The organism is Shewanella baltica, from assembly GCF_900456975.1.
In the GTDB taxonomy this organism is placed as follows: Bacteria; Pseudomonadota; Gammaproteobacteria; order Enterobacterales; family Shewanellaceae; genus Shewanella; species Shewanella baltica.
In genome coordinates this window covers 692059-749729 of the sequence record NZ_UGYM01000002.1, presented here as the reverse complement: position 1 = coordinate 749729, position 57671 = coordinate 692059, and the positions used below count along the sequence as shown (strand labels likewise).

Here is a 57671-nt window from a genome sequence, read left to right as displayed (position 1 = left end):
ACAACAATCCAAAGCGTTCGATCACTATTGACACCGCACGCCATCAATCCCTTAGCAACTGATTGAATCCACGTCGAGATTAGAGGCTTCTGAATCTCAATTTCAGATTCCCTTACCGGTAGGAAAAGCCATGAATCATCAGCACCTTGTTCGTCGCCTTCTGCTATCCAATCTCTTATTGAGAAAAATCCCTTTGTGTTTTCTTCTTTCAACAGGCGAAGTGGACGAACACCATCTACGATTGTTGAACGAATACTTTCGAGGGTTCGCTCATTATCTTCATTGAAATATGTCGCTGCTGGAGTGCCTGCAACCAGTTCTTTGAGTAATTCTAGGTCATTCCACGCCGTCGCCCGAAGAAGTGAAAGCAATGACTTCGGCCCATCTAGATATAGATTCTGAAGTGCGGCAGAAACAACCGCTCTGGCAGCAGATGCAAAGAACTTCTCAGAACCACTGTTATTATTAGAACTAGGTAAAAGTGTTTCAGCTATCCAGTCCGCATCGAATGGCCCTGCCATTTCTTCCCACGGAGTCCACTGGTGTGAGCGGCTGTCAGCCGGATTGAGTATGTGATCTACCCCGTCCCGATAGAACATCTCTACGAATTCGCCCTTCTTGTCATATACCACGGCTCGGTCTCCACGAGCACGAATAGCTTTAAGTAAATGAGTTAGTGCTGTAGATTTACCGGCACCCGTGGTGCCACTAATCAAGGTGTGCTTTTTTGAAAATCCTGTAGGTAAGGGAAAATCGCCAAGGGTTAAATCAGAAGCACCGTGCTTTTCTACGATTTCTCCTTTCAGTTTTTCGGATGAAACAAGTTTCGCCCCTCGAATATATTTGTCTTCTTTGATTTCCTTACCTCTTTTAACTGCCTTAACGACAAGATAAACACCAATAGGCAAGTACAATACAAAGAGCGAACTGAAAGCCCATCCAAAGGATTTGAGAAGCTTAATGGCCGCATCTTGGAAAAGCGGTTCATTTATCACCACAGAGGATGGCAGAGATTCGCGCCCATCTAGGGCAACACAGGTCCCTACAGTCACGCTTGAAAATGGTTGTACTAGTCCCTTCAATTGTGCCCACAGATATGTACTAGCGTTTTGCAAGACACATTTATCGGCGTCAATTAAGAGGTATAACAAGCCACCGACAATCGCCAACAAAACACCAGGCAAAAAGATCCAAATTCCACTGAATAACAACATCTGCTGACTGTGAAGCCAGGTATCCGCTCCGCGAACAAAATCCCCTATACGGCCTTTTCTAATTGTTGCCATTATCGTCCCCTCCAATAAAGTGAGTACGCAGAGCATTTGTGCGCGCTGAAATGACTTGTTTAGCCTCAGCCATTTCATCCTCTGAGCAGGTCTTTTTGAGTAGAAAATCTGTGGTTGCAACATTTATCAATAGCAGGTTAATTAGCTGCTGATAAATCTCCTTCTGATCCACTTGTACGTTTCTGATTTCGTGCAGTGTTGAGTCATTATTTAATGCCTGCTCAATCAAAGACACCGCCGTTTTACTAACCGTTTGTCCTGATTCTTTAGCTAATTCCTTCAACAATATATGTACTTGTCTAGGTGGATATATTTGTACGCGGTACGCCTTAGAAACTCCCATTGTAGTCCCCCTTATCCTTGATTCTCTTGTTTGCGACTCCCTTGCGACTCTGCATGTGCAGAGGCGCAGGGAGTCCCCTCAGAAGGCGCTACTGCGCCGGATGAGACAGACCACTCGCGGTGAGTGGGGTGTGGAGAAAAATCCGGGTAAAGCTCGGAGTTTTCTTGCTGTGAGATGGGGCCCCCGCTCGATAGAGCGGGGTGAATTGTTTCAACCATTCGCAGGAAAGAAATTGCCAATTTTCGTGTCTCATACTCATGGTATTTCCTTGCCCTAAACATCAGGCTATTGGCGATCGATGTGATAGCTTGCTCTACCGACTTTGAATCCGATGCAGTCTCAAGAATTCCGAGAATTGAAGCGCCAGAACAATGCTGGCACTGCCGAGGATGAAGTTTCATTCGTTATCTCCTGATTGATGAATTTCAGGAGAGATTCTGGCCTTTAGATGTGTAAATCCCAGCACGTCAAACTGCCCAATTTGGACAAATCGGCCACTTGGAAAAATGGCTGGTGTCATTCAAAAGCCACCTGTTGATAGCTTTTTGATGTGGGCAACCACTCGGCTCCTAAGCATTCATCGAAAAGCTACCTATTGGTGGTGTTACGGTTGCCTTCAGGACGTTTTAGATAGCCCTATCTCTTAAAGATCATCAAAAAGCCACCCATTGGTGTGTTTCAGTGACTTTTGAGGAAAACAACGAATGCAGGTTTGTCTTTAGAGTTCAAATAAAGCAATGGGCTGAGCTTGAGGAATGTATACAGGCCTAAGAAGAAATAGATTTAATCTTCAGGTTACAGATATCGAGATTCAATGTAAGGCTGTACATCATTCAGTTCGTCACTTTTCCTCTGCAAGTTCACCTGGGAGAAATGATGGTAAACATCTTATCGCAAACACGCTTTTGCCCACTTATCTTGTTAGTTCATTTACTCGGTGATTTGCCTTTATCGCTGTTTTAGGATTAGAAAATATTATCCATAGTTGCTGTCTTTAAAATTAACAAGTCACTTAAATAACCGACGGAGATTTAGTATGGTGTCGGTTAATCAAAAGAAGGCGGGCTGGGTCATAAGAAAACACTCAATGACAATGCCTGTATAAGTTTTCTCAGCTGGTTGATGGTGTTAGCCACTGGCGACTTGAGACAAGTTACGAAAGGTAAATGGCAAAGGCACGATCAGGTGACTTTGTCATTTGTTGGTTACGCCTGTTCATGGTTTAACGGGGGCTTGGTCTGTATCCAGTTCTTCATCTCGAAACTTATTCGCAAGTTTGCCCATTTCTCTGTCTAGTATAGTACGAACCACAGCTTGTTTGTTGACCTTCAACTTGCTCTCTCGAGCGTGTTTTTCCGCAGCCACATCAAGTTCCATTTGCCTTTTCAGTTTTTCTACTTCCACTTTTTCTTCTTTGGGAACATAACCATACTCGTCGTTCATGAGCTCAGCTAACTCGGATGCAGGAATACCCGTTTCTTTCTCAACTTCAATAATGGAAGCCGCGATGCTGCGATGCAAATTACGCTCTACGATACCTGACATTTTTTCTCCTAGTACAATACTTTAGGTTCATAATTAGAAAAATACAACGTATGAACTATTGTTGATTGAAAGATTGGTGCCGTGTTGATTAGCACCCGTTTCGAGATCAAGTATATGCAGAGTGAGTTTGAGATAACAGGTAGTCATTTGCGGAAGATTTTTTACCTGTTATTTCACGTTTAACTGTATGTATACTGGAAGTTTGATATCGAAGCAGACAGACATTATGAATCGAAAACTTGAGCCCTTCAAAAGAGAAAGAGAGGAATGCAATGCACTCTCTGACGTGACAAATTTTATCGCCCAAGAGATTTATAAACTTGCTGTGATCAAACAATACCCGAATGAATACAGCGAGATTTTCAATCTAGCACGGAACATTACCAAAGAGCTTACTGACCTATTTGATCAAGGGTTCAACCCAGAGTTGGAAGCTCTGAGGGACGCGTTGGTTGACCTGATTGTGCACGGTGCAACAAAATCTGACTTTGAAGGATATGTTAGTAGCGTTTTACAGATAGAAAACATTAATAAACTGGAGTTCGGTAGCATCACTCCTAATCTGGAAAGCACCGATAATTCAGGTGAGCCATTTGACTACGAAAAGCACGAGCATGAAATCAAGGTGGCTGCTTTTGGTGTTGCCAAGCAAATATTCTTCAAAAATAGAGGCTTCAAGACTACTATCCCCCACAAATATCCTCCTAGCGTTATTGGGTACAGATATGACTACCATGAAGCTCTCGAGTATTACTATGGCCTGTACTACCACTCGCAAGTAGGTGGTAACACTACGACGTTTTATCACGCGCCATACGACTCATTTCGTCCTTACGCAGGTAGAATTGTCGATCAATCAAAGTGCATAGAACGGGAGTTTCTGGTTCCAGACACAGCTTTATCTAAAAAAGAATCATTAATATACAGTAACAGTGAAGCTATACAGCCTATGTGCTCACTGGATCTGTTGCGTGGTGAGGAACCAAAAGAATCTGTAATTAAAACAACTGAGATTCGTTTTCGTCTCGATTTATCAGAGCCATTATCGAATGATGAGTTGGACAGGGCCCTAGCTCGCTTGAGGTCAGTCATATCATCTGCGCAATACAGCAATTCGGTTGCAAGCATGCTACTAGCTGAAAACGAGACAGAGTTGATTAAAGCATACAACATGCCCTCCTTAAAACATGTGGAACATACAGAATTTAAACGGTTACACAAAGTGTCGCTGCCTGAACTTAATTCCCCGCATCAAGCCAAAGCTTACCTGTGTGGTTTAATCGTGCTCTTTGAGCATTATGTTCGAGTAAATTCCTCATCTGATTCTCTATCGTTTTCATGGGGAAAGAATGAAGATGGCCTATCAACACTGTTACGATTTGGTGCCGTTTCGATAGAGCTGAGCAAAGTGCATGGCGAAGAAGGCTTTTCAGCTGGGTCCGTCGAAAAAGGGTATAAGTTAGTTAAGGAAGTTTTCAATAGCCACATTCGTGAGTTTCAGTTCAGAAGGGTTCAATTCAATGCTCGCTTAAACACAAAACAAAGGGAAAAATTGAAGGGTCTTGATCCAGTGCGGTTAGAACTGCTCCACCCAGATGATGTAAGTAGAGTTCAAGAAGATATCGAAAGGCTCAAGAGAAAGGGGCGACAAGCTTCTGTAAAAGCTCAAATAAACGGGAGCTACATTATTACTTGGTAAGTTAGATTAAAGATGTAGCACGATATAGTGAATGGCCACAGACTTCATAGACATTTTAACTTAGACAATCGTCGACTACACTTTGCCCAAAATCAGCTTGTCTATGTGATTCATAGACATCATTTCATTTAAGGGCGGCTACTTACCGCCCTTCAACATCTTTTTCAGCAGTTCTAAATGCTGTTTGGCTACTTCAGGGTCTACTGGCCGTGGTGTAGGCCGTGGCGGCAGAGCCTTGGGGATCTCTGCATTAAGATCTTCACCAACAAGAGCGCGCCGGGTGGCAATTTCATAATTCCGCTTGAAAATAGGCCAAGTTTCAGCTGCTGGGCGGTTTCGAATGTCAAATGTCCCAGTATTTTTTAAAGCAATGTACACCGCAGGGTGGCTCCATTCATCATATTTCATTTCTGTAAGTCGATGGGCGTTCCTACAGGCTTCAAGGTATGCTTGCCTAGTGTTTGGTAGCCCGTAATCCGCAGGATCTGGCTGGCACCATTTAGTAAATTGTCCAAGCGACGGCCAGAACGGTGAATCTACTTGTCGAGCCTTTCGGAGCCCATATTTAAGTTGTTGCTCTGTTGTGATGCCTGCTTCCAGCAGGCCCTTGGTCCATGTTCTCTTCGCCGCGTTAACGTCAGATTTGCTCGGGAATGTCACCTTCCAGGCCGGGAAGCATGACTGAAGCTCGGCAAATAAGATATTGATGATCCTTGCCGCAGCTTGAAGTTGATCACAATCTGGCTTGCTTTCAACTTCACAAAAATAAGACTGTGTAGGTCCTGCGTTTTTTGCCGAGTAAACGACACGTTTCTGTTGTTCAAGAGAGATAACGTCTGCAATGGATTTTAGTGTCATCACCATCCCCCCTGTGCCCAGCTTGTATCTGTTAGGTCTTCAACAAGCGAGCGAGTTTGTGAGCTTCGTTCTCTGTTGGGTATCAGCCAATCCGCCTTCAGGCCAGCCCATCCCCTTAAAACACATGTTTCGATCGCGTCCCCTAGGGGAACACCAACTTTCGCTGCCTCCCGTTCTACGAGTAGTACAGCATCCTTTGTGAGGGTAACTCGCTTCTTTTTACGGATTGCTTGCCACTCGCGGGCGTGGACCTGATCTACTCCCCTTGATACGAGAGCCTCAACAAAATTAAAGCGCGTATTAATATCTTTGAAGCTCTCTGGGATCTCTCTGGAATAGTCTGCCGGAACTCCGCATTCTTGTATGCGTGATCCTTGCAAACTAGTTTGCGGATATTCGCCGTCCAGTTTGCGATTTTCCGCATTCTGGATTTTCTGGCCGCGATCAGCGAGAAAACGCAGGTAAACGTCGTGGTTTACACGGTAGTGCAAGCGTGCGGGAACCCCCGCTCGTTTTTCCTCCAGCAAACTCATTTCGCAAAGCTTGCGCCGGATTTTACGGAGGGCATCTCTCTGAATTCCGAGGCATGCTTGCCAGCTCCCGAGCTCTGAGAAAATGTTGGTAGCCTCAGGATCTGGCTCTCCCTCGGCAGGTAGGTCAAACCACCCGCCTGCTTCTGCCTTTAGGCTGCTTAGAAACGACGCTTGTTGTAAAAATGCAGCGGCTTCCAGTCCAAGAGCTTGAATTGATGCACGGGGTATTGCGATCCGTGGACCATCGATCGCTCTGGCGAGATCCGCTGAGTTTAAAGAACTGTTCATTTATCCCCTCCAGCGACGCAGACGGGACTCATAACCAAACGGCGTTTAATTTCCGATTCTATGGCAGGAATCACAGCCGTTTTAGGTAGTTTTGTTTTGTGAGTCAGAGCCAACGATACATAAATCATATGAGCTCTTGATCCACTCGCTGCGGCGACATCGAGCATCAATGAAAATGGTTCCGACGAAACAATCTTGTGGAAATAAGAAGGGTGAATTTGTACGTTCATAACAAACCTCAACGATTAAAGTTGAGGCACTGCGATCGCGGCTGTTGAGCACTCCGCCCCATTCGCGCCTGATTAACGGGGGGTTATGGCGATACGCTTTAACCAGACAGGTCTAAACCTATAAGGCCGCTCATGCCAGGCATGAACTCACGGTGGAACTTTCACATGTGAAAGTTTTCCGCTTACCAAATCAATTAATATGCTGTTTGTTTAGAGAGGCCAGCTACCTCCCTTTATTAAAAGCTTGCTATCAAGATTGAAGTAAAAATCTTGCTGGCGATTCGAATTATGTCCACTTCGAACAAACCTGCGATTACTGTGCCAGCGATGATCATTTCAATCTTGGTAATTTGTGTGTACATAACAAATCTCCTCAAAATAACGGTTGTTGGTCACCAGATTTAGGGCGGGTAGCAATATGCCCCAAGCGATGCTCACTTTTTGGATGCTCCCAATTATTTTTTCCACACGCAGGGCAACACTTACTAACAACTTTATCTCTCAATCCTGGCCCACTGAAAACTTCACTTTTACAGTGTACGCATTCAGCAAAAAAAGCCTCACCGCTCTTTATTTCTTTGCATGCTTTGTAAAAGCCAGATATATCAAAATCTTTCTCACCATTAAATCGATCATGTACTTCTATGACTGCTTTTATATGAGCTATTTTTTCACTCAGTTCAACATAAACATTAATTGCCGCTGAGTACGTTATCCAATCCTCCTTTGACAGAATATCCTGCCCGTAACTCGCCCGGCGACGTTCTTTGATAGCTAAATCTTCTCTTATTTTTCTGATCTGCTTATAAGTAAAAGATGTTTCCTCCATGACAATGCAAGTAGAAAAACCTTTTTTTACAAGATAATAGCCAAATGCCCATCGATTAAGATGATGTCGAGATGGTAAAAATGGCAAAGGTTTGAAGATGTTGGATTGCATAACGCCCCCGTTCAAAGTGTGAAACAATGAACAGGTAAAGACCCCATGCCTTTCCTGATGTCCTAATCACAAATTGTGAATAGGCTATTTGAATGAGCTGAGTTGAACTCAGCTAAAATAATATGCTGTTTAAAGGCCAGCTACCTTTATTTAAATAATAACAAGACATAGGGAGTTGTCAACGACTCCAAAGTCAAAATTAGTCAATTATTTTATTAGATTAAGTTTATCACTTCAGAAAAAATTTAAATTACTGTAATTATCATAATTACGATAATACCGTAATTATCGTAACTCTATCCTTTTTCCATTTTGTCCAAATTGGGCACTTTGACGTACCAAAATATCAGGTAATCACCTTCAAAATTCCCCATGCGAAAAACACATTTTATATTCACATGGAGATTCTAGAAATGAAATCATTTAAGTACGCCGCCCTCGCAGCATTTATTACTCTTTCATCCGCCGCTTATGCAGGTACAGGTACCGGGACTGCTCAAATTTCGGCAACCCCGCCAGCTCTCTCTGTTGTTGAGATTCAACCATACACAATGACCTTGGAACGCCTGCCGGGAGCCGCCCCAACAGGCGGGTTCTCTTTAAAAAGTTGGGCGACTTATTTGGCGCAAAATCCGGAAGACACTGTACAGCCCGGTTGCTTGAAAGTCGCTGGAGATATGAATAAATCGGTCGGGATTACCATCACTAACCTATCAAATCCCTCAGCTCCAGGTGGAGCAGCTTTAAGCTTTTCGGGAACACCAAAAATTAACCTAACTACTTCAACTGTTGACTGCACAGATGCGATCTCCAAAACGAGTACAGGCGTCGGTATAAACGCGGCACCAGTTGCAGCAACTACTTCATCTTCTGGCGAGCTTTATATCGCCTGGTCGTATCGCCAACCCGCAACAGCCTCATCAGGATTCATGCAGCTCAGTGCGTGGGAAGAAGGGGTCTTCACAGGAACCGTCGATCTTCAAATCGACTACCAGTAATCACTCGTGCAGGGACTGACCAAGTCAGTCCCTCGTCCTTTGGAGGTCCCTATGAAGCCCCTTATTAATTCAATCATGATGGCGACGCTAGCAGCTCTTCTATCTTCACCCGCGACTGCATTTCAACTCAAGATCCACGAAGTGGACATCATTCACAAGACAGTTACTGAAATCCCCGTAGCAAATACCTTAAATACACCAATAGTCGTGAGAATTATCCCCCCGGATGGAGTGCAAGTCTTCCCCCGGCGTTTCCAACTTATTCCAGGAGAGCGGCAAGTAGTAAAAGCACGTGAGAGTGATGGGAAAGTATTAACACCAGACGCGAAGATGGCATTCTCATATGCCTTACAAAGCGAAGAAAAACAAGGCGTTCACTCAAGAATCACGCTGAGACTCCCGGTTAGGGAGGTGTCTCGATGAAGAAAAAACTTTCACATGTGAAAGTTTTTGTGCCCTCTATCTTGGCCGCAGCTTTCACACTTACAGCCTCACCAACACGTGCGGATGACTACCTGATGAAGTTTGTCCTAAACGGACAAAGTAAGGGGGAGTACCTTGTTTCTCGTGAAGTAGATAGCACCATGGCTGAGCCAGGGCTATGGCAAGCTGCTGGTGTAAACACAACAGCATCACTTCCCTTGGAAAGGTTAAACAATCTTGGTCATGTCAAAATTGTTTGGTCAGAACAAACCATCTACTTTTATCCACGTCATAACACAACCAAACCCAAAGTAGTCAAACCAGAGGTTGCAATTGAACCAACTGTATCTAATTTGGATATAAAATCCATTGACTACTTTCTCACCTATCAAAACAAAGGTGATATTTCAGGTAACATCACGGGAACAGGCCGCGTCGCAAATCTAGATGTTGATGTTAGAGCGGGGTTAGGAGGGCAAGAATCATATTTCTCCAGCCAGTGGCACGATGAGGAGAACAACAACGTTAAAGACATTGAAGTCGGTCGTGTTCAGCGTTACGGGCTGGATGGTTTCTCACTCACGAATGAAAGTAGCCTTGCCACTGGATCATTTTCTAATGACCAAATTGAGCTTTATTGGCCTGTTGGAACACGGGTAGATGTATACCGCGACGGAACCTATCTAGAATCACTGGTTCTGGATAGTGAGCCGTTCTCTTACAAAATCGAACTGGATTACAGCAATAATCAATATAAATTCTACGCGGTTTTACCTGACGGCAGAACGGACACTAAAACAATCGAGAGAGCCATTTCGGGGCGGCTTGCCCCCGTGGGAGAACTCAACTATCAAGTAGCTATAGGCAAGTCTCCAATCACTGATGAAAGTAAACTAATTGGACACTTGGCCTATGGAGCGACCAATGACTTGTCACTTTTCGCTGGTCAGGATGAGCAGGAAAGACAGTATTTTTCCGCTTTATATTCAAGAGATGACTTTTCATTTGAGCCTGCTTGGTATGGCAATAGTGGATACACTCTGAACAGCTCTTGGCAGAATGATAAGTTCTCTATTTTCGGACAATTTAGCGATTTGGATAACTATCAACTACGCTCTTTTAGCATTTCATCTCGCTCTCTGTTCCAACCAACTATTCAGTACTCCTCCCGTACGCACGATGGTTATGAAACCAATGAAACGATGCTACGCACATATCACAGTGCTCGCATTGAGGCACTGAATACTTCAATTTCTTTATCTCCATACTTTTCCAATCGTTTAACCAATGGTGTCAGATCCAATATGTTTGGAGGGCGAATGCTTGCTAACATGCCGGAAGGTTGGCAGGTTTTGGCGTCCTATGAGCATGAAAGTAAAGAGCTTGATGGTATTAAAGATATAGAACGTTTCAATGGAGAGGTATCAAAACGATTTAACCTGGGACGGCTAACTTATCGCTACACGGCAAGCAATTTTGGTCATGGATGGGTGGGCCAGCAACAAAGCCTACGTGCAGATCTTTGGAACTGGAAATTTGCAACTGTATCAGCTTCGTTCAACTACTCGTCTAGTAGCGGTAACAACATCACTTTATCAGTCAGTGGTAGCCTTGGCCGAACTGGATTATTAAGAACTCCTCAACGCAGTCAAGCTCAGTTGGAGCTATCAACCTGTAAAGATTTAAACCTTAACGGAATCTGTGAACCAACTGAGCCCGAAGTTGAAAGCATTAAAGCAACAGTCGCTGGGCAGGAAGTAGTAACACCAGCCATCATTGGTTCACTCACACCTTATCAACGTTACACCATTCAGGTAGGTAGCAGCTTCAACCTGTCCCCTAGTTATAAGGCGGTAGAATCAACGAGGTTGATAAGAGGCGGGATAAATAAGCTACGTTTGCCGTTAACTGAAATTCGTGAGGTTGAGGGCCAGCTTGATCGAGACGGAATTAGAGTCGCTCTCATTGACACAGAAACGGGAGATGTTCTGGCGGAACAAACCACGGAATTTGGGGGATGGTATCTGTTTTATGTACCAACTGGTCGCAAGGTCAAGGTTGTCGAAGAACCTAAGTCAAAGTCGGCTCAAAACTTTCACATGTGAAAGTTTTCTAGTGCACCAAGTGACCGATTTGTCCAAATTGGGCACTTTGGCGTGCCAACTATGACTAGTTTTTGAGTAAAAATAGCTCTGTGTTAAACAAATTGGAAATTGGTAATGGCATATTATTTACATCTTAACTTTGAAAACAAAGAGTATTTTTATTCCGAGCAAGCTTGGTCAACTCAAGAGACAATCCAAGGCCTTCTTCTTCCTATCTCAGCGCACCCTAGCGCAGAGGATAAGGAAGTTTTGAGCGCTATTGAGGATGTTAAGCCTTTAATTTTTCAAGTGCTGAGTAAGGTTGAGATTGAGTGGAGCGACTGGATAACTCAGAAACCAACGATCATCTACAAGGAAGATGTTAAGTTGTTGATAAGCAGACTTAAAGAGGAGTTTTATGTTAACTCATTCCACTCTTACTTAAACAATGGAAAATTTAGTGAACAACATAAGGAAAGGGCCATTGAAGAGTTTTACGGGAATTTACCTCGTCTCGAAGATGAAGGTTGGTTCAACTTCAGTTGAATCATGCTGAGGCACAAGAACTTTCACATGTGAAAGTTTTTATATCCACTTCATCGTCAGCCGTCGGATTGCTCCTTAGCGGCTGACGCCTCTGCCTTCTCATCAATATCCTTTAGAATTTCCGCAGCCTTCTCATTGGCTTGCAAAACCACTTCTGGTTTTTCCTGCTCTAGAATCTGCTCTAACGTTCTTGCCATAATGCCCTCCTTCTAAGTCCAAGCTATTATAAACGATAGATGTTAAATAACGAGAGGGATGAGCGATGACGCCGTTAATATGGGGATTACTGGGATTGTTCGTTTTCTTCACAGTGGTGACTGTCGGAAGCTTGTATCTTTACAGCAAGCGGGATAAGCATTAACTCCAATTCTAATCACCATAAAAAAGGCTTTATGTGTCCGTATTGGGCAGTTTGAGAGTTCATAACTTGAAAAAATGAATGAGAAAATAGTCGCAAATATATTGGAGCCAAAGGATTAATAATTCTTTGCTCAAGCATTATGGATAACTAATATGGCGACCATTTTAAACGAAATGCTAACAGAGCAACAATTAATAGAGCTAACCGGCTATACGAAAGCAAGCGCCCAAATCAAGCAACTAAAGTTACAAGGAATACATTATCACTTACGTAGTGACGGTAAGCCTGTAGTGACATGGACGGCGGTAAACTACCCATTTACACATCGAGCGGTAGCAAATGACAATGTTCCTAATTTTGGAGCAATAAGCAATGGCTAAACGCAAACCAGAAGATGCATGGATGCCAAAAGGCGTATACCTGCATAAAGTTCGCGGTAAAGCTACCAGCTACATCATGAAAAACAGCAAGCGCACAATTACCTTGTGCTCTGCATCTTCAACACGTGCAGAAGTTTGGACTGCATACGAAGCAGCTATTGAAAAATCACTGACCAAGTACACATTCAAACGCATGGCTGACGAATACCAGGCATCTGCAACATTCAAAGAACTAGCACCTCGCTCGCAAAGGGATAGAGAACGAGAACTAGCGATGTTTAATAAAGTCTTTGGCGAAATGGAACCAGACACAATTAAGCCACACCACATTCGTCGATACATGGATATTAGAGGGAACACAAGTCGTACTCAGGCAAATCACGAATTATCAGCATGTAGTGTAGTCTTCGGCTGGGGATACGAGCGTGGTCATTGCAAAGAAAACCCTGCTAAAGGCGTTAAGAAGTTCAAGAATAAATCACGTGATCGGTACATCACTGACTATGAGTTTAACGCACTACTTGAGTGCTGCGAACAGCGGCTAAAAATTGCTTGTGAGATCAGTTATCTATGTGCAGCGCGACAAGCCGATGTGCTATCACTGAAGTGGTCACAAGTGATGGATGAAGGGATTTTTATTCAGCAGGGTAAAACTGGCAAGAAACAGATCAAGGCTTGGTCGCCACGCTTGCATGAACTCATTAATGAAGCGAAAACATTACGCAAAGGGATTGCCAGCGTCTTTGTAATCAACAAAACAGGTGGAGGCAGGTTAACAGCAGATGGTCTGCGCAGCAGTTGGCGCAGAGCGATAGACAAACTAGCATTACAATATCCAGACATTGAACGAACGTTCACATTTCACGACATCAAAGCGAAAGGCATCTCTGACTTTGAGGGAAACATTCACGACAAGCAGCAATTTAGTGGGCATAAAACCGTTGGCCAAGTGAACGTTTATGACCGCAGAACTGAGATAGTGCCAACGATCGGCAGTATTAAGAAGTGAATCGTTATTCAAAAAGCTGATTAGACATTTCTAACAACTTTTCTAACAAAATAAAACGGCTCGCATATTTCTATGCAAGCCGTTGTTTTATTTGGCAGGGGTGGCAGGACTCGAACCCGCAACCATCGGTTTTGGAGACCGCTGTTCTACCAATTGGAACTACACCCCTGTTGACGTGGGGCATTATGCTAAAAGCACTTCCAAAGGTAAAGTACTTTTTATGACAAAACTCATTAACTGAAGGTTTTTCAAACAAGTTAGCCAGTTACTGTTGAATTAAGTGCCACAGAGATTAAAAAGCCGCCGCATATTGGGCTTAATGTTTTAATGGATACATTATCAAGAGAGTTAGCGCCCCAATGTTCCAAGGCAAATCGCTGCAATAAATTCGACGGATATGGCTGTTTCGGCAATTTTTGGGCCGCTTAAGAGTAAAAGCCACGCATTTATCGAAAAAAGATCTGAGTTCGATTTATAAAATCGGCGTTTTATAGTATAAGCATCGTCAATTTCATACACTGCTCGACGGAACCAAGATGTCAGACAAATTTTTCTTCAAAGGTCGTAAAACGCCTAAGCCAAAGCATGAGAGCTTTGGCTACAACACTAAGCGTGCCGCTAAACCGGGTACAGAAGCCTTACCTCTGCAATTAATCGTTGCCGATGAAGCGCGTAAACTCGAAGTTGCTGCGATTGTTGCCGAACACCAACTGTTTGCTAATATCGAAGTCAATGCCGATGTGGCTGAAGATATCCTTGAATTAGAAGGTTTATTGAATAAGCCTAAGACCACGACGTTCGAGAAGAAACCGAATCGTAACGAGCCTTGCGCTTGTGGTAGCGGTCAAAAATTCAAGAAGTGCTGCGGCAAGTAAACGCTTTAATCAGCGTTATGAGTAATAAAATAGATAGGGACTTTTGCCGTGACGTTTTTGTACGTCGGGAATAGCCCCTTTTCTCTCCCCAATTCTAGTTTCTGCCCAAAGCTAATCTTCCAGCTTCGAGATAAAAATCCGCTGCAAATCGTTATTCCACAGCTGAATAATTTTGCGGGTCTTTTCTTTATTCCAAAAACATTTGCCAAATAAAATCAATCCCGCACCTTCTAGATCGCGTTTATCTTCTATTTCAAATTGCGCTAATAATGGCTGTTTTATCCCATCGATAGGAATGCCGATATCTTTACTGTCGGCGGGATTAAGCCAGCTCATGGTCGGATCAGTGTGGGAGATAGTGCCCCAATACATGTGGGGTTTGTTATCAAGCGGGTCGGCATCGGCAAAGTTGACGAACAGGTTCTTCGCCCGCCAACGGTATTTGCGCTCAGTGTCTGTGTATACCCAGAGATCAGATTTTGCCAAATCTGTACCGCGCAATAAACTGTGCAGTAACTTTTCGAGCCCTTGGCTCGGCACCCGTTTCTCGGTTGTGCGCGCCGCAGTGTTAACTTGATAGTCTGTTTTCGACTCTTGCACTTGACCGTCCGCTGACGATGTAACAGGTACTGGTGACGACTCAGATATAGCAGATGACTCAGATATAGAAGACGACTTAGGCGTTGGCGCAGTCTTACTTGCAGATGGCACGGTTGGCGCTTTGTTTGCGGTAGAATGGCGGCGGGGCTTGCGACTGAAATCGATCATTAACGCATCGGCGTCCACCAGCTGCTGATGCACTTCGATGGCATCTTGCTCCTCGCGGGACTTTTGCGCCGAGGGTTTAAATTCAATGCAATCGGCTTGGTGATAACGCGAGCCGAAACAGGCGGCTTTGCCATCCTTTGAAGCTTTACGAAAATACGCTTTACCGCCGCACGCGGGGCAAATTAACCATTGCCGCAAACGCTCGATATCGTCATCGGATAATTGTTGAAACTTAAAAACACTGTAAGTGGTTCTCGCTGTTAAATGATCCTCTGTTTCGAGTTCACAAATGGCATCTAACATAGCGTTCTCCTTTATTCTTGCCTGCTGGCACTGATGATCACAAAATCACTATGCCCAGGCATTTACCCCAAGGGTGATCATCGCTAACAGGATCAACATGCCCAGCACGCGGTAAATCAAACCTAAAGTACTGGTGCCCTGCGAGCTCATATCCGAGTGTAATGGCCTGATGTCTTCCTTTGCGGCATCATGGGTTTTGCGCTTCATGCAACATCCTTAAAATATTTCGCCAATGGCGCCGCTAGACTCAAGGGGATTAACGGCGCGGCTTTTGTGGCACTCGATGCATGATAAAAAGGCGTCAGCTGAGTGATTAACGCATTGAAACACATGAGTGCAGCCAAGGCATCGGCGGCGGCATAATCGATTTGCGCGCTAGATAATGGCACATGCTGCCAATTCGATAGGGTGATTTTTTTCGGTTTATCGATACGGGTGCCCAGCAGAGTCGCCACCAATTGGCGCGTCCCCATTTCTTTCTCCGCCCCAAGTTGCGCCAGTGCCCAGTTTAAATCTAACTTTGAAGCGACATTGATGCCCCATTGCCGCTTGAGAGCCTGCGCATCACTGCGTAAACCGACGCCGACTTTGAGTATATTTTCATCTTCTAATACGGTTTTTAACTGGGTGAATTGCTCACCTAAAATGGCATGTTGAAATAGATAACAAGCGTCCGCTGTCGCGATTTGGATAAGGCTCAGGGGATGTTGTACGCCGCGCTCAAAACTCGCACGGGTTTCAGTATCAAAACCTAAGACTTGCTCAGCCTGTAATCGCGCGACAACCGCATCGAACTCCGATGGTTGAACCACTTCAATGTGGATCTGTTGAAATTCCAAGGCAGCTAGTGCCGCCATATCAGCATCATCGATACGAGTCGCTAAGGCAATCCGCTGCTGCAACCACAAATACGCCAACTGACGCTGCGCTTGCCGCTGAGTCTGAGTCTGAGTCTGAGCCTTCGCATTGGTGGGCGTGTCAGTCTCGACCACCACCTCACCTTCTAGCGGCTCTCCCTCTAACGCCTCGGTCGATGCATTGAGCTTATCGAGATAAGCTGTGCCCGCAGCATCCATTGCCGCAATCAAGCCGTTGGCATCTTTACCCAATTCTTTGCGTAACCAAGCCAACTTACTCGGGGAGATACAGTATTTCATTAACTTCATCGTCGCCCTTCCTTGTTGAGTTAATCCTCGATTTTCGATGCACGCACCTCACTCGCCACGCAGTTTTTGTATCCCTGTCATCACTGCGAGTGCGACTGCGCCAGCAACGACGCCAAATAGGCCATTTAGCACACTTGGTGTCAGCACGGCAAGCACAGGTCCGACAAAACTCATCGCCGCGACTGCTTGCTCAGCATGCTGGATTTGCTCGCCAATCATGTGTAAGCCATGGGTTAAAATCCCGCCGCCCACCATAAACATGGCCGCAGTGCCGATAATGGTTAAACTTTTCATCAGCACAGGTGCGGCGCTCAATAAACCAAAACCCAGTTTGCGGTTCATTTGCGTTAATGCCGACTCGCCTTCACGCTGACTCAAGTACAAACCCGCATCGTCCATTTTCACAATCGCGGCCACTAAACCATACACACCTATGGTCATGATGATCCCGATAACGGATAAGGTGAAAAACTGCGTCGACAGGGATTTGTCCGCCACTATGCCTAAGGTAATCGCGATAATCTCCGCCGATAACACAAAGTCGGTACGAATCGCGCCTTTGACTTTTTCAGCCTCGTAAGCGGCTAAATCTTTGATGTCTGGAAGTTCGCTTTCCTCCTGCGTTTCGCTGTGTGGTTGGCCTTTTCTGTGGCTATAGCTGTGGTGCAGTTTTTCGAACCCTTCGTAACATAAAAACAGTCCACCAAACATCAATAACGGTGTTACCGCCCAAGGAATAAAGGCGCTGATCAGCAGGGCTGCGGGCACTAAAATGCATTTATTACGAAACGATCCCTTAGCTACCGCCCAAACGACAGGTAATTCACGCTCGGCACTCACGCCTGTGACTTGCTGGGCATTGAGGGCTAAATCATCCCCAAGCACACCCGCGGTTTTCTTTGCCGCCACTTTACTCATTACCGCTACGTCATCCAAAATCGATGCGATATCGTCAAGTAAGGTTAATAAACTTGCGCCAGCCATGCTAAATCCCTCTACCAATCATCTATAAACCATTCTGCTTTTGCCATAGTAGCTTAGTTAGATTAGTGGCGTATAGCGAAATGCTTTCTAACTTAACTGCTTCAGTTACTTAGGTTATTGGGATCACTGACTCATGTCGACAAGCCTGCAATCTAGATCACACCTAAGGCGGAATTGCGCCACATTATTTATCGGAAAAGAGTATACTAAGCGCAGAATTTTTTACTCATTTGCCGTTACAGGATGTCAACATGACTCAAGATGAAATGAAAAAAGCTGCCGGTTGGGCCGCACTCAAGTACGTTGAAAGAGACAGTATTGTTGGTGTTGGTACTGGTTCGACTGTGAATCACTTTATTGATGCACTGGCGACCATGAAAGCTGATATCGAAGGCGCAGTCTCTAGTTCTGAGGCATCAACTCAGAAAATGAAAGCGCTGGGTATTCCCGTTTATGACTTAAACAGCGTCGATCGTTTGTCTGTCTATGTGGACGGTGCCGATGAAATCAACGACCGTATGGATATGATCAAAGGTGGCGGCGCGGCGTTAACTCGTGAGAAAATTGTCGCGGCTGTGGCTGAAAAGTTTATCTGTATCGTGGATAACACTAAGCAAGTCGACATCCTAGGTGAATTCCCACTGCCAGTTGAAGTCATCCCTATGGCGCGCTCTTATGTGGCACGTCAGTTAGTTAAGCTAGGCGGCGATCCAGTGTACCGTGAAGGCGTTGTGACCGATAACGGCAACGTGATCCTCGATGTGTACAATCTTAAGATCCTTAATCCAAAAGAATTGGAAAGTCAGATCAATGAGATAGTCGGTGTCGTCACTAACGGTCTGTTCGCTAAACGCGGCGCAGATGTGTTGTTAGTCGGCACCCCTGATGGCGTAAAAACCTTTACCGCCGAATAAGTTAAGCGTTAACACTTACATCCCAGTCACACGGCTGCAGATGTAAACAACACGGTAAAAATACGCGATAAAAATGCCAGCCACTTTATTCAAGGGCTGGCATTTTTTATGGTTCTTTTTAGGGTTAAATGCTATCTGACTAAGCCATCTACTCTCTGGTTAGGCCGCCTATTCTCTAACTAATGCCTATTCTCTAACTAATGCCTATTCTCTAACTAATGCCTATTCTCTAACTAAACCCACATCGCAGGCAGCTTATATCAAACGCTTGGCTTAAGCTCTAGCGACTATCTACCAAGCTCTAGCGGCTCTTACCAAGCTCTTGCGACTAAGCCTTTTAAGTAGAATCCTTCAGGGAAGGCGCTACCGATTGGATGATCGCTCGCTTGGCTTAAGCGTTCGATAAACTGGATTTCGCGTTTCGCGTCCAGCGCCGCATCGGCCACGATTTTTTGGAACAGATCCGCAGGCATTAATCCCGAGCAAGAGAATGTCAATAACACCCCACCCGGATTCAACAACTGCAATGCAATCATGTTGATGTCTTTATAACCGCGGCAAGCCCCGTTCAACTGCGCTTTGTTATCGGCAAACTTAGGTGGGTCGAGCACGATCACATCGAAGGTTTTGCCTTCATCACGGTATAGACGCAGCAACTTGAACACATCGGCTTCGTTGTAATGCACATTGTCATCACTCAAACCGTTCACTTGCATATTTAGACGCGCCGTCGCTAATGCTAAAGAAGACACATCGACGTTTTCTATGCTGGCAGCGCCTGCTTTCGCGGCATACAAACCAAAGGTGCCTGTGTAGCAGAAACAGTTCAATACCGATTTATCTTTCACAAAACGGGCGGCAATGGCGCGGTTATCACGTTGATCGAGATAGAAACCTGTTTTATGGCCTTTAATCACATCGACGGCGATCTTGATGCCGTTTTCTTCGATAATCACCGGCATTTCTGGCAGCGTGCCGTGCAGTAAACCCGTAACAGGCAGCAGACCTTCTTTCTTACGGGAATCCACATCGGAACGTTCATAGATAGCGCAATCAGGATATTGCTCAGCCAATAACTCAACTAAGGTATCGCGCCATAAATCAGCACCTGTGCTCAGTAACTGACACACCAACACATTGGCATATCTGTCGATGGTGATCCCAGGTAAACCATCGGACTCAGCAGCCACTAATCGATAACCCGTTAAGCCTTGCTCGCGGATTAAATCATTACGGCCAATTTGCGCCCGCTGTAAACGCCTAGCAAAAAACTCGCGATCAATTTCTTCTTCGCGATCGAAAGTCCAAATCCGCACTTGGATTTGCGACTCAGGCGACCAAGCACCACGACCTAACCAATGACCATCATGCGCGACCACATCGACTGTTTCACCGACTTCTGGTTTTCCCTTAATATTATGAATAGCATTGGAAAATACCCAAGGGTGGCGACGCTCGAGCGACTTCTCGCGGCCGGGTTTAAGTTTGATTCTGATAGCCATAGTTGCCTTAAAAATAGTGCCGCCACTAAAAAGGGCTGCTGTCTAAAAAATGGGAAACGGATGATATACCCAATGTCACCTGAGTGCGAGTACCGAACGCGCCGCAGCGCTTATTTGCCATCATCCACGGGTTGCCGATCATACCTTATTTACGCCACTAAACCTGCGCATGAAACGCCATTTTTTCCATAAATTGGGCAATGTCTCTGCTCTCTCGATCGCACTGGCCTCGATTTTCACAACATCATTTTAACTTAAGTTGAAAGATATTGGTCTGAGTGCGGGTCTCATTAACGCAACAGGAAAAAGCTCTGCGCATTCGAAAGGCTCGTTTAGCCCGCGCACAAGATATTCAAACGAATCGCTCGATAACAACTAGGCTTACTCCTGTGTTTATTAGTCAATGCTTTATAAGTCGTCGATTTACAGCAGTCGTTATCAAAGCAACCAAATCAAGATTACTCATTAGCAGTCACACTCAAAAGGATTAGAACCATGAATAAGAAAACACAAACTGCACTGACGGGCGCCGCATTAGCGATGGCAATGGCAAGCATGGCGGGTTACGCCAATGCCGCCGAACCTATGGCTGGCGCTGACAGTACCGATCTCGTACATTGTTATGGTGTGAATGCCTGTAAAGGCCATAATGATTGCAAAACCGCCGATAACGCCTGTGCCGGACACGCCAGCTGCAAAGGCAGTGGTTTTGTGGCTATGCCATCAAAAAGCTGTGGTGATGTCGGCGGTAAAGTCGCTGATGACTGGGTGGGCAAAATTGCCAACGCCGAATTGGTTCACTGCTATGGCGTTAACACCTGTAAAGGCCATAACGATTGTAAAACTGCCGACAATGCCTGTGCGGGCCACGCCAGCTGTAAAGGCAGTGGTTTTGTCGCAGCACCGGCAAAATCCTGCGGTGATATCGGCGGCAAAGCAGGCGCTTAAACGCCAATATGCTGATTAAAAATCGTGACCAGTTTGTGCTGGTCACGTTTATCGCCCTGTTTACCACACATTCAGCAGAAGACTTAAGGATAAGGAGTCAATGTGGCGCAAGATGTCATCACGCAAGCACCGTTAGGTTTTGGCTTAGGTCTTAGGACACAACATTTTGATGCCGTGCTCAATACCGAGCCCGATATCGATTGGTTTGAAGTGCTCTCGGAAAACTACATGGTTGCCGGCGGCAAACCCCGCTATTACCTCAAGGAAATTGGCGAGCGTTATCCCTTAGTCATGCACGGTGTTTCCCTGTCAATTGGCAGTACCGATCCGCTCAATATGGATTATCTTAAAGCCTTAAAGCAGCTCGCCAACGATGTGCAGCCCCAATGGATTTCCGATCATATCTGCTGGACCTCAATTCACGGGGTGAACAGCCATGATCTCCTGCCACTGCCCTATACCGAAGAAACCGTTAAGCATGTGGCGCAGCGGATTAAAACCGTCCAAGATTTTTTAGGTCGCCGCATTTTGATGGAAAACGTTTCTAGCTACTTGTCGTATCAAGATTCCAGCATGGACGAATGGGAATTCGTTAATGCCGTTGCTGAGGCAGCAGACTGTTTAATCTTGTTAGACATCAATAATATTTACGTCAGTGCCCGCAATCATAATTTCAATCCGTTGGACTATTTGAATAAAATCAATCCCAAACGGGTGCAGCAATTCCACCTCGCCGGACACAGCGACTATGGCGACTATGTGATAGACACGCACGACCATGATGTACCGAGCAGCGTGTGGGATCTCTACCGCGCGGCACTGAAACGTTTTGGCGGCATCAGCACTATGATAGAGCGCGACGCCAATATCCCCGAGTTTTCCGCCCTCGAAGCCGAACTCACGATTGCCAGAAATATCGCCCGCGATACCTTAGGTAAGGCGCATCCACTCAACGCCGCCAAGAGTAGAAAGAACATGCATGAAGGAAAGGTTATCGCATGAGCCAACTTCAGCAGCTACAACACGCATTTATGGATTATCTGCTGGCGAGTGCTGCGGTAGATACTCCGTCAACACTTGCGCAAACCACGCAAACCTTCAAAGATAAGATTGCCGAGCAAGGCGGCATTAATGCTGATATTCGGATGCAGATTTATGCCAATGCCTATCGCATTCGTTTAACCGAAACCCTCGAAACCGACCACGAAATGCTGGGCATCTATCTGGGTGATGAACTCTTTGAACGCATGGCCAAAGGTTATATTGCCAGTCAGCCATCGGCGTTTACCTCACTGCGCAGTTTTGCCGATGCCCTGCCCGACTATTTAACCCAAGATGCGTTTTTCAGTCAGTATCCGATCATTGCCGATATTGCTCGCTTCGAGCGGCGTTTATTGAATGCCTTCGATGCTTTTGATACCGAGCGCGCCACTTTTGCCCGCCTGCAAGCACTGCCAGCCGAGCAATGGCCGGGTTGCCAACTGCGTTTTCACCCCAGCGTTCAGCTATTCCAATGCAACAGTAATGCGGTTGAGACTTGGCAAGCATTAAAACAGCAAGCATCACCGCCCAGTCCCGATTATCAAGGCAAACGAGCTTGGTTACTTTGGCGCGGCGAAAGCCGATTAACTGAGTTTATTTCCCTGTCAGAATATCAACTCGCCCTGCTGCTGGGATTTATTGGCGGTGCCACCTTTGCCGAACAATGCGAAATGATGTTGGCATTTTTTAGCGACGCGCAGGCGCCGATGCAAGTGCTGCAGGCACTGCAAGCTTGGTTTCAAATGGGGCTTATCCGCGATATCGCCTAATGTGCAAATCGGTTTGGAGATTGAGTGTTAGCCAGATTTAAAGTGAATTATCTTGAGTGAGTTTAAGTTGTTTTATTTGGCTTGATTTAGCGAGCTCAACTGAATGAGTAATTAACTCCGCAGCGCCAACTCAACAATCACTGGCGCATGGTCTGTACTGTAGGCATCGCGCTCATATTCTGGTCTGACTAAGTGTCTATCGCAGGTTTGATAATCCACCACTTGAGCCAAACTGCGGCCATGGCTCGCATCGAACTCGCTCGAAAGCAAAATATAATCCAGCACAGAACCTTTGGGGCCGTAGTAATGGGTCGCCGCTCTGTGCTCCCTATGGTAAGCGGTATTGCCCGTCAAACTGTCCTGCTGATTGGCCTCAAGACATAACTCATAGGCATCCTTAAGCTGATATTGAGCAAACACCGCCGCTAACGCCGCATCCGATAAATGCCCAAGGCCAGCGGCTTTAATGTCATTACTGTGGATACTCTCGCCCTGTATCATTAGTGCATCTAAGGCGCCCATTGTCAGGCTGTCATTAAAGTCTCCCATCACTATGACGGGATATTTAGATTCTTGCCTGCGAACCAATATGCAATTGAATAATAAAGCAGCTTCCGCGCCGCGCTGCATGGTTGATGCCCAGCGACCTAAGGCTTGCTCGGTGAGTAATTGGGTTTCTGAATGCAGTTTCATGCTCGCTGCGGGCGCCGAGTTATCGAATCCTAGGGGCTGATTTTCAAATCGCTTAGGTTCAATTAGCTTAGGCTCGAGCGCTAATCCAGCGCGTTTTGACTTAAAGTGCACCACATAAAAATCACACTTACCGATATGCGGCACCTCAACGGTTGCGCGCAGCACCTTACGGCTAAAAGCAAATTCACTCGATAATCCCATCGCCGCCACTAAACGCGCATCAGGTTCGACACTGCTGATTTCCACTATGGGATAACGGGAGGCAAGCGCGACCACTGGGCTACGATAAATGTAATCACTGATAAGAGTTGGCGCATCAATGACAGCAAAATGCACTAGCCCTTGCTCGCTGGCGATTCGTTTGAGTGGTTCAGGGCTAAACACTTCTTGAAATCCGACAATATCGGGCTGACGATGGGCGAGAAACTCACTCAGCCATTGGCACTTTTTCTGCCACTGACCATGGCTATAGATATTTTCAAAGTCGTAGTAAGCCAAAGGCGGCTCAATAAAGTTAAACAGATTGATACTGGCGATCTTGATATTGGCGACTCTCATCTGGGCGATATCATTATGCTCAACAGCCACAGCTATGGAGTCCAACTCATCAACATCGATATTGTGTGCCACAGCTTAATACCTCCAAATCTGAATACGGCGACCTGTCTGAACCTGTCTGAATGATCACTTTGACTCACAGGTACAGACACTACAAGGGTATACCCGATGCGCATCAATGCCAAATAATCCATTTGAGATAAGGTGTTAGCCAAACTTAATCGACGCATCAATATCCGAGCCCCGATATATCAATACCCAATGCCCGATATCCGATATCCGATATCCGATAATAAAGATTAGACACCTCATAGAGGCAGCATTACAGCCAACGCCCATAAAACAAACAAATCAACAACAAGCCACTGCACATAAATCCATCAACCAGCCCAATAACCATACACAGACCTAAGCAATACCATAATGTCAACATTTAATTAAAATCTAAATTTAAACAAAAACATAGGTAACGACTTGTGCGGTTGACTTTAACTTTTGGCCCATTAGAATGATGGCGACTTTTAATCATTGCGGAGACCCACTGTGGGCACACACATAAGCGACAGTAGACGCCCTGTCCAAAAGACAGGATTTAACGCCTAGCACTAGCCCGCAATTTTTTTGCTGCTACCTGCTAAGCAGGGTAGTAGCGTGAACCATTCTTCACTCCGCCTCCCCCAAATATCAAATACAAACCATAAAGCCTGAGCCTATGGCTGCGCTTTCGCCATTCCAGCATATTCGCTGGGGTTCAGTTATGGGTATTTTTTGCATCTCAAAGCAAGTTTTTGCCTCAGTACCCTCCGTTTACCCGATGGATTAACACCTAAGGGTTTACATCTGAGGAGCCTAAATATGGCTTACATAAACAACACAGTAATTTGGCGGTCTCTATCCTGTGCAAGTATCAGCTTGTACTACAGCATGAGTGCGGCGGCATCGCACCTCGAAGTGGATGATCCCGCCCTCGCGGAGCACTGCGAATTAGAAATGGGCTGGCAACAACCTAGGTCGGATCATGCTCGCCCACAATTTAACGCAGCCACCACTTGCAGCCGCAATCAATGGGAATGGCACTTAGGTTTAGCGTCCAATGCCAATGACGCTATTCGTGAGGAGCAAGCTGAAGTCGGTATCAAGCTACCGCTCAACTTAAGCTCTTACTCAGATTCAGGTTCGGATTCAGATCGGCAGCAGGATGATTGGCACAGCGCAGTGGTGATCAACTTACAGAAAAACCTCGATACCAATAACGGATTTGCCACCGAAGCCTTCGGCATTATGGGCAAAACCTTAGGCGATTCCGATGTCAGCCTGTATGCCAACTTAGGTTTCACCCATGAATTTAATCAATCAACCCAATTACTTGCGGGTATCGCGGCGGCCTATGAACTCAATAGTCAGCATCGCCTGATAGCCGAGCTTTATCAAAAAGAGTTGAGTGAGGCGGTCTATCAGTTCGCCTATCAACACACGCCGCAACGGCAGCTACAGCTGGAATTGAGCTTAGGCAATGCCCTTCGTGGCAACGCGCTGCAACTTGGCGCAGACATCACCTTTTACTTTGGTCACTAGATCGTTGAGAGAATGAACTATGAACATGAATAACAGCACAAACAACACTAAAAAAATCATCCATAACCTGCAGATGATTATCGAGCAACGCAGTGCCAGCGCCATGGCTGAATTAGCCGAAAAGCGCCACCCTGCCGATATTGCAGCCGTATTTAACGTCTTTAATCAAGAGCAACAAGTCCTATTGTTGCAACTGGCATCACCTAAGGTTTGCGCCAATTTGTTTCGCTACCTGACCGACGAATTGCAGGCGAGCTTAGTTCAGCAGCTAGACAAAACCACGCTTTCTGCGCTGCTCGTGCACATGGCGGCCGATGAACGTGCCGACCTTTACAATCTGCTCGATGAAACCCAGCAAGCGGCCATTTTACCTGCGCTCGCATTGGCCAAACGGGAAGATATGCGCACACTCGCCGCCTATGACAAAGCGAAGGTCGGCGCAGTCATGACCTCAGATTACACCTTGCTCAATAGCCGCCATACTGCGGCAGAAGCCATTGATACCCTACGCACTGAGGCCGCCGATAAGGAAACCATTTATCAAACCTATGTGGTGGACATGTTAGGTCGCTTGATTGGTACAGTGTCTTTAAGACAGCTATTGCTGGCGCAACCGCACGAGCGAGTGGTCGATTTTATGAAGCCCGATCCCGTCGCGCTCGATGCCAATGCGTTTCGCGAAGAAGCGGTGCAGATGATCGCCCATTACGACTTGATGGCGCTGCCTGTAGTCAATGGCAAAGGCCAGCTTGTCGGTATTGTCACCTATGATGATGCTATGGATATTGCCAGCTCACAGGCGGATCTTGAGTTCACGAAAACCGCGGCCATCGGCAATATTGACCATAACCTTAAGACCGCCAGCATAGGCTTACTCTACCGCAAGCGCGTGGTTTGGCTGGTGATTTTGGTGTTTGGCAATATCTTCTCAGGAGCCGGTATCGCCTTCTTCGAAGACACGATTGCCAGTTATGTTTCCTTGGTCTTCTTCCTGCCGCTACTTATCGATAGCGGCGGTAATGCGGGATCACAATCGGCGACCTTAATGGTACGCGGGTTAGCCACGGGAGAAGTGGTACTCAAGGACTGGCTATCTATGTTGGGTCGTGAGTTATTTGTCGCCGGATTATTAGGTGCCAGCATGGCGGCGGCCGTATCACTGCTCGGCTTCTGGCGTGGCGGCCCTGAAATCGCGCTGGTTGTCGCGCTCACTATGCAAATAGTGGTGATTATTGGTAGCTTGATTGGTATGTCACTGCCCTTCTTACTGAGCAAGTTAAAGATGGACCCTGCAGCGGCAAGTGCGCCACTGATCACCTCCATCGCCGACATCATAGGCGTGCTTATATATTTCAGCATTGCCACTGTGGTACTCGACTTACCTATGCCATAAAGCCTGCCATAGCGCTAATCAATAGCCGAAAAACTCAAAGTGAACCAGCTAACTTGGCCCAGTTTTAGCCTTAGCTTGGTTCACTTTTCACTCGAAAAATAAGGTTAATTTGCGCCAACGCATTAAAGCGACAAAAACCCTAAAAAAATTAAGAATAAAGCGCAAGGATCAGTTAATATTTCAACACCCAAATGGTTTTACTTTTTATTAACATTGCAATATTTACCGCTGAGCCCAGTCACTGTAAATCGATAAGCAATAGCCATAGTCCTTGCGACGTTAGAGGTTTTTTTTATGTGGTTTAATTCCCAGCTCAAAGCTGAAAATAAGGCGCTTAAAGAGCGGCTTATCCAATTAGAACAACAACGCCAAAATGAAATCGATGAACTGCGTGGCATGATCCGTGAAAATGAGACTATGCAGCAGCAATCACGGCAAAATGCCGATCACTACACTGAGGTCATTGCCTGCCAAAACCAAGGTGGAGACATGCTCAATGCGGTGCGCGAAGGCTTAGCCAACAGCGCCGAATTACTTACCGCTGAACAAGATTCACTGTCAGAGCTCGATAAGATTTTTGATCAAACACGCATCGCCGTGGCAAGTTTAGGCACTAGGGCGACTTATATTAATGAGCAAGCGTCGAGCAGCATGAAAGCCGTTACTGAGCTAGATGCGACGACCTCTTCAATTAACCAATTTGTCGCCGCGATTCAAGGCATCTCAGAACAAACAAACTTGCTGGCATTGAATGCCGCCATTGAAGCCGCTCGCGCAGGCGAAGCGGGACGCGGTTTTGCTGTGGTTGCCGATGAAGTACGCCAGCTTGCCAGTAAAGCCCACGAAGCCAGTAGCCACATTGAAAAACTCGTAAAACAAATCGTTATCCAAGCGGCTGAAATTAAAGAAATTGTCCATAACAATCAAAGTAGCGCTATTGACGTGGCCAGCTCTTCTACCCAAATCGGCCAAGTGGTCGAGGATGTACTGAATCGTTCAAAGCAAATGCAGCAGGTTATCCATAACGCTGCTACCGCGTCATTCTTAAATACCACTAAGCTCGACCACGCGGTCTGGAAAAGCAGCGTTTATCAATTAATTGAAAAACCACAGCATAATCACAGTGTAAACTCGCACACTGAGTGCCGTCTCGGACAATGGTATTTCAAAGGATTTGGCGCTGAGAATTATCAGCATTTGAGTAACTTCAAAGCCTTAGATGCACCACATAAAGCGGTGCACGAAGCGGGTAAAGCCGCGCTCAATGCCAGGCAAAAAGGTAATCTGCCTGAAATGGTTAAACAACTGCACTCAATGGAGGACGCCAGTATGTGTGTTGTCCACTGCATTGATAATCTGATGCGTGACGTTTATCGAGCCTGATGTTTATCGAACAGGCTTAAGTCAGCATTGATAAAAATACCCACCTAAGAGCGCCATACTCGCGCTCTTTTTTTATCGTTCAAAACGGTATATTAAATTTAATCTTAGAAAATGAACCCCTAGCTATACTTGATTTGAACACAGCGTTCATCTTTAATCGTTTCAAGAGCAAGCAGTGAGACTCAATTATAACATTCTAATTTTTAGGGTTATTAATGAAACTAGTCACAAGCTTTTTGCTATCACTTATCTTCTGCGGCGCTTTTCCCCTGCGCGCACAGCCGCTAAACATCTATACAGAAGAATGGTCACCGATCAGTTTCTCTATCGATGGCAAACCTGCTGGTTTAGCGGTGCAAGTCGTAGAAGAAATTCAAAAACGCATCAAGAACCCAGATCCAATTAAAGTTGTACCTTGGGCTCGCGGCTGGAAAATGCTGACCGAGCAGCCCAACACTGTGTTGTTCACTATGACGCGCACCGCAGAAAGGGAACAGATGTTTACTATGATAGGACCCGTTGCTGTCGGTACGACCAATTTTTATGCCTTAAAAAATAGCGGCATAAAAATTACCTCGATAGAAGATGCTAAAACGGCGAAGGCAATTGGCGTCTATCGTGCCTCAGTGGAGGAGCGCTTGCTTACCGAACACGGCTTTACCAATGTCGCCGCCTCATCAACGCCCTTGTTGAGTGCGAAACAATTGATGAAGCACCGCATCGATCTTTGGTGTAATGCCAACCTCACTGCGCCAAGTATTTTGTCGGATGCGGGCGCCAGTATTGATGATGTAGAGTCCCTCTTTACGATTAGTGCTAACCATCTTTACATTGCCTTCTCGCAAGGCACGCCCAATGAGGTGATCGAGCAGTGGAAAAGCGCCCTAGAAGCAATAAAAGCGGATGGCACCTTCGCAACGATTTACCATACTTGGCTCCCCAACGATGCACCGCCAATGCAGACCGAACGTATCGGACTTGGCAACTAAATCTATTGATCTACTTGCTAAGCGCAAATTGCAAAACTCTATAACTCTTTAGCAAACTCTTAGAAAGGACACTCGCAAAACCAGTCGATACGCTCACCCGTGATCGGATGATCAAACGCTAAGCGGGTCGCATGCAGCATTAATCTGCTGTTACTCGCCATCTTAGTGATGTCTGGATCAGGTGCAGCAGCGTTATCAGCCACACTCTCACCCACGCCACCATAGAGATCGCACCCCAGAATCGAGTGACCAAATTGCTGACTGTGGATCCGCAGTTGATGGGTTCGGCCAGAAACCGGGGTAAACTCGACCCGCGTGGCGAAAGGCTCGGTTAACCGCTCGAGCACCCGATATTCGCTGATCGCAGGTTTACCTGTACTGTGGCAAATCTTTTGTAGTGGGAAATGATCGACATCTTTAGCGATCGGCAGATTAATCACCCCGCTGTCAGCGGCGATATGTCCGTGCAGCAAGGCAGTATAACGCTTCTCGACCGTACGTGCCTGAAACTGCTTAGTCAGCAAGCCATTCACGGTTTTATTCAGCGCCACCAGCATAATGCCCGAAGTGCCAAAATCAAGTCTGTGCAGCAAAGTGGCCGTCGGAAAATCCTGCACTAAGCGATAATGCACCGAATCGAGATTGAGCGGATTCTTCCCCGACAGACTCAATAATCCGCTCGGCTTATCAATCAGCAGAATGTCGCTATCTTGATAAAGCACGCGTATTTGCCCGAGGCAAGGCGGCGCAATAAAAGTATCGACTTTGGCAAGGCTATCGGCGGCAGGAGCAGACATAGTTTTCAGGCAACCTAAGTAGGAAATCAAATGAGTTAAGTCATACTCAAAACAAACTGCACAACTCAATAAAACAAACTCAAAAACTCAGTAAAACAGACTAAGTTACTCAATAAAACAAATTCAAAAATTGAGCAAAACAGACACAGGCCTAAATAATAAGGCCGCATAACCTAAGTTATGCGGCCCTCTAATTCACGGCATTAACGCTGTGGCTTATTTAGCCAGTACGCGTAAATGCAGTTCTTGTACTGACGTCACGTTAGTACGATCATCAGCGGCATGGGCCATACAAGTGGCGAATGCAGCGTTCATGGTCGTCGTGTAGTTAACTTTGTAACGCAGTGCACCGCGGCGCAATTGACGAGAATCTTCAATCGCTTGGCGACCTTCAGTAGTGTTCACGATATAAGTGTATTCACCATTCTTGATGCGATCGAGAATGTGTGGACGACCTTCGTGTACCTTGTTCACTAGACGTGGGTTGATACCCGCTTCGCCAAGGATAATCGCAGTACCGTGAGTGGCATCGATTTGGTAACCGAGCTCGATTAACTTAGCCGCTAAATCGGCAACGCGTTTCTTATCGCTGTTACGCACAGACAATAACGCACGACCCGACTTAGGCACTTCAGAAGTGGCACCTAACTGCGCCTTGGCATAGGCTTCGGCGAACGTATCGCCCACGCCCATGACTTCACCGGTAGAGCGCATTTCTGGGCCTAACAGTGGGTCAACACCCGGGAACTTGTTAAATGGCAACACCACTTCTTTCACTGAGTAGAAAGGTGGGATCACTTCTTTAGTGAAGTTTTGCGACGTTAAGCTTTGACCCGCCATCACACGCGCGGCAATCTTAGCTAAAGGCACACCTGTTGCTTTAGACACAAATGGCACAGTACGGGCAGCACGTGGGTTAACTTCAATCATATAGATTTCGTTATCTTTCACGGCGAACTGTACGTTCATCAGGCCGACAACACCGAGTTCCATCGCCAACTTGCCGACTTGAACGCGCATGCGATCTTGGATTTCTTGGCTTAGCGTGTATGGCGGCAGCGAACAACCTGAGTCACCTGAGTGAACACCCGCTTGTTCGATATGCTCCATAATCGCGCCAATCACCACGATTTCACCGTCGCATACTGCATCAATATCCACTTCAATCGCATCATCTAAGAAGCGATCGAGCAGTACAGGCGACGCGTTCGATACGCTCACGGCTTCGTTGAAGTAACGCAGTAAATCTTGCTTGTCGTAGACGATTTCCATCGCGCGGCCGCCCAGTACATAGGATGGACGCACAACTAACGGATAACCGATACGCTCAGCGGCAATCACAGCACCTTCAACCGTAGTCACGGTATCATTTTCAGGCTGTTTCATCTCTAAGCGTTGAATCGCTTGCTGGAAACGCTCACGGTCTTCGGCGCGGTCGATTGCATCTGGGCTAGTACCAATGACAGGTACGCCAGCGGCTTCTAAGGCACGGGCCAATTTCAATGGCGTTTGACCACCGTACTGCACGATAACGCCTTTTGGCTTCTCGATACGGACAATTTCTAATACGTCTTCCAGTGTGACGGGTTCGAAGTACAGACGGTCTGATGTGTCGTAGTCGGTTGAAACGGTTTCAGGGTTACAGTTTACCATGATGGTTTCATAACCGTCTTCACGTAGCGCTAACGCCGCGTGTACACAGCAATAATCGAACTCGATACCTTGACCGATACGGTTTGGCCCGCCACCTAACACCATGATTTTGTCACGGGTCGATGGGTTAGCTTCACATTCTTCTTCGTACGTTGAGTACATGTAAGCTGTGTCTGTTGCAAACTCAGCCGCACAGGTATCCACACGTTTGTAGACTGGGTGCAGGTCAAACTTGTCACGCAGCTTACGCACTTCGGCTTCGTTCACGCCTAATACATCGGCCAGACGCGCATCAGCAAAACCTTTACGTTTCAGTTTGCGCAGTAAGTCATGATCCAGACCAGCCAGCCCAACTTCAGCAACCACACCTTCAAGCTTGATCAGCTCTTCGATTTGTACGAGGAACCAAGGGTCGATATTGGTCAGCTTAAAGATTTCATCTAAGCTCAGCCCCGCACGCATCGCATCGGCTATGTACCAAATACGGTCGCAACCAGGCTCTTTCAGCTCAAGGCGAATACGCGCCATCGCCTCAGGCTTAGACATGTCAGTGATAGGGTCTAAACCGTTACGGTTAACCTCTAAACCACGTAATGCCTTTTGCAGTGACTCTTGGAAAGTACGGCCAATCGCCATCACTTCACCCACAGATTTCATCTGTGTAGTTAAGCGATCATTGGCGCCAGCAAACTTTTCAAAGTTAAAGCGTGGCACTTTAGTCACAACGTAATCGATAGCAGGTTCGAATGACGCTGGCGTACGACCGCCAGTGATGTCGTTCATCAGCTCATCAAGGGTGAAGCCGACCGCTAACTTAGCGGCGATTTTCGCAATCGGGAAACCCGTTGCCTTTGATGCTAATGCTGAAGAGCGCGATACACGTGGGTTCATCTCGATGATAACCATACGGCCATCTTTCGGGTTGATACCAAACTGTACGTTCGAACCGCCGGTCTCAACACCAATCTCACGCAGTACGGCCATAGAGGCGTTACGCATGATTTGGTATTCTTTGTCTGTCAGGGTTTGTGCTGGCGCAACGGTAATAGAGTCGCCAGTGTGTACACCCATAGGATCGAAGTTTTCGATGGCGCAGACGATAATGCAGTTATCGTTGCGGTCACGGACCACTTCCATCTCGTATTCTTTCCAACCGATCAGTGATTCGTCGATCAGCAGTTCACTCGTTGGCGATAACTCTAAGCCCTGTGAACAGATCTCTTCGAACTCTTCCTTGTTGTAGGCGATACCGCCGCCCGAGCCACCCATAGTAAAGGATGGACGGATAATACAAGGGAAACCCACTTGTTCGAGTACGCCGTAAGCTTCTTCCATGTTGTGGGCAATGCCCGCACGTGGACAGTCAAGACCGATACTTTTCATCGCTTTATCAAAGCGGCTACGGTCTTCAGCTTTATCGATGGCATCGGCGGTCGCGCCAATCATCTCAACGTTAAATTCTTTCAGTACGCCTTTAGCTTCGAGTTCTAATGCGCAGTTCAGTGCGGTTTGGCCGCCCATGGTTGGCAGAATCGCGTCTGGGCGTTCTTTAGCAATAATGTTACGGACCACTTCCCAGTGAATCGGCTCGATATAAGTAGCATCGGCCATTTCTGGGTCAGTCATAATGGTGGCAGGGTTAGAGTTCACCAGAATGACACGGTAGCCTTCTTCACGCAGCGCTTTACACGCCTGTGCGCCAGAATAGTCAAATTCACATGCCTGACCAATCACGATTGGGCCGGCGCCTAGGATAAGAATACTCTTTATATCTGTACGTTTTGGCATTGCTTCTCTCTTCTCCTAGCTAGCGTACTACTTGGCGTTCTGACTTTTCGTTACAAGACGATAGTGTTCAATAAGCTCGATAAAGTGATCGAACAGCGGGGCGGCATCGTTCGGGCCTGGGCTCGCTTCAGGGTGACCTTGGAAGCTGAACGCAGGTTTGTCCGTAAGATGGATACCTTGCAGTGAACCATCAAACAGCGACTTATGCGTCACCTTAATGTTGGCGGGTAGCGTGGTTTCATCGGCAGCAAAACCGTGGTTTTGGCTGGTGATCATCACGTTACCTTTCTCGATGTTGCTCACTGGGTGGTTTGCACCGTGGTGACCAAACTTCATCTTTAAGGTTTTTGCACCTGAGGCCAGAGCCAACAACTGATGACCTAAACAGATACCGAAAATCGGTGTGTCGGTTTTCAAGATCTGTTGAATCGCTTCAATTGCGTAATCGCATGGCTCTGGATCGCCAGGGCCGTTCGAAAGGAACACACCATCGGGATTCATCGCCAGCACGTCGGCGGCAGAGGTTTTAGCTGGCACAACAGTGACGTCGCAACCGCGGTCCACTAACATACGCAGAATGTTTTGCTTAACGCCGTAGTCGTAGGCTACTACTTTGTATTTAAGCTCATTTGCTGGCGTATCTGCAGGTAAACCGCCCACTAAACGCCAGCTACCTTTGCGCCATGGATAGGCTGCTTTAGTTGTGACTTCTTTAGCGAGATCCATGCCTTTTAAACCGGGGAAGGCTTTGGCAGCGGCAAGCGCTTTTGCTTCGTCTAAGTCTGCACCAGCCATAATACAACCGGCTTGAGCACCTTTTTCACGGAGAATACGAGTTAACTTGCGGGTATCGATATCTGCTATGCCAACGACATTGTTCGCTTTGAGATAATCACTTAAGCTTTGTTGATTACGGAAACTACTTGCGATGAGCGGAAGATCACGAATGATAAGACCACAAGCGTGAACCCCATCGGATTCAACATCTTCATCATTGGTACCAGTGTTGCCTATGTGTGGGTAGGTTAATGTTACAATCTGGCGTGAGTAGGATGGATCAGTTAAAATTTCTTGGTAACCTGTCATGGAAGTGTTAAAAACAACTTCACCAACAGAGAGACCATCGGCACCAATTGCTGTGCCAGAGAATACAGTTCCATCTTCGAGTACGAGTAAGGCAGACTTTGTCAACGCGACCTCCATAAAGAGCCAAGCCACTGAAATATAATGTTTTTATGTTATGTTAAGATACCAATTTCCGCTAATTTACGAAATTTTGACAAATTCCAGCGAGTTTACAGGAAAAACGCGAAACCGTCCACCCATTGGTATCTGGGTGCAAAAAAAAACGCCATATCGGCGTTTTTAATATTAATGCAAACCTAAAACCTGCTGCATATCATACAAGCCCGGCTTTTGCTCCACTAGCCAGTGGGCGGCGCGCATAGCGCCGTTAGCAAAGGTCATACGACTCGAGGCTTTATGGGTGATCTCTAAACGCTCACCGATATCGGCAAACATGGCCGTATGTTCACCGACTAAGTCACCGGCACGAATAGTCGCAAAACCTATGGTTTCACGATCGCGTTCACCCGTGATCCCTTCGCGGCCATACACGGCACATTTCTCAAGATCGCGACCTAAGGTCTTAGCAATCACTTCACCCATTTTCAGGGCTGTACCCGACGGCGCATCTTTTTTGTGTCTGTGGTGACCTTCGATAATTTCGATATCCGTGTAATCACCCATGACTTCGGCAGCCAGTTCGAGTAATTTCCACATCAGGTTGACACCCACAGACATATTCGGCGCCATCACTACCGGCGTTTGCTCGGCAAAGGCATTGATCTGTTCTTTTTGAGCATGATTGAAACCGGTTGTGCCGATCACCATGGCTTTCTTATGGCGCACACACCAATCTAAATGGACAATACTGGCGTCTGGCGCAGTGAAATCAATCAAGACATCAAAATCATCGGTCGCGTAATCCAGCGAATCCATGATCATGACCTTTAATTTACCCACACCAGCTAGCTCACCCGCATCCACGCCCACTAAACTAGAGCCAGCGCGCTCAATAGCGGCACCCAGCAATATATGGTCGTGATTGTAAGCCGCTTCAATAAGAGTGCGTCCCATACGACCACCGGCACCGACGATTGCCACTCTCACTTGTCCACTCATTTCAATCTCCTCAATCTTTCTTTGTCTTCCATAAGAAAACGCCTAAGACAGGCTTAGGCGTTTTATCAATATTAGATGATATCTAATAATTCAACTTCGAATACCAAAGTTGAATAAGGAGGAATCGATGCCCCCGCGCCACGCTCACCGTAAGCTAGGTGATGTGGAACAAATAATTTCAACTTAGTGCCTACTGGCATCAGTTGCAGTGCTTCAGTCCAGCCAGCGATAACGCCAGATACAGGGAACTCAGCTGGTTGGCCACGAACTACAGAGCTATCGAACACATCACCATTGATGAAAGAACCATGGTAGTGAGTACGCACTGTATCTTCGTAAGTTGGAGTAGCACCGTCACCTTGGACTAATACTTCGAACTGCAGACCAGAGTCAGTCACAGTCACGCCATCACGCTTAGCATTTTCAGCTAAGAACGCATCGCCTTCAGCAGACGCAGCTGCAGCAGCTTGCTCTTGAGCAGCTTGAATACGACCGCTGATTTCAGTGAACGCAACTTGCAGATCTTGCATAGACACAGCACTTTCTAAACCGGCGAACGCATCGGCTAAACCCGCTTGAACGGCTGGAATATCCACACCATCAAAAGAATTGGCGGCCAGTTGCTCACCCATTTGACGGCCTACACCGTAGCTTGCTTGCTGTTCAACAGTACTGAATTTATCAGACATAATTAACGACTCTCAATTTATCAGTGGAATTTTGCGCGCCAGTTTACCATAGTTCCGCGACCTATGCTGATAAACTGACTGCTTATTTAACTAAGGCGGCTTTTTTACACACTTATTGCGTATTTATCCAAAAGCGTAAATAGGCTAAGGACGCATATTGTCCAGAAAACAACCACTAACACTCAGCTAAGTGGCACTTCGCTATGCTGCGTGCAGCTTATTTCGGCGCCACACATTGATTCTTCACTTGGGTTTTAGCACTGGCATAGAGTGGCTGCATCTGCCCTTGCAGTTGTTGCAACTGAGCGATACGGTTACTGTTCGAAGGATGGGTCGATAATAATTCTGGCCCCTGACTGCCGCCCGCCTTCGACATATTCTGCCATAACGCCACGCTTTGCGCCGGATCGAAACCGGCTCTCGCCATCAGCTCTAAGCCCATCACATCGGCTTCGCTCTCTTGAGCGCGGCCAAAGGGCAGAATCACCCCAACCTGAGCACCGAGTCCTAACGCCGACATATATAAGTCACGATTCGACACACCACTCGCCCCCAACGCCGCATCGGCTATTTGCATACCGACGCCCGTTAACTGTCCACGAGAAACCTGCTCGTTACCATGTTGCGCCAACACGTGCGCCACTTCGTGACCAAGCACAGTAGCAAGCTGATCAGGACCATTGGCGACCTTAAGTAAGCCGCTATACACACCAATGTGGCCACCTGGCAGTGCAAAGGCGTTAACTTGTTCAGAGTCAAACAAGACCACATCCCAGCGCTGGGTTTGATCCGGCAGCACTGCCGTCACCCGATTAGCGACACAATTCACGTATTGCGTCAGCTTTTTATCGCTACTCACCTTTTGCTGCTTTTTCATCTCTTCAAAAGAAGCATCACCCATCTGCTGCATCTGCGCCGCTGAAAAGAGCAAGGTCTGCCCCCGCCCCGTTGGCGATTGCGTGGTCGCGCAGGCCGATAATCCGAGCACGACCGCCAAACCCACTAAGCCTAAACGCATTAATTTCATGTGGCACTCCTTAAATCCCATGACGGGCGTGAAGATCCTTGAGCCAAACTGGCTCAACTAGTGGAAAGATTTTACTGAGATAGACAAGCTAAGCCAAATAGAGAAACACTGGCGGCGCGCGTTAGCGATACTTTGCACCTAAAGGGAATTAATACTCTTCTTTCAACAAGGCGTAGAGATACTCATCGCCCCACGCGCCCTTAAAGAAGATGTTTTTCACATAATGGGCTTCACGCCTAAAATGGAGTTTTTCGAGTAAGCGACAGCTGGCAAGATTTTGTGCGTCTGTGATCGCAATAACGCGATGCTTATGTAATTCAATGAAGAGGTAATCCAGTAATGCGCTGACGGCCTCAAAAGCGACATGTTTACCTTGATGCTCAGGCGCAATCGTAAAGCCGATTTCCACCTGCTGCTCATCAATAAAGTGCAGCGCCAGATCGCCAACGAGCGCGGTCGGTATCGCTCCCGACGCGGCAGTGACAATCGCAAGTTGAAACCATGTATCCGCCGCACCAAATTGTGCGTAATCCATATTATCGAACAGCGCGACTGCATCGCTATAGAGGTAATCCGTCCAGCTTTGATATTGGGCGACCTTAGTGTCGGCTCGATAGGCGGTAAAGCCTCAAGATCCGCTCGCTGGAATGGCCTAAGTACAAAGTGCTCAGTCGTTAAACCGTTATTCACCACTTTATGAAGTGCTTTGCTTAACGCCAATGTCGATGCCATAACTTAGCTCCCTTAATGTCAATAAGTCACTAAGTTACACCCAGAGCGAAAGCGTTAACAGCAGCCAATGCGCTTTATTCTGTTATCGGTTTAGTGATAGCAGCACGCCAAGCTTGAACGCTATGGATAGCTTCAAACTCAGCGCTTACCTTTAAACTCTTTGGCGCTATGCTTATTGATGCTACGGCGATTCGCCTGTTTATCACGTGGTGGTCGCTTACGCTCAACTTTACTCTCTGTGGCGCCATCACTGGTATTTTCACTCGGCTTATCCGTTACCGGAAAGTCAGCCAATAATGCCAGCGGTAACTCCCGCGCGGTCAAGCTGCGAATTGCCGTTAAGGTGGCCATTTCACCGTGGCACACGAGGGAAATCGCCAGCCCTTTTTCGCCAGCGCGGGCGGTGCGGCCAATGCGGTGCACGTACACAGGCGCACTCATGGGTAAATCCAAATTGATGACCACAGGCAAGGCATCGACATGAATGCCACGCGCCATCAAGTCAGTCGCCACTAATACTTGAATCCGATTAGCTTTAAAGTCGGCCAAGGTTTGGCTGCGCACGGTTTGATCTTTTTCACCGTGCAGCGCGGCGACTTTCATCCCCGCTTTGGCGAGCCGTTTAGCGACGGCATCGGCATCATCACGGGCGCTGATAAACACCAGCACCTGCGGCCATTGATACTGTTTTAACAGCGCAATCAATACCTGCGCTTTACTGCCCTTGTTGACTAAATAGAGTTGTTCTTCGATTTCACCAGCCACTGAATTCACCTTGTGGGCTTCGACCCGTAACGGCTCATTCACCAGCAGCTTGCCCGCCAATGTATCCAACGCCTCGGGCAAGGTGGCGGAAAACAACGAGGTTTGCTTAAGCTTAGGCATAAACGCCATCAGCTTTTGCACATCAGGCCAAAACCCCATTTCCAGCAGGCGGTCAGCTTCATCCAGCACAAGATGTTTTATCGAATCGAGGCTGATGTGGGACTGTTTACATAAATCCAGTAAACGCCCAGGGGTTGCCACTAACACCTGCGGCTTGGCTGCAAGTTCGGCTAATTGGTCTTCCAAGGGGACGCCGCCACACAGAAGCTGAATCTTCAATGAAGCCGATAACTGACTCGCCACTGTTTGCAGCACCTCAGTCACTTGCAGCGCTAATTCCCGTGTAGGCACCAGCACTAACGCCAGCGCATTTAGGGGTTGTACAGACTTAGTGCCCTGTAACTGTGTTTGCTGTTGCAACAAAATTTGTTGTAGGAGTGGCAAACCAAAAGCTAAGGTTTTCCCGCTACCGGTTTGTGCTAAGGCTAACAAATCCCGTCCCGCAAGAATGGCCGGAATCGCCAATTGCTGCACCTTTGTCGGATGTTTAAGACTTGCAGGCAAAGCCTTAAGTAAAGCCGAATTTAAGCCAAGCTCAGCAAAAGTTAACGACTCAGGGGAAGAAGAAAGCTCGGGAAAAGTCATCACAGCACCGGATCAAAACATGGGAGCGAAAGTTTACGCAGAGTCGAGTGGGATTACCAATATTGCTTGTATCAATCGAGATCAAAGTTAGCAGTCCCTTTTGACTCACTCATTTCACTGATTCATTTATCTCGCTAAGATTTGCTCGTGCAAGCACTAAACTAATAATCGAGTCCGAAAACCCCGCACAGCATAATAAGAGTCTGCACCATTATGATAAGTAAACACTTTGCCATAACGTCGATCACAGAAAATAGCCCCGCCTTGAGCCCTGATATCTTTTGGCGTGTCTACCCAACTTGAGGTTTTAGTATCAAACTCGCCTAAGGTTTGTAACTCACGATATTGCGCCTCGGTCAGCATTTGTACACCCATTTGCACCGCCAGTTCCAGTGCACTGCCGACGGGTTTATTTTTCTTGCGCGCCTCGAGCGCTGCTTTGTCATAACAAAGACTGCGCCGTTCCGCAGGGCTTTGCGCCGCGCAATCAACAAAAATAAATTTGCCCGTATTCGCATCAATCCCCACCACATCAGGCTCGCCACCTGTGTGTTCCATCCAATGCAGCGCATTTTGGATTTGCGTATCACTTTGCAAAATACTGGCCTCAACCTCAGGCCACGAAATCCCTTGATGGTGCAACCTATTTGCCGCAAACCTTGACGCCAGCTTTGCCAGCAAGTCGCTTAAGAGTAAATCATTCACCGTTATTTTCCCCATGACTTCCCTGCCCTTGGTTTGTTATCGAAAATCACCCCCCAATGGACCATAAACTGTTTTAGCATAACCTAAGATAGTCAAACCACAGTAAAATGCACAGGCCTGATTTACTCGGACCATGAGCAAGAATAAAGCAAGTTTTAATATAAAGTGCACCAATAACATTCTGTTTTGGATTGGCGCATTTTACCGCGCAGATTTAATGCCAGCTTATGGTAGAATCCCGCCCAATCAGCTTTATGAATGTGCAACACAACTCATTTGTTTAACTGAACGTAGTGGAACACTACCGTGATTAACTAAATGAGGAGAACAGATTATGAGTAAGTTAAATGCCGAAGAACGTAAAGCCCGCGATAACGCCCGTTTTTCACAACGCGTCGATGAACGCCGCACAAAGGGCGAAGACGTCGTCGCCTACGTGCTAGGCAACAAGCTCGCGTTTAAGTTTCTGACTAAACCAGAGAGACACGAATTTAAACAAAGAGAAGCGGCACTTGAAGAAGAAGCCAAGCTTAAAAAGCAGCAAGCGTTTCAGCTTAAAACCGAGCAAGAGTTAGAGAAAGCCGAAGCCGCATTTACTGTTCCAGAAGAGTAACCTCTCAAAAGAGCCATTGATTATCATTGATGGCTCACGCATACCCCATTTCCAAACTTCGTTTGAATTTTCGAATCGAAATCAAAATCAACGTTGTGGGGCTTCACACCCTGATTTTTTATTAGAGAATCGACCAAGAGGGGATCAACAGCAATCCCCTCTCGGATCTCCCTTGCCGCCCCTCTGCAGAGTCGAAAGCTCCTTGTGCTCATCGGCAAATTTGCTGACGCTTCCGATGGAGCGTCCCTTCCCCTCGAAAGCTAGCTTGCCATCCATGGCAAGACTCACGCAATTTGCCAATTCGCCCCGCGGCGACTCCGAAGGGGATGATGTATTTCTTAGACTCTGACTTTATCGTAAAATTATTAAGACATAGAACTCAAGCCTGCCCCAATCTTTCCGCCACATTTCCGTTGCGAATGTTTTAACTTTAACTATAAGATGAATAATAAATTACAAATAACTGAAAAAAGATAAGGTCTAATCACATGCATTCAAATGAAAAAAATAATAGGCTATACCACTTTACTACAATGAATGGATTAAAAGGAATTATTGGGGATAACAAACTTTGGTTTACCGACTATAGATTTTTGAATGACAAAGACGAAATATCAAAAGCTTACAACATTCTTATTAAGAAACTTAAAGAACGAGATTATATAAAATCATCAATAGAAATGCATCTTAATTTTAGGAACTTTAGTCGAGATTACTCTCTAGGAATATGTAGCTTCTCCAATAACTATGACTCCCTAGCACAATGGCGACTATACTCAGATAATTGCAAAGGCGCTTGCATAGGATTTAATAGAAGTTCATGGGATAACAGAGCTCAAGCAAATTGGGAGACATTTCCACCATTAAATAGTTCGATCTATGAGGATGCTTTTAACAAACCATTTATTACAGAACTAATTGAATGTTCTTATAAAGATATAGATCTTTTCGTTGAACAAATAATTTTAGATTTTGAAAAATATTTTATTGACATAGAAAACTCCGAATTCAAACCAAAAAGCATTAAATCCATTACACATAATGAAAAATCAGAATATATCAAGTTAATAAAAAAAATCGCTTCATGGAAACATCCTGACTTTTCATATGAGCAAGAAGAGAGAGCTATATCAATAGTCCCAAAAAAAGATGTAAAAATTAGGGTTACTGACATATCTTTAATTCCTTACTACGAATTAGAGATTGGTAAAAGCTTTTTCATTGATGAATATGAATTAATAATCCTAGGTTCAAAATGCGATCCAAACACTAATGAAACAATCGAGTATTTATTAGATTACCATGTGGACTATGAGGAGGAAGATGGAGAAGGATGTCACAAACTTGAATATTATGCCAAAGTTCTAGCTCAAGAGTACCCTGATAAATATAAAGCATTTTCGTATTGTGCTCACCAAATTACACCTTACAGATAAAGTAAAATTTTTCAATAATATCTTGGTTGCGTAGAGTCAAGAAAAAATCGGACAGGCATAACTTTTATGTCTTAATTATTTCCCAATAACACCAAATCCAAAGGAATACACCATCCCCTCGGAGTTGCCGCAGGGCGAATAGGCAAATTGCGTGAGTCTTGCCATGGATGGCAAGCTAGCTTTCGCAGGTGCAGGGACGCATCCTTCGGAAGCGATAGCAAATTTGGCAATGAGCACAAGGAGCTTTCAACTCCGTTGGGGGCGTCTTGGAGCATCCAAGGAGGATAGGACGAGCAGTCCTCCTTGGTCGGGTGTGGGGTGAAGCCCCACGACTTTGACCTTTCTTTTAGAAATAGAAAACTAATCTGATGTTTAAGCCCTACTAGCGCAGAGTCAAAGCCATATTCATGGTGAAAACTCCATCAAAATGGATTTGCTAAAATTTAAATATAAAAAAGCCCCGCGGTGTTAAACACTGCGGGACTTTATTCATCTAGCGCGCTGCTAACATAACAGCAGCGCTATCAAACCAAGTTAGCTATTCAGATCTTGAAAGAACTTTTTCACGCCATCGAAAAAGCCCTCAGCCTTTGGGCTGTGCTTCTTTGACTCACCGGTTAAGGTGGCTTCAAATTCGCGTAACAGTTCTTTTTGACGATCGTTTAAGTTAACTGGGGTTTCCATAACCACTTTGCAGAGCAAGTCGCCTACCGCATGGCTGCGAACCGACTTGACGCCTTTGCCACGTAAACGGAACATACGACCCGTTTGCGTTTCGGCTGGGATCTTCAGGCTGACTTTACCATCCAGTGTTGGCACTTCAATCTCACCGCCTAGGGCCGCTTTACTGAAGGATATCGGCACTTCGCAGTAAAGGTTGTTGCCATCACGGACAAAAATCGCATGCTCACGCACACTGACCTGAACGTATAAATCCCCTGCTGGCGCGCCAAACTCACCCGCTTCGCCTTCACCCGCTAAACGAATACGGTCGCCCGTATCAACGCCGGCAGGGATCTTAACCGATAAGGTTTTGCTCTTTTCAACACGGCCATCGCCATGACACTTAGTGCAAGGATCTTTGATGATCTTGCCGCGGCCATGACAGGTTGGACAAGGCTGTTGCACCGCAAAGAAACCTTGGCGCATTTGCACTTGGCCTTGGCCATGACAGGTGCCACAGGTGGTTGCAGAGGTGCCTTTTTTCGCGCCGCTGCCTTCACACAGATCGCAAGTCGCCAGTGTTGGAATACGCAGTTCTTTGGTTAAGCCTTTAACGGCTTCTTCCAGTGATAACTCTAGGTTGTAACGTAAATCTGAGCCGCGGGCCGCTTGGCGTTGACCGCCACGACGTCCACCGCCGAAAATATCGCCAAAGACATCACCGAAAATATCGCCGAAATCGCCTTGACCACCACCGTAACCACCGCCACCGCGATTAGGATCCACACCCGCATGACCAAATTGGTCGTAGGCCGCTTTTTTGTCGGCGTCGGTTAGGATCTCATAGGCTTCTTTAATTTCTTTAAAGTTAGCTTCTGCGGTTTTGTCGCCTGGGTTGCGATCTGGGTGAAATTTCATGGCCAGACGTTTGTAGGCCTTTTTAATTTCACGTTCGCTAGTGTCACGACTGACACCTAATACTTCGTAATAATCTCGCTTTGACATAATCTCATGCTTCTCAGCTGGTGTTGAACAAACGGGCGTTAGGGTTGCCCCGTAACGCCCGCCTAGAAATTAACGCTTTGAAATCAATCTATTTGATTGAAAACAAGTCATTATTTCTTGTCGTCTTTCACTTCTTCGAATTCAGCATCGACAACGTCATCGGCAGTAGCGTTAGCCTGTTTGCCCGCGTCGGCATTGTCGCCGCCTTGAGCTTGAGACTTAGCTTGAGCGATTTCCATCAGCTTAGCAGATGCTTCGATCAGTTCTTGAGTTGCCTTTTCAATGGCTTCTTTGTCATTGCCTTTGATAGCAGTGTCAACAGCATCCATCGCAGCTTGGATTTTCTCTTTATCTTCGCTTGGCAGTGCATCGCCCGCTTCTTCAACTTGTTTCTTAGTTGCGTGAACTAAGCCGTCAGCTTGGTTGCGTGATTGCACTAACTCTTCAAACTTCTTGTCTTCATCTGCGTGAGCTTCGGCATCACGTACCATTTGCGCCACTTCTTCTTCGCTTAAGCCAGAAGATGCTTTGATGGTGATGTTTTGTTTCTTGCCGGTTTTCTTGTCTGTAGCAGACACATGCAGAATACCGTCGGCATCGATGTCGAACATCACTTCAATTTGTGGCTGGCCACGTTGTGCTGGCTCAATACCGTCTAAGTTGAACTGACCTAATGACTTGTTCGCGCTCGCTTGCTTACGCTCACCTTGCAGTACGTGAATGGTCACTGCACTTTGGTTGTCATCGGCTGTTGAGAACACTTGCTGCGCCTTAGTAGGAATAGTAGTGTTTTTCTCAATCAACTTAGTCATCACGCTGCCCATGGTTTCGATACCAAGAGACAGTGGTGTTACGTCTAACAGTAATACGTCTTTCACGTCGCCTGACAGAACACCCGCTTGAATTGCAGCACCTACGGCTACCGCTTCGTCTGGGTTCACGTCTTTACGAGGTTCTTTGCCGAAGAAGTTTGTCACTGCTTCTTGAACCTTAGGCATACGTGTTTGACCACCCACTAGAATCACTTCGTTGATGTCTGTTACAGATAAATCTGCATCAGCCAGGGCAACTTTCAGTGGCTCTAATGTACGGATAATCAAGTCTTCAACCAGTGATTCCAATTTAGCACGAGTGATTTTAATCACTAAATGCTTAGGACCTGTTGCGTCTGCCGTGATGTATGGCAGGTTCACTTCAGTGTGGTTGGTGCTTGAAAGTTCAATTTTCGCTTTTTCTGCTGCTTCTTTCAGACGTTGCATTGCTAATGGATCTTTACGCAGATCTAAGCCTTGCTCTTTCTTGAATTCGTCAGCTAAGTAGTTGATCAAACGGTTGTCAAAGTCTTCACCACCTAAGTGGGTGTCACCGTTGGTTGCCAACACTTCAAATGTTTGGTCGCCATCGTTGCTGTCGATTTCGATGATAGAGATATCGAATGTACCACCACCTAAATCGTATACCGCAACAATGTTGTCGCCTTGTTTCTTATCAATACCGTAGGCTAATGCTGCTGCCGTTGGTTCGTTGATAATACGTTTAACATCAAGACCTGCGATACGACCCGCATCTTTAGTCGCTTGACGTTGTGAATCGTTAAAGTAAGCAGGAACAGTAATAACCGCTTCTGTTACTTCTTCACCTAAAAAGTCTTCTGCGGTTTTCTTCATCTTTTTCAAGATTTCTGCAGAAACTTGTGGTGGAGCCATCTTGTTGCCACGCGATTCAACCCATGCATCACCGTTGTCGGCTGCAATGATTTTGAATGGCATGATGTTCACGTCACGTTGGACTTCGTCATCTTTAAAGCGACGACCGATCAAACGCTTAATCGCGAAGAATGTGTTAGTCGGGTTAGTCACAGCTTGACGTTTTGCTGGCGAACCGACAATGGTCTCATCATCTGTATAAGCGATGATTGACGGGGTTGTGCGATCGCCTTCAGCGTTTTCTAACACACGTGCTTTGCCACCATCGAGGACAGCTACACAAGAGTTTGTTGTGCCTAAGTCGATACCAATAATTTTACCCATGAGGTCCTCCGAAAAATTTCATTCAATCTAAATTTGTTTAGTTGGTTTTGATATGGGGCTAGATGGTTGAAATATCAAGTCCATCGTTGGCCACCTTCTCTGCCTTGATACCTATATTGGGACAGGGAATTTAATTACAAGGGCGAACAAAAAAATTTTCTGATTTATCTTTCTCACATCTGCCGCGGGATAAAATATCCAAGCACATAAAATAGTCTTGCTTATCAACCCAAGCTGTTATTCAATCTGCCCACATTTGGCGGATGTTTATCCAGGTAAGGTAGCAGAGTGAAGTCTTCGAATTTAGCGTACGTGTATGGCATGGCGGCGGTCTTCCTCTGGTCTACAGTGGCCACGGCCTTTAAGATTGCCTTGAGTTACTACACGCCACTGCAACTGGTGTTTGTTGCCGTGCTCACGTCGATTATTGCCCTTGGCGGAATCCTTGCTTGGCAAAAGAAGCTTTCCTTACTCAAGCAACAGTTTTTGCGCCGCCCTGCATTTTATTTAGTTACAGGGCTCATCAATCCCTTCCTTTACTATGTGGTGCTGTTTAAGGCGTATTCCTTACTACCAGCGCAGCAAGCTTTGTCACTCAATTACACTTGGGCGGTATTGCTGCCGTTACTGGCTGCGCCTTTGTTAAAGCAACATTTGCGTAAGAGCGACATTGCTGCGGCGCTGATTGCCTACACTGGGGTATTTATCATTGCCACCGGCGGCGATATCAGCGGCTTTAGTTTTGATAGCCCGCTCGGGATCGGCCTTGCCCTCACCAGCACCTTACTCTGGTGCCTATATTGGATCGTCAACACCAAAGATCAAGGCGATCCCGTGGTGAGTTTATTATTGAGTTTTCTTATCGGCTTACCTTTTATCGCCGTCACTTTAGTGCTGACAGATACCCTACCCAGCTTTAGTCTTAAGGCGATATTTGCAGGTATGTATGTGGGCTTGTTCGAGATGGGCATTACCTTCGTGCTTTGGTTAATGGCGCTGAAAACCGCCACTCGCACCGCGAACATCAGCACTATGGTGTTTTTATCCCCTGTAATGTCGATTGGTTTTATCGCGTGGATTTTGCAGGAAACAATTGCGATGGCGACCTATCTCGGTCTGGCGTTTATTCTGTCAGGGATGATGTTGCAACAACTTTGGCCCCGTTATACCGAGCGTAAAAGCAAAATAAGCCCAAAGCCAAAGCTAGCTGAATGATGGTTGAGAGATAGCTGAGTGATAATTGAAAATAGTTGAGTTGAATGATGGCTGAGTCATCACTGAGTCGCCGCCTTAAACAAGCTTGGCTCACTGTAATGAGCCAATTAAAGAACGTAAAAACCGAAGTGGCTAACGTTTTACATCTAAATTAAGCGCTAATATCACCCATTTTGTGAAGGAGTATAGAATGACCCCGGCCGTTCGATTGGCGAAAAAAGCCAAAATTGCGTTTGATATCCTAGAGTACAGCCACGATCCACACTGCGCCGCCTACGGCGAAGAAGCTGCCAACACCTTAGGGCTTGAACCCGCACAAGTGTTTAAAACCCTTTTAGTCGCCATCGACAAAGCCCATGCGCCAATTGCCGTCGCGCTTGTGCCCGTCGATCATCAGCTTAATCTAAAAGCCGTAGCTAAATGCTTAAAACAAAAGAAACTGCAAATGGCCGATGCTGACCTAGCACAAAAATCCTCAGGCTATCTGGTAGGCGGCATTAGTCCGCTAGCGCAGAAAAAACAGTTGCCGACCATAATTGATGCCAGCGCTCAAGGCTTCGATAGGATTTATGTCAGCGCGGGCAAACGCGGTTTAGAGATAAGCTTAGCGGCCACAGACTTAGCCCAGCTGTGCAAAGGTGAATTTGCCGATATCAAGACGCTTTAAGCCACATCGACCACATTAAGCACAAGTCATTCGATGTTAAGTAATCCACTCCACTTTATGCAACATGCGCTCATGTTGAATAAATGGTGAACAAGACTCCAACGACAGCAGCGTACTGAGCATACAATAGAAAGCGTTTGATAAAGCCTAGACTTGCGTCTATAAATTGTACTGAGGTACAAATCGACTAAGGATAGTCAGATGGAAAAATCAACCCAATGGGCCCCAGAAAATAGCATCAGCCCACTAAGCTGGTGCGCTATGCTACTCTGCATCGCCTTATTTATTTATGAGCATTTCTGGGGAAACAGTTTTACCACTATGGTGGTCATGCTCTATTGCAGTTTTATGCTGCCCTCGGTATTACTCACCCGCAGAGTGCAGGAAAAGTACTTTATTTATACCTTGGAATACATCAAGGCCTTTCGTAAGTTCACTACCGTCATGTCGACGCTATTCTTCTGTATTTGGTTACTTGCCACCTATACGCCGCTTCTCCATTGAAGCACTGCCATAAATAGACTCTGCAAATTGGCACTTACAATCAAACACTGCAAACAAAAAAGCCGTCAACACAGTGTGTTAACGGCTTTAAGTTTATGGTTTTTAACCGCTAAACACGGCTAGTGTAATCACCCCAAGCTAACCACTTATATGTGGTTAATGCCTCAAGCCCCATTGGGCCGCGGGCGTGCAGTTTTTGCGTGCTCACAGCCACTTCAGCGCCAAGACCAAACTGACCGCCATCGGTAAAACGCGTGCTGGCATTCACATACACGGCGGCCGAGTTCACTTCGTTCATAAAGTTCGCCGCAGCGTGAATGTCATCGGTCAAAATCGCTTCCGAATGGCCGCTAGAATATTGGCGAATATGACTAACGGCGGCATCGATATCGCTCACCACTTTAATGCCTAAGGTTAACGACAACCATTCGATGCCAAAATCCTCAGCCTTGGCGAGCGTCACATCAAACCCTAAACCATCAAGCAGACTAAAGCTTGTCTCACAAACTGAAAAACGCACGCCTAAACGATGTAGATACTCGGCAATTTGCGGCACAAATGTGCTCGCCACACTCTCATCCACCAGCAAGGTATCAAGCGCATTACATACAGTTGGACGCTGCACTTTGGCGTTAGCGATCACGGCCAAGGCGCGCTCAAGATTGGCATTTTTATCGACATATAAATGACAAATACCAATGCCGCCTAAAATCACCGGAATCGTCGCCTGCTCAGCACATAAGCGCTGCAGTGCTTGACCGCCACGGGGCACTATCATGTCGACATATTGATCGAGCTTAAGTAAACCTGTCACTAAAGCTCTGTCTGAAGAATCAATAAATTGCACCGCATCTATCGGTAAACCTTGAGCGACAATCGCGCCGCGGATCACGTCACTAATGAGTTTATTCGATGCTAGAGTTTCTTTACCGCCACGGAGGATCACCGCATTACCGGTTTTAAGGGCAAGTACCGCGATATCAACAGTCACATTAGGCCGAGCTTCGTAAATCACCCCGATAACCCCAAGTGGTACTCGGCGGCGAGTCAGCCTTAAACCGTTATCTAATAATTTACTGCCAAATTCTTCACCTACTGGGTCAGCAAGGCGGATCACATCGCTAATATCGCCAATAATGCCCGCCAGACGCGCATCATCGAGCAACAATCTGTCGATCATCGCATCCGTTAATCCATCGGCTTTAGCAGCGGCAACATCCTTAGCATTCGCGGCTAAAATGGCGGCGGCGTTTTCTGTCAGCGCATTGGCGATGGCTTCAAGCAAACCGGCCTTTTGGCTCGCCGTTAAGTTAGCTAAGGCATAACTTGCCTGTTTGGCATTATTACCAAGTTGCTGTAAATACTGATCTTGATTAATTTGACTCAAAACAGACCTCGCTTATAAGACAACCATGTCGTTGCGGTGCACGATTGCGTCACCATAATCGTAACCGAGTAAAGACTCGATCTCGTCGGAATGCTTGCCCGCGATCAAACTGAGGGCTTGGCCGCAGTATCGTGTCATCCCTTTAGCAATCACTTTACCTTGTTGATCAACTAATTGCAGCGTTGCGCCGCGCTCAAACTGGCCTTTAACGCCGACGATACCTTTGGACAATAGGCTGCGGCCCTTGTCTGTCACGGCTTTGACTGCGCCCGCATCAAGCACTAAAGAACCTTGAGTCGCAGGGCCGGCTAAAATCCACTGTTTACGGCTTTCGAGCGGGTTTTCGATGGCACTAAAATGCGTGCCAACGGATTCCTTGCTCACCACTTTTTTAATCACATCTGGGTGATGGCCAGAGGCGATAACCACTTCGATGCCTGCACGGCGAGCAATATCCGCCGCTTCCAATTTAGTCGACATTCCGCCCGTACCTAAACCAGAAACAGACCCGCCCGCCAACATACGTAGGCTGTCGTCAATCTTGACGACTTGGGAGATCAACTTAGCATTCGGGTTCGTGCGCGGATCGGCATCAAATAAGCCCTTTTGATCCGTCAATAAAATCAATAAATCGGCATCACACAGCAGTGCGGCACGGGCCGATAGATTGTCGTTATCACCGACTTTGATTTCATTAGTGGCAACGGCATCGTTTTCATTGATGATCGGCACAATATTATTCGCCAGCAAGGCATTGAGCGTGTCGCGGGCGTTGAGGTAACGCTCCCTATCCTGCAAATCGGCACGGGTCAGCAGCAATTGGCCGACATGCAGCCCATAAATACTAAAGAGTTGTGACCAAGCGAGGATCAACTGACTTTGCCCGACAGCGGCTAACAATTGCTTATTGGCCATAGTGTCGGGCAGTGTCGGGTATTGGAGATGTTCACGCCCAGCGGCAATGGCCCCTGAGGTGCATAATACGACTTCGACCCCTGACTTCATCAGTGCGGCCATTTGACGAGCAAGCTCAACCATGTGAGCTTTATCTAGCTGTTTACTGCCAGAAGTCAGCACACTCGTCCCCAATTTCACTACTACGCGGCGATACGCAATCTCACTTAAGTTCATTATTCATTTGTAAAAAATAACCGAACAATCCTTATACCTAATCCGCTGGGTAATTGGTAGCAAGGAGTTATTAACTCGAGATAAATTTTCGATTTTGCTTGGAATCACGCATGAAAAAGGGCCATCGATGAGATGACCCTCAAAAAATATTGTCTATTGTAGACAATCTACGTTGCGAGCTCGCACTGCACGAGTCACTAATCGATAGGATTAGCCATAGATAAACTTAGCCACAAACAGCGCAGCCAAGACAACAATGCCCACATTGAGATCGCTAAAACGACCTGTGAGTAATTTGATTGCGGCGTATGAGATCATCCCAAAGGCGATGCCTGTGGCGATGGAAAACGTCAGCGGCATTAAAATACATACAACGACTACCGGTGCGGCTTCAGTCAAATCTTCCCATTCGACATGCACGAGTCCTGACATCATCAGAATCGCCACATAAAACAGTGTGCCCGCCGTCGCATACGCTGGGATCATCCCCGCCAATGGTGACAGGAATAACGCAGCAATAAAGAGTAATCCCACGACAACTGCCGTTAAACCAGTACGACCACCCGCACTCACTCCCGCCGTACTTTCGATATAACTTGTGGTCGTCGATGTACCAAAAGCGGCGCCCGCAATGGTCGCTAAACTGTCAGCAGTTAAGGCACGGTTTAATCGCGGTAAACGGCCCTTCTCATCGAGGAAACCACCGCGCTGCGCAACCGCCACTAAAGTGCCAGAGGTATCGAAAAGATCGACAAACAAGAAGGCAAACACCACAGATAACATGCTGACTTCAAAGACTTGGGATAAATCCATCTTCAAAAATGTTGGCATGATCGACGGCGGCATAGACACAATGCCGTGATACTGTACATCGCCAAACACTAATCCCAAACCTGTGATAATCAAGATACTTAGGATAACCGCCGACTTCATTCCGCGTTGCACCATAGCAATGATCAGGAAAAAACCTAACACAGCCATGACAGCCGGAAATGCAGTGATATCGCCTAAGGTCACTAAGGTTGCAGGGCTTGCCACCACAATACCGGCACTCTTAAGGCCGATCAGCGCAAGGAACAGACCAATACCAGCGGCAATACCAATACGCAGCGACATGGGAATGCTATTTACAATCCATTCTCGAATACGCACTAAAGATAAGATTAAAAAGCAAATTCCCGACAGGAATACCGCGCCTAAGGCCGTTTCCCAGCTGTAACCCATTTCACCCACAACTGTGTAGGTAAAAAAAGCGTTCAGCCCCATGCCAGGTGCAAGCGCGATAGGATAATTTGCCATCAAGCCCATAACTAAACAGCCGACAGCCGCAGCCAAACAAGTCGCGACGAATACAGCCCCATGGTCCATGCCCGCATCGGCTAACATCATTGGATTCACAAAAATGATGTAAGCCATCGTCATAAATGTTGTCAAACCTGCGACCGCTTCCTGCTTGAGGCTCGTTTGATTTTGTTTCAGTTTGAACAGTTTTTCTAACATGGAACAAGGTTCCTTTTTATTTTAAGTATGTAGGGTAGTTAGATGTAAACACTATGTAACGTGATGACATTTGCAGCCGATTATAGGGAGTTTAGGCTGGTCAGGCCAGAGGAGAGGCTGTCGTACGGAAAAATAATGAGGGGAAATGTTAACTAATCTTGCTTGCTGTAGCTTTTTTACCAGTACGGAAAATACTTAGGACGAAGAACACCAAAGCAGCGACGAGAAAGCATACCAGACCGATGATATCCATTGAATACGCGTTGTATATTGCCCCCATAAAAAAGACCAATGACGCAATTTTTAAAGGATTTTTAAATTTAAAGAATGTTTTCATACAGATCCTTTTAAGTCCTAACGCATGGCACTAATAGCGCGAAATATGCGTGACCGAAGCAGTAATCAATTAGTAGCTTAATTAGCGAAAGTAGCACTTTGGAGTTGAATTTAGATATTAACTTCCGGTAACTTCAACTTTATAAAACTGACTCTTTTCTGAAAGCTGTTTAAATACCCAAGGTGGATTCAGTACCGATATGTTCTTGACGCCAAGTTTATTCAGATCGCTGATGGCGTAATACCAACCGACATAACTACCCGCATCTTCATATTTTTTATATTTATCACTTTGGCCAAGTGTGGTGATGTTGGGATTAACGCCTAGTTTTTGAAAGAAATCAGCTTCTCTTGCCAGCGTTTTTTCACCATATTCATCAAAGTGTTTTTGAGTGGCCTCGCGCTCAGATTCAGGTAAGGTTTTGATAAATTCAGCGACTCCAGCAGCCATGCCAGTGGTTCCACCATGAAAGCCTATCAAGGCATGGTTCGTGATTCGTTTTTCATGTGCAGCAGGGAAAACGTAGTTAGCACATGAAGATAAACAATACTCAGTCACCTCAACGTTTAAGCTGTTCTTGTTGATAAACTCGGCTAAATCAAGGCCTAAATTAACTTCACCACCAACACTCTTAATGGCTAGCCATTTTATTTTTGAAGTATTTTTCTTAAATATTTCAAACACCATTTCATTGGCTTCTTTTGCTAACCCTCCTTGATAGTGAATCTTATCACCGTCTAAGAACACTTGAGTTGGCTCATTTGCGTAGCAAAATGTGCTGGTAAAAATCAAACTTAAAGAAAATAGATTTAAAAACTTAGCCATACCGATTCCTTTTGGTATACAACAGTCTATCAACGATAGTCCCTGACAACTACACTTAAACCAATGAAAATAAATAACATTTTATTCAGCAATTTACTGGCAGCGACCAGTTATGACAATAAGCAGTTAGTCTGAATAAAAGCAAGAAGGTCAAAATTGTTTTCGTGGGTATACATGTATGCCTAAAACGGGATTAATTGCCTAAACGAACTTAGGTACATAGACATTTTGGCAGCAATAGAAGCTAAAGCTATGACGTTAAAGGTTGGGAAGTGAACATCGCCACTTTGCGCGTACTCTCAATGCCCTTGATAGGTACTATTTATCCAGCAACTCATAATGTTGATCGTATCTTCATTATTTGGCAGGTTTAAATGCTTTACTTTTGGGATTATTTTGACGAGCGCATGAGGTGCATTTTTACTAAAAACGGCTTCGAACTTTTCCGCGTAAAACGCTTCATCATCTGCACCCACTAAGACTAATACAGGTTTATTATTTTTTTGCAGATTCTTTTCATACGCTTGAGGTGAAAAAGATTCATTTAACCTATAAGAGTAGCTTTCAGCCTGTAATGGGTCGCTCCATTCTTTTGGGCGGTTAAAAAATAGCACAGGTAGAGAGTTAAACAGCTTAATTCCAACATTATTTAACATCGTCAATCCTATATAACGTCTAGTCGATACCTGAACCCATCCTCCCGAATTTGGCCTTACAGTTGGTGCCCGATAGCCAAGATAAGGAGCGAGGAGCAGATATCCATCAAATGCGACATGATCTCCTCCTGCATATTTTATCGCTAAGCCGCCACCGGATGAGTGTCCTCCGAGAATGATAGATGAATTAGGGTATTGTTGACTAAGATGCAGCCTAAGATCCTCCAAGTCATCCTCATACTGTCCTATATAATCGATATCTCCCAATGTCTTTTGTGCTGATCGACCATGGCCACGCAGATCTGGAATAACCACACTGATCTCAGTTGCAATGGATAATTTTTGAGCTGGGTGCAGCAAATACCGACCTTCCGCTCCAGAACCATGTAATAGAACCAGAATCGTATTCGTCTTGCCGGCGATAAATCTGTAAAACAACTCACTTCCGCTACGCGAAGCATACGTTTGCTCACTTAGTTGAAGGTTATCTGCTTTACCATTTAAAACATCAAAATCTAGACTATCAACGACAGGCTGTTTTCTAACGGGTATACATACCAATAATGATGCAAGCGCTAAGTAGCAAAAGGGTATAGCCAATAATGATGTAAGGAGCGTCATTGTCATTTTGATACCTATCGTCTTAGTATTTATGCGCTGGTTGTCTGCAAGGCATAAGTCGTGGATTGACTTATTTTTCACGAATGACCGCTACCCATTCCTATCTCTCGAATAATAGAAACGGTATTTTCATGCTATAGACATTTGCTTTTATGGGGTAGCAGTTTTTATACAGCTAAGTATACAGCTAAGGCAGTCATCACTTGATATCGTTTCAGCTTGTACCTCCAATGACACCTAATTTTGACAGGCTTAGAATCTAACTCATCATGTTCGGCGTTAAACTCAGATTTGTACACCCACGGCATCCACTCCCACTCATCAGTAGTTGAATCAATAAAACCGCCAAATCAATACCATTAGTTCAGCATCTCGTATTCTGTTTAGCTTTTGATAAATACAAATCGACGGCGATATATCAGTAAGGTGATGAGTCAAAATGTTATTAACTCAGTTGATCACTTAGGTAAGATTTAGGTAAAAAAAGGCAAAAAAAAGCCTGCTCAATGAGCAGGCAAAGACATATTTCAAGCGTCCCTTTCGGGGAAGTACATTACCGCGCTAGCGGGAAAAACCTGGCATATCCATGCAAAAACATCGATATACTACTTGAGTCTAAACACGCCAAAAAAGGCGATACAAAGGTTGATGGATGATGGAAACTAAACTTTAAGGAGGGTTAAGCCTTAAAGCTCATGGCGAATAAACCGCCACGCAAAACATCAGTGTTGAACCAAGTGTTCTGCCAATAAAAATGGTTGTTGCCTGTATAAGACATAGTCAATACTCCTAAATTAGTTGTGATTAAGTACTCTAGTGAAGCTTGGCTCGGTTCCCTGGAACTAGAGATTCTCATATCCGTTGAGACGACTTGTCACTCAGGTCCTTGGAGAAAAATATCCATCCTGGATAGACTAGAGAGGAAAGGCATAGCGCCTAATCCACGAAAGCAATTATATGGTTTTGTAGTTTTATTACAACCTTTATTTGTAATTTTTTTAATTAAGGCTTTTTAATGTAATTAAATTACACAATTATAGTAGGGTTAATGGCGATCTGCTTCACATAAAAACAGAAATAATCCTATAACCACCTAATAAGTAAGATATTACAGAATTATTTCTTTTTGTTACTAGGGCGTGTTGACGTTTCGAGATTAAATTTTGTTCGCTCTGGCAAGCTCGTGCTCGCGAAACGAGGAGTGACGTGTAGTTATTCTACTCAAATGACGAGTGACAAAGAGCAAGAGCTTGCCAGACGACCCCTTTGGGCAGCGTTTGGCTGGCATTTCTGCTGCGTTATCGCCCGTTTATGTAGAATAACTACACCGCACGGGCTTTACCTTGCATAAAAGCCAGCCAACTCGCTGCAAAAATAACCCTGAAACGTCAACACGCCCTACCCGTTAGCGATTGATCAGATATTGATACAAGCCCACCAGCGGACTGGCCGTAGGTTTGCCGTAGAGCGGATCGCCTTCTGTCGCACTACCAGCGATATCTAAGTGCATATAAGCTAAGGGAATTGGGGCTGTTACACCATGGTCAAATAGCCCCGACGCTTTCAGTAAAAACGCCGCCGGATATTGATGTCCACGGGCGGTAATCGATGATGGGGCATTATTTGAAGATAACATTTCAGCAGCGCCCGACACATCGCGGATTTTCGCAAAGTCTTCAGGTCGCAATGTAGACACTTCAAAGGGTTCGCCCCATTGAGTCGCCTGCTGTTGTAAAGTGACAGCGCATTGCTGCGAACTCGCTACTGAGTTTTCCACCGCCGCAGGATAACTGCCATAACAGCGCACCACGTGACCCGTGAGTGTTGCTACCGAAAACATTTCAGGCTTCACCGCCGACACGGCTTTGATGCGTAAATGGCTCAGTAAATCCGCCAGCACTAAGCGCCCTTCGGCATCCGTATTACCAATCCGCACTCGTACACCCGCATGACTGGTGATGATTTCATCGGTCACGAAGGCTTCGCTGCCTATGCTGTTACGCACTAAACCTAACTCGGCAATCACTCGAATGCCCTTAGGCTTGAGCATTGACAAGGTTTTGAATAGCCCCGCCACGGCAGAAGCGCCGCCTTTATCACGGCTCATGCCCGCCATAGAGCCGCCGACTTTCAGATCGGCGCCGCCGGTATCGTAAATCACGCCCTTACCCGCGAACAGGAAAGTACGAGTCACTTCACCCTCTGGCAGATATTCTAATTTCACCACCCGAGGTTGATGACGACCGACGGCAAAAGAGGAACGCGCCACTGCACTGAGCAGCGGATAGTCACGCTCTAAAATATCTCTGTCTTCTACCACTGCGGTTTTGATCACGCTGCCCGCTAAGGATTGCAGACAATAGTCAGCAAAGGCTTTAGCCGACATGCGCTCAGGTTCAGTACCACATAAATCCCGCGCTAATACGCGGCCCGCTTCTAACGCATTGAGTAAATTGCTGTTATGGGTTGATGAAGATAGTAAGCCTATGGCCTCAAATGCAGGCGCTAAGCCCGTCGCTTCACGCAGCTCTAAGGTTTGCCACAGTTCTTGACCGCAGGCTAACGCCGCGACTTCAGCGGCAAAACCAAAACGCAGATCCTTCGATGGCACCACATATAACAACGGACGTTTGGCGCCCGCCTCTTTTGCG

At 46.2% G+C, this 57671-nt stretch carries 51 protein-coding genes, 1 tRNA gene and 1 pseudogene (2 of these 53 only partly in view); 21 read left to right on the top strand and 32 right to left on the bottom strand.

Annotated features, from left to right (window positions below):
* From DYH48_RS03300 to DYH48_RS03285, 3 genes are all read right to left on the bottom strand, one after another.
* On the bottom strand, nt 1-1286 hold the 5' portion of the coding sequence (locus DYH48_RS03300; protein ID WP_115334044.1) for a type IV secretion system DNA-binding domain-containing protein. 688 nt of this gene lie to the left of the window's left edge; 1286 of the gene's 1974 nt are visible here — the first part of the coding sequence; it begins with the start codon at nt 1284-1286; its stop codon lies off the left edge, out of view.
* Entirely contained in the window at nt 1273-1629 is a 357-nt protein-coding gene (locus DYH48_RS03295; protein ID WP_115334043.1) for a hypothetical protein, read from the bottom strand. The genes DYH48_RS03300 and DYH48_RS03295 overlap by 14 nt, the downstream gene beginning before the upstream one ends.
* A 1215-nt stretch (nt 1630-2844) precedes the next feature.
* A complete protein-coding gene (locus DYH48_RS03285; RefSeq protein WP_011625446.1) occupies nt 2845-3174 on the bottom strand; it encodes a hypothetical protein in 330 nt (109 codons plus the stop codon).
* A gap of 226 nt (nt 3175-3400) precedes the next feature.
* Between DYH48_RS03285 and DYH48_RS03280 the strand changes: the two genes are divergently transcribed.
* A complete protein-coding gene (locus DYH48_RS03280) occupies nt 3401-4873 on the top strand; it encodes a hypothetical protein (RefSeq protein WP_115334041.1) in 1473 nt (490 codons plus the stop codon).
* Nucleotides 4874-5011: 138 nt separating this feature from the next.
* Here DYH48_RS03280 and DYH48_RS03275 read toward each other — a convergent pair whose 3' ends face one another.
* The 4 genes from DYH48_RS03275 to DYH48_RS03260 form a co-directional block, all read right to left on the bottom strand.
* Nucleotides 5012-5731, bottom strand: a complete 720-nt coding sequence (locus tag DYH48_RS03275; RefSeq protein WP_115336084.1) for a replication protein P — start codon at nt 5729-5731, stop codon at nt 5012-5014.
* Nucleotides 5731-6552, bottom strand: a complete 822-nt coding sequence (locus DYH48_RS03270) for a phage replication initiator YdaU family protein (protein WP_115334040.1) — start codon at nt 6550-6552, stop codon at nt 5731-5733. The genes DYH48_RS03275 and DYH48_RS03270 overlap by 1 nt, the downstream gene beginning before the upstream one ends.
* A gap of 466 nt (nt 6553-7018) precedes the next feature.
* The gene (locus DYH48_RS23905; protein WP_256613021.1) at nt 7019-7144 is read right to left on the bottom strand and encodes a hypothetical protein; all 126 of its coding nucleotides are present in this window, start codon (nt 7142-7144) and stop codon (nt 7019-7021) included.
* 11 nt (nt 7145-7155) lie between these two features.
* Nucleotides 7156-7722, bottom strand: a complete 567-nt coding sequence (locus DYH48_RS03260; protein WP_011625442.1) for a hypothetical protein — start codon at nt 7720-7722, stop codon at nt 7156-7158.
* A gap of 413 nt (nt 7723-8135) precedes the next feature.
* Between DYH48_RS03260 and DYH48_RS03255 the strand changes: the two genes are divergently transcribed.
* The 4 genes from DYH48_RS03255 (at nt 8136) to DYH48_RS03240 (ending at nt 11773) form a co-directional block, all read left to right on the top strand.
* Nucleotides 8136-8720, top strand: coding sequence for a hypothetical protein (locus DYH48_RS03255; RefSeq protein WP_115334039.1), 585 nt, complete (start codon nt 8136-8138; stop codon nt 8718-8720).
* Between the two features lie 51 nt (nt 8721-8771).
* Entirely contained in the window at nt 8772-9143 is a 372-nt protein-coding gene (locus tag DYH48_RS03250) for a hypothetical protein (RefSeq protein WP_041416756.1), read from the top strand.
* A complete protein-coding gene (locus DYH48_RS03245) occupies nt 9140-11248 on the top strand; it encodes a hypothetical protein (protein ID WP_115334038.1) in 2109 nt (702 codons plus the stop codon). Before DYH48_RS03250 ends, DYH48_RS03245 begins: the two co-directional genes overlap by 4 nt.
* 114 nt (nt 11249-11362) lie before the next feature.
* Nucleotides 11363-11773 (top strand): hypothetical protein, encoded by a 411-nt coding sequence (locus DYH48_RS03240; RefSeq protein ID WP_115334037.1) that lies wholly within the window; start codon nt 11363-11365, stop codon nt 11771-11773.
* Nucleotides 11774-11829: 56 nt separating this feature from the next.
* Here the strand turns inward: DYH48_RS03240 and DYH48_RS23650 are convergent, their stop codons facing one another.
* Entirely contained in the window at nt 11830-11970 is a 141-nt protein-coding gene (locus DYH48_RS23650; protein ID WP_166485403.1) for a hypothetical protein, read from the bottom strand.
* A 316-nt stretch (nt 11971-12286) separates the two neighbouring features.
* On the opposite strand from DYH48_RS23650, the gene DYH48_RS03235 reads away from it, so the two are divergent.
* Nucleotides 12287-12514 carry a DUF4224 domain-containing protein gene (locus DYH48_RS03235; RefSeq protein ID WP_011625439.1) on the top strand — a complete coding sequence of 76 codons (228 nt, stop codon included), beginning with the start codon at nt 12287-12289 and terminating at the stop codon, nt 12512-12514.
* The gene (locus DYH48_RS03230; protein WP_115334036.1) at nt 12507-13523 is read left to right on the top strand and encodes a tyrosine-type recombinase/integrase; all 1017 of its coding nucleotides are present in this window, start codon (nt 12507-12509) and stop codon (nt 13521-13523) included. The genes DYH48_RS03235 and DYH48_RS03230 overlap by 8 nt, the downstream gene beginning before the upstream one ends.
* Nucleotides 13524-13615: 92 nt before the next feature.
* Here the strand turns inward: DYH48_RS03230 and DYH48_RS03225 are convergent.
* A tRNA-Trp gene (locus DYH48_RS03225) sits at nt 13616-13692 on the bottom strand.
* Nucleotides 13693-14059: 367 nt separating this feature from the next.
* Between DYH48_RS03225 and DYH48_RS03220 the strand changes: the two genes are divergently transcribed.
* Nucleotides 14060-14398 (top strand): PBPRA1643 family SWIM/SEC-C metal-binding motif protein, encoded by a 339-nt coding sequence (locus DYH48_RS03220; protein WP_012089999.1) that lies wholly within the window; start codon nt 14060-14062, stop codon nt 14396-14398.
* A gap of 111 nt (nt 14399-14509) precedes the next feature.
* Here DYH48_RS03220 and DYH48_RS03215 read toward each other — a convergent pair whose 3' ends face one another.
* The 4 genes from DYH48_RS03215 to DYH48_RS03205 are packed head-to-tail and all read right to left on the bottom strand — an operon-like array spanning nt 14510 to nt 17619.
* Nucleotides 14510-15469 carry a hypothetical protein gene (locus DYH48_RS03215; RefSeq protein ID WP_115334035.1) on the bottom strand — a complete coding sequence of 320 codons (960 nt, stop codon included), beginning with the start codon at nt 15467-15469 and terminating at the stop codon, nt 14510-14512.
* 48 nt (nt 15470-15517) lie between these two features.
* Nucleotides 15518-15676 carry a hypothetical protein gene (locus tag DYH48_RS23645; RefSeq protein ID WP_172481143.1) on the bottom strand — a complete coding sequence of 53 codons (159 nt, stop codon included), beginning with the start codon at nt 15674-15676 and terminating at the stop codon, nt 15518-15520.
* Nucleotides 15673-16635, bottom strand: coding sequence for a 3'-5' exonuclease (locus DYH48_RS03210; protein WP_115334034.1), 963 nt, complete (start codon nt 16633-16635; stop codon nt 15673-15675). The genes DYH48_RS23645 and DYH48_RS03210 overlap by 4 nt, the downstream gene beginning before the upstream one ends.
* Before the next feature lie 48 nt (nt 16636-16683).
* The gene (locus tag DYH48_RS03205; RefSeq protein ID WP_006083893.1) at nt 16684-17619 is read right to left on the bottom strand and encodes a DUF808 domain-containing protein; all 936 of its coding nucleotides are present in this window, start codon (nt 17617-17619) and stop codon (nt 16684-16686) included.
* Between the two features lie 251 nt (nt 17620-17870).
* Between DYH48_RS03205 and rpiA the strand changes: the two genes are divergently transcribed.
* Nucleotides 17871-18533, top strand: a complete 663-nt coding sequence (gene rpiA / locus DYH48_RS03200; RefSeq protein ID WP_006082772.1) for a ribose-5-phosphate isomerase RpiA — start codon at nt 17871-17873, stop codon at nt 18531-18533.
* A 311-nt stretch (nt 18534-18844) separates the two neighbouring features.
* Here the strand turns inward: rpiA and DYH48_RS03195 are convergent, their stop codons facing one another.
* Complete coding sequence (locus DYH48_RS03195; protein WP_063884067.1) at nt 18845-20035, bottom strand: class I SAM-dependent rRNA methyltransferase; 1191 nt, start codon at nt 20033-20035, stop codon at nt 18845-18847.
* A gap of 495 nt (nt 20036-20530) precedes the next feature.
* Here DYH48_RS03195 and bufA2 point away from each other — a divergent pair, with 495 nt between their 5' ends.
* From bufA2 to DYH48_RS03180, 3 genes are all read left to right on the top strand, one after another.
* The gene (gene bufA2 / locus DYH48_RS03190; protein WP_006083895.1) at nt 20531-20983 is read left to right on the top strand and encodes a BufA2 family periplasmic bufferin-type metallophore; all 453 of its coding nucleotides are present in this window, start codon (nt 20531-20533) and stop codon (nt 20981-20983) included.
* 102 nt (nt 20984-21085) lie between these two features.
* Complete coding sequence (gene bufB / locus DYH48_RS03185) at nt 21086-21985, top strand: MNIO family bufferin maturase (RefSeq protein ID WP_115334033.1); 900 nt, start codon at nt 21086-21088, stop codon at nt 21983-21985.
* Complete coding sequence (locus tag DYH48_RS03180) at nt 21982-22794, top strand: HvfC/BufC N-terminal domain-containing protein (protein ID WP_115334032.1); 813 nt, start codon at nt 21982-21984, stop codon at nt 22792-22794. The genes bufB and DYH48_RS03180 overlap by 4 nt, the downstream gene beginning before the upstream one ends.
* A gap of 111 nt (nt 22795-22905) precedes the next feature.
* Here the strand turns inward: DYH48_RS03180 and DYH48_RS03175 are convergent, their stop codons facing one another.
* On the bottom strand, nt 22906-24117 hold the full coding sequence (locus DYH48_RS03175) for an endonuclease/exonuclease/phosphatase family protein (protein ID WP_115334031.1): 1212 nt from the start codon (nt 24115-24117) through the stop codon (nt 22906-22908).
* 783 nt (nt 24118-24900) lie between these two features.
* On the opposite strand from DYH48_RS03175, the gene DYH48_RS03165 reads away from it, so the two are divergent.
* The 4 genes from DYH48_RS03165 (at nt 24901) to DYH48_RS03150 (ending at nt 29385) form a co-directional block, all read left to right on the top strand.
* Nucleotides 24901-25620, top strand: a complete 720-nt coding sequence (locus DYH48_RS03165; protein WP_115334030.1) for a hypothetical protein — start codon at nt 24901-24903, stop codon at nt 25618-25620.
* 19 nt (nt 25621-25639) lie between these two features.
* A complete protein-coding gene (gene mgtE, locus DYH48_RS03160; RefSeq protein WP_012586990.1) occupies nt 25640-27013 on the top strand; it encodes a magnesium transporter in 1374 nt (457 codons plus the stop codon).
* A gap of 294 nt (nt 27014-27307) precedes the next feature.
* Nucleotides 27308-28396, top strand: a complete 1089-nt coding sequence (locus DYH48_RS03155; RefSeq protein WP_115334029.1) for a methyl-accepting chemotaxis protein — start codon at nt 27308-27310, stop codon at nt 28394-28396.
* Nucleotides 28397-28611: 215 nt separating this feature from the next.
* Complete coding sequence (locus DYH48_RS03150; RefSeq protein WP_011847556.1) at nt 28612-29385, top strand: substrate-binding periplasmic protein; 774 nt, start codon at nt 28612-28614, stop codon at nt 29383-29385.
* Between the two features lie 59 nt (nt 29386-29444).
* Here the strand turns inward: DYH48_RS03150 and DYH48_RS03145 are convergent, their stop codons facing one another.
* From DYH48_RS03145 to DYH48_RS03105, 9 genes and pseudogenes are all read right to left on the bottom strand, one after another.
* Nucleotides 29445-30182, bottom strand: a complete 738-nt coding sequence (locus DYH48_RS03145; protein ID WP_115334028.1) for an RluA family pseudouridine synthase — start codon at nt 30180-30182, stop codon at nt 29445-29447.
* A 216-nt stretch (nt 30183-30398) separates the two neighbouring features.
* Nucleotides 30399-33623 carry a carbamoyl-phosphate synthase large subunit gene (gene carB, locus DYH48_RS03140; protein ID WP_115334027.1) on the bottom strand — a complete coding sequence of 1075 codons (3225 nt, stop codon included), beginning with the start codon at nt 33621-33623 and terminating at the stop codon, nt 30399-30401.
* Between the two features lie 27 nt (nt 33624-33650).
* A complete protein-coding gene (gene carA / locus DYH48_RS03135) occupies nt 33651-34826 on the bottom strand; it encodes a glutamine-hydrolyzing carbamoyl-phosphate synthase small subunit (RefSeq protein ID WP_115334026.1) in 1176 nt (391 codons plus the stop codon).
* A 168-nt stretch (nt 34827-34994) separates the two neighbouring features.
* Nucleotides 34995-35807 carry a 4-hydroxy-tetrahydrodipicolinate reductase gene (gene dapB, locus DYH48_RS03130; protein WP_006082785.1) on the bottom strand — a complete coding sequence of 271 codons (813 nt, stop codon included), beginning with the start codon at nt 35805-35807 and terminating at the stop codon, nt 34995-34997.
* 71 nt (nt 35808-35878) lie between these two features.
* Complete coding sequence (gene bamJ / locus DYH48_RS03125) at nt 35879-36496, bottom strand: BamJ family beta-barrel-assembly machinery protein (protein WP_006083907.1); 618 nt, start codon at nt 36494-36496, stop codon at nt 35879-35881.
* Between the two features lie 217 nt (nt 36497-36713).
* A complete protein-coding gene (locus tag DYH48_RS03120; RefSeq protein WP_115334025.1) occupies nt 36714-37523 on the bottom strand; it encodes a M48 family metallopeptidase in 810 nt (269 codons plus the stop codon).
* A gap of 148 nt (nt 37524-37671) precedes the next feature.
* A pseudogene (locus tag DYH48_RS03115) lies at nt 37672-38255 on the bottom strand (GNAT family N-acetyltransferase).
* 138 nt (nt 38256-38393) lie between these two features.
* On the bottom strand, nt 38394-39725 hold the full coding sequence (locus tag DYH48_RS03110; RefSeq protein ID WP_115334024.1) for a DEAD/DEAH box helicase: 1332 nt from the start codon (nt 39723-39725) through the stop codon (nt 38394-38396).
* Between the two features lie 156 nt (nt 39726-39881).
* The gene (locus tag DYH48_RS03105; RefSeq protein ID WP_115334023.1) at nt 39882-40445 is read right to left on the bottom strand and encodes a DUF4256 domain-containing protein; all 564 of its coding nucleotides are present in this window, start codon (nt 40443-40445) and stop codon (nt 39882-39884) included.
* A 319-nt stretch (nt 40446-40764) separates the two neighbouring features.
* Between DYH48_RS03105 and DYH48_RS03100 the strand changes: the two genes are divergently transcribed.
* Together DYH48_RS03100 and DYH48_RS03095 are read left to right on the top strand one after the other, a co-directional pair.
* The gene (locus DYH48_RS03100; RefSeq protein WP_006082790.1) at nt 40765-41043 is read left to right on the top strand and encodes a hypothetical protein; all 279 of its coding nucleotides are present in this window, start codon (nt 40765-40767) and stop codon (nt 41041-41043) included.
* Nucleotides 41044-41531: 488 nt separating this feature from the next.
* On the top strand, nt 41532-42479 hold the full coding sequence (locus DYH48_RS03095) for a DUF2971 domain-containing protein (RefSeq protein WP_115334022.1): 948 nt from the start codon (nt 41532-41534) through the stop codon (nt 42477-42479).
* A 534-nt stretch (nt 42480-43013) separates the two neighbouring features.
* On the opposite strand, the gene dnaJ is transcribed toward DYH48_RS03095, so the two are convergent.
* Both dnaJ and dnaK read right to left on the bottom strand, forming a co-directional pair.
* On the bottom strand, nt 43014-44147 hold the full coding sequence (gene dnaJ, locus DYH48_RS03090) for a molecular chaperone DnaJ (protein ID WP_006082793.1): 1134 nt from the start codon (nt 44145-44147) through the stop codon (nt 43014-43016).
* A 110-nt stretch (nt 44148-44257) separates the two neighbouring features.
* Nucleotides 44258-46177: a molecular chaperone DnaK gene (gene dnaK / locus DYH48_RS03085; RefSeq protein WP_006082794.1), complete on the bottom strand. Its 1920-nt coding sequence runs from the start codon at nt 46175-46177 to the stop codon at nt 44258-44260.
* Between the two features lie 288 nt (nt 46178-46465).
* Between dnaK and DYH48_RS03080 the strand changes: the two genes are divergently transcribed.
* From DYH48_RS03080 to DYH48_RS03070, 3 genes are all read left to right on the top strand, one after another.
* Nucleotides 46466-47392, top strand: a complete 927-nt coding sequence (locus DYH48_RS03080) for a DMT family transporter (protein WP_115334021.1) — start codon at nt 46466-46468, stop codon at nt 47390-47392.
* A 190-nt stretch (nt 47393-47582) separates the two neighbouring features.
* The gene (ybaK, locus tag DYH48_RS03075; protein WP_115334020.1) at nt 47583-48059 is read left to right on the top strand and encodes a Cys-tRNA(Pro) deacylase; all 477 of its coding nucleotides are present in this window, start codon (nt 47583-47585) and stop codon (nt 48057-48059) included.
* 201 nt (nt 48060-48260) lie between these two features.
* Nucleotides 48261-48563, top strand: coding sequence for a hypothetical protein (locus DYH48_RS03070; RefSeq protein ID WP_006083921.1), 303 nt, complete (start codon nt 48261-48263; stop codon nt 48561-48563).
* Nucleotides 48564-48672: 109 nt separating this feature from the next.
* On the opposite strand, the gene DYH48_RS03065 is transcribed toward DYH48_RS03070, so the two are convergent.
* The 6 genes from DYH48_RS03065 to DYH48_RS03025 all read right to left on the bottom strand — a co-directional run.
* A complete protein-coding gene (locus DYH48_RS03065; RefSeq protein WP_115334019.1) occupies nt 48673-49950 on the bottom strand; it encodes a glutamate-5-semialdehyde dehydrogenase in 1278 nt (425 codons plus the stop codon).
* A gap of 12 nt (nt 49951-49962) precedes the next feature.
* The gene (gene proB / locus DYH48_RS03060; protein ID WP_006082800.1) at nt 49963-51081 is read right to left on the bottom strand and encodes a glutamate 5-kinase; all 1119 of its coding nucleotides are present in this window, start codon (nt 51079-51081) and stop codon (nt 49963-49965) included.
* 210 nt (nt 51082-51291) lie between these two features.
* A complete protein-coding gene (locus tag DYH48_RS03055) occupies nt 51292-52581 on the bottom strand; it encodes an NCS2 family permease (protein WP_006083923.1) in 1290 nt (429 codons plus the stop codon).
* Between the two features lie 454 nt (nt 52582-53035).
* The gene (locus DYH48_RS03045; protein ID WP_115334017.1) at nt 53036-53743 is read right to left on the bottom strand and encodes a hypothetical protein; all 708 of its coding nucleotides are present in this window, start codon (nt 53741-53743) and stop codon (nt 53036-53038) included.
* A gap of 299 nt (nt 53744-54042) precedes the next feature.
* Complete coding sequence (locus DYH48_RS03040) at nt 54043-55026, bottom strand: alpha/beta hydrolase (RefSeq protein WP_147287759.1); 984 nt, start codon at nt 55024-55026, stop codon at nt 54043-54045.
* A gap of 1399 nt (nt 55027-56425) precedes the next feature.
* Nucleotides 56426-57671: the 3' portion of a M17 family metallopeptidase gene (locus DYH48_RS03025; protein ID WP_115334015.1), read on the bottom strand. Its footprint extends 293 nt past the window's final position; the window shows 1246 of its 1539 coding nt (coding positions 294-1539); the start codon falls outside the window, past its right edge; it ends in the stop codon at nt 56426-56428.

What these genes read in the sequence shown, in the direction of transcription:
- DYH48_RS03295 (WP_115334043.1), bottom strand. Translation starts at nt 1,629, where the DNA reads ATGGGAGTTTCTAAGGCGTACCGCGTACAAATATATCCACCTAGACAA.
- DYH48_RS03285 (WP_011625446.1), bottom strand. Translation starts at nt 3,174, where the DNA reads ATGTCAGGTATCGTAGAGCGTAATTTGCATCGCAGCATCGCGGCTTCC.
- DYH48_RS03280 (WP_115334041.1), top strand. Translation starts at nt 3,401, where the DNA reads ATGAATCGAAAACTTGAGCCCTTCAAAAGAGAAAGAGAGGAATGCAAT.
- DYH48_RS03275 (WP_115336084.1), bottom strand. Translation starts at nt 5,731, where the DNA reads ATGACACTAAAATCCATTGCAGACGTTATCTCTCTTGAACAACAGAAA.
- DYH48_RS03270 (WP_115334040.1), bottom strand. Translation starts at nt 6,552, where the DNA reads ATGAACAGTTCTTTAAACTCAGCGGATCTCGCCAGAGCGATCGATGGT.
- DYH48_RS23905 (WP_256613021.1), bottom strand. Translation starts at nt 7,144, where the DNA reads ATGTACACACAAATTACCAAGATTGAAATGATCATCGCTGGCACAGTA.
- DYH48_RS03260 (WP_011625442.1), bottom strand. Translation starts at nt 7,722, where the DNA reads ATGCAATCCAACATCTTCAAACCTTTGCCATTTTTACCATCTCGACAT.
- DYH48_RS03255 (WP_115334039.1), top strand. Translation starts at nt 8,136, where the DNA reads ATGAAATCATTTAAGTACGCCGCCCTCGCAGCATTTATTACTCTTTCA.
- DYH48_RS03250 (WP_041416756.1), top strand. Translation starts at nt 8,772, where the DNA reads ATGAAGCCCCTTATTAATTCAATCATGATGGCGACGCTAGCAGCTCTT.
- DYH48_RS03245 (WP_115334038.1), top strand. Translation starts at nt 9,140, where the DNA reads ATGAAGAAAAAACTTTCACATGTGAAAGTTTTTGTGCCCTCTATCTTG.
- DYH48_RS03240 (WP_115334037.1), top strand. Translation starts at nt 11,363, where the DNA reads ATGGCATATTATTTACATCTTAACTTTGAAAACAAAGAGTATTTTTAT.
- DYH48_RS23650 (WP_166485403.1), bottom strand. Translation starts at nt 11,970, where the DNA reads ATGGCAAGAACGTTAGAGCAGATTCTAGAGCAGGAAAAACCAGAAGTG.
- DYH48_RS03235 (WP_011625439.1), top strand. Translation starts at nt 12,287, where the DNA reads ATGGCGACCATTTTAAACGAAATGCTAACAGAGCAACAATTAATAGAG.
- DYH48_RS03230 (WP_115334036.1), top strand. Translation starts at nt 12,507, where the DNA reads ATGGCTAAACGCAAACCAGAAGATGCATGGATGCCAAAAGGCGTATAC.
- DYH48_RS03220 (WP_012089999.1), top strand. Translation starts at nt 14,060, where the DNA reads ATGTCAGACAAATTTTTCTTCAAAGGTCGTAAAACGCCTAAGCCAAAG.
- DYH48_RS03215 (WP_115334035.1), bottom strand. Translation starts at nt 15,469, where the DNA reads ATGTTAGATGCCATTTGTGAACTCGAAACAGAGGATCATTTAACAGCG.
- DYH48_RS23645 (WP_172481143.1), bottom strand. Translation starts at nt 15,676, where the DNA reads ATGAAGCGCAAAACCCATGATGCCGCAAAGGAAGACATCAGGCCATTA.
- DYH48_RS03210 (WP_115334034.1), bottom strand. Translation starts at nt 16,635, where the DNA reads ATGAAGTTAATGAAATACTGTATCTCCCCGAGTAAGTTGGCTTGGTTA.
- DYH48_RS03205 (WP_006083893.1), bottom strand. Translation starts at nt 17,619, where the DNA reads ATGGCTGGCGCAAGTTTATTAACCTTACTTGACGATATCGCATCGATT.
- rpiA (WP_006082772.1), top strand. Translation starts at nt 17,871, where the DNA reads ATGACTCAAGATGAAATGAAAAAAGCTGCCGGTTGGGCCGCACTCAAG.
- DYH48_RS03195 (WP_063884067.1), bottom strand. Translation starts at nt 20,035, where the DNA reads ATGGCTATCAGAATCAAACTTAAACCCGGCCGCGAGAAGTCGCTCGAG.
- bufA2 (WP_006083895.1), top strand. Translation starts at nt 20,531, where the DNA reads ATGAATAAGAAAACACAAACTGCACTGACGGGCGCCGCATTAGCGATG.
- DYH48_RS03180 (WP_115334032.1), top strand. Translation starts at nt 21,982, where the DNA reads ATGAGCCAACTTCAGCAGCTACAACACGCATTTATGGATTATCTGCTG.
- DYH48_RS03165 (WP_115334030.1), top strand. Translation starts at nt 24,901, where the DNA reads ATGGCTTACATAAACAACACAGTAATTTGGCGGTCTCTATCCTGTGCA.
- mgtE (WP_012586990.1), top strand. Translation starts at nt 25,640, where the DNA reads ATGAACATGAATAACAGCACAAACAACACTAAAAAAATCATCCATAAC.
- DYH48_RS03155 (WP_115334029.1), top strand. Translation starts at nt 27,308, where the DNA reads ATGTGGTTTAATTCCCAGCTCAAAGCTGAAAATAAGGCGCTTAAAGAG.
- DYH48_RS03150 (WP_011847556.1), top strand. Translation starts at nt 28,612, where the DNA reads ATGAAACTAGTCACAAGCTTTTTGCTATCACTTATCTTCTGCGGCGCT.
- DYH48_RS03145 (WP_115334028.1), bottom strand. Translation starts at nt 30,182, where the DNA reads ATGTCTGCTCCTGCCGCCGATAGCCTTGCCAAAGTCGATACTTTTATT.
- carB (WP_115334027.1), bottom strand. Translation starts at nt 33,623, where the DNA reads ATGCCAAAACGTACAGATATAAAGAGTATTCTTATCCTAGGCGCCGGC.
- carA (WP_115334026.1), bottom strand. Translation starts at nt 34,826, where the DNA reads ATGGAGGTCGCGTTGACAAAGTCTGCCTTACTCGTACTCGAAGATGGA.
- dapB (WP_006082785.1), bottom strand. Translation starts at nt 35,807, where the DNA reads ATGAGTGGACAAGTGAGAGTGGCAATCGTCGGTGCCGGTGGTCGTATG.
- bamJ (WP_006083907.1), bottom strand. Translation starts at nt 36,496, where the DNA reads ATGTCTGATAAATTCAGTACTGTTGAACAGCAAGCAAGCTACGGTGTA.
- DYH48_RS03120 (WP_115334025.1), bottom strand. Translation starts at nt 37,523, where the DNA reads ATGAAATTAATGCGTTTAGGCTTAGTGGGTTTGGCGGTCGTGCTCGGA.
- DYH48_RS03110 (WP_115334024.1), bottom strand. Translation starts at nt 39,725, where the DNA reads ATGACTTTTCCCGAGCTTTCTTCTTCCCCTGAGTCGTTAACTTTTGCT.
- DYH48_RS03105 (WP_115334023.1), bottom strand. Translation starts at nt 40,445, where the DNA reads ATGGGGAAAATAACGGTGAATGATTTACTCTTAAGCGACTTGCTGGCA.
- DYH48_RS03100 (WP_006082790.1), top strand. Translation starts at nt 40,765, where the DNA reads ATGAGTAAGTTAAATGCCGAAGAACGTAAAGCCCGCGATAACGCCCGT.
- DYH48_RS03095 (WP_115334022.1), top strand. Translation starts at nt 41,532, where the DNA reads ATGCATTCAAATGAAAAAAATAATAGGCTATACCACTTTACTACAATG.
- dnaJ (WP_006082793.1), bottom strand. Translation starts at nt 44,147, where the DNA reads ATGTCAAAGCGAGATTATTACGAAGTATTAGGTGTCAGTCGTGACACT.
- dnaK (WP_006082794.1), bottom strand. Translation starts at nt 46,177, where the DNA reads ATGGGTAAAATTATTGGTATCGACTTAGGCACAACAAACTCTTGTGTA.
- ybaK (WP_115334020.1), top strand. Translation starts at nt 47,583, where the DNA reads ATGACCCCGGCCGTTCGATTGGCGAAAAAAGCCAAAATTGCGTTTGAT.
- DYH48_RS03070 (WP_006083921.1), top strand. Translation starts at nt 48,261, where the DNA reads ATGGAAAAATCAACCCAATGGGCCCCAGAAAATAGCATCAGCCCACTA.
- proB (WP_006082800.1), bottom strand. Translation starts at nt 51,081, where the DNA reads ATGAACTTAAGTGAGATTGCGTATCGCCGCGTAGTAGTGAAATTGGGG.
- DYH48_RS03055 (WP_006083923.1), bottom strand. Translation starts at nt 52,581, where the DNA reads ATGTTAGAAAAACTGTTCAAACTGAAACAAAATCAAACGAGCCTCAAG.
- DYH48_RS03045 (WP_115334017.1), bottom strand. Translation starts at nt 53,743, where the DNA reads ATGGCTAAGTTTTTAAATCTATTTTCTTTAAGTTTGATTTTTACCAGC.
- DYH48_RS03040 (WP_147287759.1), bottom strand. Translation starts at nt 55,026, where the DNA reads ATGACAATGACGCTCCTTACATCATTATTGGCTATACCCTTTTGCTAC.